The organism is Pseudomonas sp. DCA-1, from assembly GCF_046523955.1.
Lineage (GTDB): Bacteria > Pseudomonadota > Gammaproteobacteria > Pseudomonadales > Pseudomonadaceae > Aquipseudomonas > Aquipseudomonas putida_Y.
Genome location: NZ_CP169881.1, coordinates 1,637,613 through 1,692,616, shown reverse-complemented (window position 1 = coordinate 1,692,616; position 55,004 = coordinate 1,637,613). Strand labels below are relative to the sequence as shown.

Here is a 55,004-nt window from a genome sequence, read left to right as displayed (position 1 = left end):
TGGATGGTCGATTGCCGGCAGTGCGATGATCGCTGCGGTGTAGCCGGCCAGCACGAAAGCATAGGCCCAGGCGCTGCGCAACTGGGTGGACGCGGCGGTACACAGGGCCAGCCACAGCGCCAAGGTAAGCAAAAACAGCCAGGGGGTCTGGGCGAACAGGCCGATGAACAGCACCGACATGACTGTGCCGACCAACGTGCCGGCCAACCGCGCCAAGCCTTTCTGCACCACCATGCCCGATAGCGGCTGGGCGACGATGAAAGCAGTCATCAATGCCCAGGAGGGTTGCTCCAGCCCCCAGCGCATTGCCAGCCACAACGCCAGGCCGCCACCGAGCAGGGTCTTGATGGCAAACTTGAGGGCGAGGCTGCTGGGAGCGAACAGGGCCTGAAAGGTGATGGGCACGAGGCGGACCTTGCGGGGAATGGTCTTACTGAAAAGATAGACAATGGTGGGAAGAATAAAGCGGAAACGATTAATTAGCTAGCTAATCATGTTTATTCGATTGCAGATTCGCCGCCGCTGCAAAAGGGGCCGACTCGGGCAATATAAAAAATGCAGGCAAAAAAATGGGCGACCGAAGTCGCCCTAAATGCCTTGCGTGCTCGTGTACCCGGAAGGTCAGCGCGGCTTGCGCTTGTTCGAGTCCTTCCAGATGAAAATGCCCAGACCGGCAAAGAAGGCAACCATCAACCCGACCGTTACCACACCGGCGATAACCACATTGTCGAAGAACATGCTGGCCTCCCCATTCGTTTGCCGTTGTCCGATGGGTGCAAGTTAACCAATGTGGAGGCGCGAAAAATTGATCAGAGTCAATGGCGCCCGGGGCCGGGCACACGAGGGGGGCGCAGGGTTGACCTGCGTCAAGTTTCAACGCTTCTTCGGCTTGCCCTTGGGCTTCTTTTTCTTGGTGGTACTCAATGGCAGGGCCTGCTCGAAAGCATTGCGCATTTCGTTCAGCCGCTTTTCCTTGAGGTCGTGGACGCGCTTGGCGCGTTCGGCCTCGAAATCGATGAGGTTGTCTTGGCTCATGGGGGGCTCGACGATCAACAGAGAATTGCATGATGAAGCCAGGCGCAGGCGCTGACCAGCCCCCTTATCAGACTTCGATGTCCACCAGCAGCCCTTGGCGTACATGCTCGCCCATCAATGGCGCTACCGGCACCGTGTTGTCGGCATTGACCTCGTCACCCGGGACGGCATCGTAGCGCTCGTGCTCGCCCTTTTGCCGGCGTTGCTGCTGGCGGCGCTGTTCATCGCGCAGCAACAATACCTGCTCTTGCGGGTCGCGCTGGCGCTTGAGGTCAATGGCACTTTCGCCGGATGCAGGCTGCGCCGGCACCACCGGTTTGATGTCAGGGGTTGGTTTGACCGGGTCCTGTTGCGAGGTGACCGGGGCGGCACTGAGCGGAATGATCGGCGGCAGCATGGACGTTCTCCTATGCCCCTGTATCGGCAGGCGCAGCTTTACCTTGATGTCATGGGCAACATTTACTCGGCTTCGTCACCAGGGTCGTCGTCGCCTGGCGGGCTGGCCTCGCTCCAGGGCCGCTTGTACACCTGCTGCCAAACTGCATCCATATGATCGCGCAATACCTGCGGCGCGGCCTTCAGCGAAGCGCTGTCCTCGCGCTCACCACCGACCGGTTCCTCCCCCGCCGGGGTGATCAGCGACTGGCCGGTAATGGTGTAAATGGCCTGCCCTTCACGCATCTCGATGGCGATATCATGCGGGTCGATACCGCCGCCGCAGAACGCATGGCTGGCCACCGTTACCTCGGCCACGCCATTCTTGTTCAGGTCGCTGACATCACTGACGTCATTATAGAAGTCCACGTCCAGGTCCAGCCCCGGGCAGGTGGTTTCCTGCTCGATCTGCCAGCGCGCCTTGAAGGTGTCGTTCTCGGCCGTGCGCCCGTACAAGGTGGCCTTGAGCACCACCCTGTCCACTTCCTGTTCGCTTTCAAGGTCGCTGGCCTGGCCATCGCTGCGGCTCAGAACCAGCAGCCCTTCTCCATCAACGTCACGAAAGTGCACACTCTTTATCGGCGTCTGCACGCCCAGCACCTCAAGCTGCTCCATCGGGATGGGGGGCAATGTCTCAAAGTTTTTCTGCTCACAGGCGCTCAGCAGCACCAGGCTGCCTACGGCTATCGAAGCGCTGATCCAGCGGTGCTTGGCAGACATGTTGATCCGGAGCCCTCGTCGGCGACCCTGTGCAGAGCGATGAAACGACTAGACTGTGCCTTTCGATACCTTTCGGTGCTATCGGCACTTTGGTCTGATCGGCCGATCCGTTAACATAATCGGCTTTTTCACCGCGGGAGTTCAGGCAGTATGGCGCAGCAGTATCAACCGGGGCAACGCTGGATCAGCGACAGCGAAGCAGAGCTCGGCCTGGGTACCATCCTGGCGCAGGATGGCCGCCTGTTGACCGTGCTCTACCCGGCCACTGGCGACACCCGCCAGTATTCCCTGCGCAACGCGCCGCTGACCCGCGTGCGCTTCTCGCCAGGTGACCAGATCACCCACTTCGAGGGCTGGAAGCTGACAGTGCGCGAGGTCGAGGACATCGACGGGCTGATGGTCTACCACGGCCTGGACGGGCAGAACCAGCCCCGCACCTTGCCCGAAACCCAGTTGTCGAATTTCATTCAGTTCCGCTTGGCCAGCGACCGCCTGTTCGCCGGGCAAATAGACCCACTGTCGTGGTTCAGCCTGCGCTACAACACCCTGCAGCACACCAGCAAGCAGATGCAGTCGGCACTGTGGGGTTTGGGCGGCTGCCGCGCACAGCCCATCGCCCACCAACTGCACATCGCCCGCGAAGTCGCCGACCGCAGCGCCCCGCGCGTTCTGCTGGCCGACGAAGTGGGCCTGGGCAAAACCATCGAAGCCGGCCTGGTCATTCACCGCCAGTTGCTGTCGGGTCGCGCCAGCCGCGTACTGATCCTGGTGCCGGAAAACCTCCAGCACCAGTGGCTGGTGGAAATGCGCCGGCGCTTCAATCTGCAAGTGGCGCTGTTCGACGCCGAGCGCTTCATCGAAAGCGACGCCAGCAACCCGTTCGAGGACGCCCAACTGGCGTTGGTTGCTCTGGAGTGGCTGGTCGACGACGAAAAGGCCCAGGACGCGCTGTTTGCCGCTGGCTGGGACCTGCTGGTAGTCGACGAAGCCCACCACCTGGTCTGGCACGAAGACCAGGTCAGCGCCGAATACGGCCTGGTCGAGCAACTGGCCCAAGTGATCCCGGGCGTACTGCTGCTCACCGCCACCCCCGAGCAGCTTGGCCAGGACAGCCACTTCGCCCGCCTGCGCCTGCTCGATCCCAACCGCTTTCACGACCTGGCCGCTTTCCGCGCCGAGAGCGAGCACTACCGCCCGGTAGCCGAGGCGGTGCAGGAACTGCTCGACGAGGGCCGCCTGTCGCCCAAGGCCCACGCCACCATCCAGGGCTTCCTGGGTGCCGAAGGCGAAGCCCTGCTGGCTGCGGTCAGCGACGGCGACACCCAGGCCAGCGCGCGGTTGATTCGCGAGTTGCTGGATCGCCACGGCACCGGCCGCGTACTGTTCCGTAACACCCGTGCGGCGATTCAGGGTTTCCCCGAGCGCCAGTTGCACCCCTACCCGCTGGCCACGCCCGAGCAGTACCGCGACCTGCCAGCCGGCGAGCACGCCGAGCTGTACCCGGAAGTCGCCTTCCAGGCCCAGGGTGAAGTAGCGGATGACGAGCGCTGGTGGCGTTTCGACCCGCGTGTCGACTGGTTGATCGACACCCTGAAGATGCTCAAACGCACCAAAGTGTTGGTGATCTGCGCCCACGCCGAAACCGCCATGGACCTGGAGGATGCCCTGCGCGTGCGCTCCGGCATCCCGGCCTCGGTGTTCCATGAAGGCATGAGCATCCTTGAGCGCGACCGCGCCGCTGCCTACTTTGCCGATGAAGAGTTCGGCGCCCAGGTACTGATCTGCTCGGAAATCGGCAGCGAAGGCCGCAACTTCCAGTTCGCCCATCACTTGGTGATGTTCGACCTGCCAGCGCACCCCGATCTGCTCGAGCAGCGCATCGGCCGCCTTGACCGGATCGGCCAAAAGCACACTATCCAGTTGCACATCCCGTACCTGCAGGACAGCCCGCAAGAGCGCCTGTTCCAGTGGTACCACGAAGGCCTCAACGCCTTCCTCAATACCTGCCCCACCGGCAATGCCCTGCAGCACCAGTTTGGCCCACGCCTGCTGCCGCTGCTCGAAGGCGGCGATCACAAGGCCTGGGATACCCTGGTGGCCGACGCCCGCGGCGAGCGCGAGCGACTGGAAGCCGAACTGCACACTGGCCGTGACCGTCTGCTGGAGCTCAACTCCGGCGGTGCCGGCGAAGGTCAGGCGCTGGTCGAGGCCATTCTCGAACAGGACGACCAGTTTGCCCTGCCGATCTACATGGAAACCCTGTTCGACGCCTTCGGCATCGACAGCGAAGACCATTCGGAGAACGCACTGATCCTCAAGCCGAGCGAGAAGATGCTGGATGCCAGCTTCCCGCTGGGCGACGAGGAAGGTGTGACCATCACCTACGACCGTGGCCAGGCGCTGTCGCGCGAGGACATGCAGTTCCTTACCTGGGAGCACCCGATGGTGCAGGGCGGCATGGATCTGGTGCTGTCAGGCTCGATGGGCAACACCGCCGTGGCGTTGATCAAGAACAAAGCGCTCAAACCAGGCACTGTACTGCTCGAACTGCTGTTCGTCAGCGAGGTGGTGGCACCCCGCAGCCTGCAACTGGGCCGCTACCTGCCGCCGGCGGCACTGCGCTGCCTGCTCGATGCCAACGGCAACGACCTGGCGTCACGCGTGGCCTTCGAAACCCTGAACGACCAGCTCGAGAGCGTACCGCGCGCCAGCGCCAACAAGTTCGTCCAGGCCCAGCGCGATGTGCTGGCCAAGCGTATCAGTGGCGGCGAAGAGAAGATTCTGCCAACCCACATTGAGCGCGTGGCCGAAGCCCAGCGCCGCCTGGCAGCCGAGGCTGACGAGGAGTTGGCGCGCCTGGTAGCGTTGCAAGCGGTCAACCCGAGCGTACGTGACAGCGAAATCGACGCCCTGCGCAAGCAACGCGAAGATGGCCTGGCGATGCTGGATAAAGCCGCCCTGCGCCTGGAAGCCATTCGCGTGCTGGTGGCTGGCTAACGCAGGCCCCTTGTGGGAGCGGGCACGCCCGCGAACACCGGCGAAGCCGGTGGCATCCATCGCAGTGGATGCTTCGCGGGCTCGCCCGCTCCCACAGGAAGGCATCAAGGCCCCAAATTTATTCCTCACTGCGATTGAAGTTATAACCAAATCGTAGAAATCATTGTGCCATTAGTCAGGAAGGCTTAAATAGTCCTTCCTATACTGCCTCTGGGCAGTCTGCACGGGTTGTAGCGCAGACGAGTGAAGACTCGACCAAGAGGCATTCCATGGAATGGCTGGGGCTACAACTGTTCGCCGATCTTCCCGCAACCGGGCGTATCGTCATAGACTGCCGTCATGAACCGCTCCTGGTTCTGCTCGCCTATTTCGTTGCTTGCGCGGCCTGTTTCGCCACCCTCGGCATGGCCGAACGCCAGTCCCACAGCGACGACCCCACCGCCCACCGGCAATGGAACATGCTTGGAGCCTGCTGCCTGGCAGGCGGCATATGGGCCATGCACTTCATCAGCATGCTGGCCTTTCGGGCTCCGGTAGAAGTGCACTACGACCCATCCCTGACCATTCTTTCGCTACTCATCGCACTGGGCGTGGCCTGGCTGGCCATGCACAGCCTGGAACGAAGCAAGATGCGTGCGCCCCACTTTGTGCCAAGCGCAGCGCTGATCGGGCTGGGCATCATCCTCATGCATTTTGTCGGCATGGCTGCGATGGAAACGGGGGCCCGCCAGTACTACCAGACCGGCTTGCTACTTGCCTCTGCCGCCATTGCCCTGCTTACCGCCCTGACCGCGCTGTACCTGGCCAGCTACTTGCGCAATGGCAGCGGCACCCTTTACCAGACCATGAAATACGGCGCCAGCCTGGTGATGGCCGGCGGCATCGTCGCCACTCATTTCACCGCGATGTCGGCCATGACCCTGGTTATCCCTGCCGATACCGCACTGCGCCTGCCGTCTGGCGACAACAGCCTGCAGCTGGGACTGGGCATTGGCTTCATCACCCTGCTGATCAGTGGCGCCAGCATCAGCGCCGCACTGGCCGACAAAAAGTTGCAAAGCAAGGAGCACGACCTGCGCCGGGTCAGCGTACTGCTCAGCCAACTGGACCAGGCCCGCGCTTCGCTGCAGCAGGCGGCGAACTACGATGCCCTGACCAACCTGCTCAACCGCCGTGGGTTCAACCAGGTATTCGCCGATTGCCTGGTCGAACATCAGGCCAGCGCAAACCGCCTGGCCGTGATGTTCCTCGATATCGACCATTTCAAGCGCATCAACGACAGCCTCGGCCACGACGCCGGTGACGAACTGCTCAAGGTGATCGCCAACCACATCAAGGCTGCTACCCGCAGCCACGACCTGGTTGCACGCTTTGGTGGCGACGAGTTCTGTGTGGTCACCAGCCTGAACAGCCGCGACGAAGCCCGACACCTGGCCCAGCGCATCATGCAACGGATGAAAGAACCCATCGACCTTGGCGGGCGGCACATGGTCATGACCACCAGCATTGGTATAAGCATCTTCCCGGACGATGGCGGCACAGCCGAAGAGCTGCTCAAGCATGCCGACCTGGCCCTCTACCAATCCAAGGACAACGGCCGCAACAGCCTGAATTTCTTCAATGACAGCCTGAAGGCCCGCGCGTCGATCGCCTTGCAACTGGAAGAAGAGCTGCGCCTGGCCCTGCTCGAAGAACGCGGGCTGTGTGTGCACTACCAGCCGATCTTCGACCTGCGTAGTGGGCAAGTGGCCAAACTGGAAGCGCTGGTACGCTGGCAGCATCCTCAACACGGCCTGCTAGGGCCCGACCGCTTTGTCGGCATTGCCGAAGCCAACGGCCTGATCATCGACCTGGACCTGTGGGTGCTGCGCCACGCCTGTGTCGACCTGGCACTCTTGCAGCGCCACGGCCATGGCAAGGTCAAGGTCACGGTCAATTGCTCGGCAGTCACCCTCAGCCACGATGAACTGCCCAACGAAGTTGAAAAGGCGCTGTTCCACGCCGGCCTTGCGCCGCACCACTTGGAGCTGGAAGTGACCGAGAACGCCCTGGTGGGCGATATCCAGCGCACGGTCAGCCTGCTCAAACGCGTCCGGGCCTTGGGGGTGGCACTTTCGATCGACGATTTTGGTACCGGCTACTCGTCACTGGCCTACCTCAAGCGCCTGCCGCTGGATGTGCTGAAGATCGACCGCACCTTCCTGCAGGATGTACCGGGCAGCCAGAAAGACCGCGAAATTGTCCAGGCAATCATCGCCATGGCGCATACCCTGCACCTGCAGGTAGTCAGCGAGGGCGTGGAAACCGCCGAACAGCAGGCTTTCCTGGAAAGCCATGGCTGCGACTACCTGCAGGGCTACCTGTTGGGGCGCCCCGTTCCGCTGACCGAGTTGCGGCCACTGCTAGAGCGGTTGCAGCACCAGAGCGGCCGGATTACACCTTGTTGCGATACAGCTCTACCAGGGTCGCCGGATCTTTTTGCAGGTAACCCTGGCTACCGTGCAGCCGCATCAGTTGCGCGGCAAGGCCACTGAGTGGCGTTGCCGAGCCTTGCTCGCGGGAAAACTTGACTGCGCCATCAAGGTCCTTGAGCAGCGTGCGTACGTGCCACTTGATTGGCTCGAAGCGGCTCTCTGCCATTTGCGGCGCAAGAATCTGCAATGGCTTGGAATCGGCAAAACCACCGGCCAGCGCTTCAGCGATCAGCGTCGCGTCCACGCCCGACTGTTCGGCCAGTGCCACCACTTCTGCAATTACCAGGGCATTGCACGCTACGATCATCTGGTTGCAAGCCTTGGTCACCTGGCCAGCGCCTACTGCCCCCATATGTGTCACGCGCTGACCAAGCACCTGCAGTACCGGGCGTGCACGCTGCAAGTCGGCCGCTTCACCGCCAACCATGATCGCCAGCGTGCCCGCCTCGGCACCGGGGGTACCGCCAGATACCGGTGCATCCAGCCAGGCCATGCCGCACAGTGCTGCCAGTTCGGCAGCCATTTCACGGGTGGCGGTGGGTTCCAGGCTGGAGAAATCGATCAGCAACTGGCCACTGCGCCCGCCTTGGGCAATGCCTTGCTCGCCGAACACCACTTCACGCACCACCGCCGTGTCGGCCAGGCAGAGTAGAACCATGTCGCTGTCACGGCACAATTCGGCCGGGCTGCCGGCCAGGCGCGCGCCAGCAGCGACCAGGGCGGCGCACTTGTCCGGGCTGCGGTTCCAAACCGTGAGCGGATAACCCGCTGCCAGCAGGCGGCGGCACATGGGCAGGCCCATCAGGCCGATGCCGGCGAATCCAAGCGAAGGTAGTGCAGTGCTCATTGATAAACTCCTGACTGATTCGAACATTTCCCAGGCTGGCTAGGATCCCGTTGGCGCCTGACAGAACGGCGGCCACATTACGCATCCCGTAAACTGTTACCGCCACGCCGAATTGTTACTTCCCTCTACCCGCCTTGATTACTTTCAAGCACCAAAACGGAGCTGATGCGTACTTTTGCGCACCAAAAAAGATCACGCCTCTTCCTGGCACTTCACCTGAATCACGATGAACGGTGAAACCACCACCGCCCAGATCTCTGGGTCGCGGCTTTGCAGGTCCAATGCCTGCTCGGCCGACACCGGCCCAACAGTGCCATCACTACGCCACTTGGCGAAGATCTCGCTGCGATTCTCGGCCATCGCCTCGGCAACGGCGATCAGGTCAAGGCTGGGGTCGACCCAAATCAGGTCACCCTTGGCCCAAAAACGCTCCAACGCTTTCCACTCGATGATTGCCGTCTCGCCAAGCAATTTGGCATAGAGGGTGCTTGTTTGATCAGTCATGGGTGGTATCCGCAAAAAATCGGTCAATAAAAAGGCCGGCATTTTTGCAGAAAAACCCGGTTTCAAATATGTAATTTGGTCGATTGGCCCCGAAGTTGTGGGACGGGGCCGCAGATGCAGGCAGTTTGATGGCGCCTTTCTGTATCTTTCTGTCGATCAAGCGACAACGCAGGAAAGACGCACTTTTCGACCGCTTTTCAAGCGCTCGAACAGCGCTCTACACTGTACCGGTACAGTTCCGGGACATGTTCCGGGGGAAGGTGGGCTAGCGCGTTGGCATGGCCACGCCGCAAATCCCGCCCGGTCTGTAGCCCTGGCCGCCAGGACTATAAGAATTACAACAGAATGAGTGGAGCACTATGATCAAGATTTCCAAGCTGTTCGCCGCAATGGTTCTGGCCGGGGTAGCCAGCCATTCGTTTGCCGCCGATACCATCAAGATCGGGATTGCAGGTCCCAAGACCGGCCCTGTCACCCAGTATGGCGACATGCAGTTCATCGGCGCCAAGCAAGCCATCAAGGATATCAACGCCGCGGGCGGCGTAGATGGCAAGATGCTCGAAGCCAAGGAATACGACGACGCCTGCGACCCTAAACAGGCCGTGGCAGTCGCCAACAAAGTGGTCAACGACGGCGTCAAGTTCGTGGTCGGCCACCTGTGCTCCAGCTCCACCCAGCCAGCGTCCGACATCTACGAGGACGAAGGCGTGATCATGATCACCCCCGCCGCCACCAGCCCGGAAATCACCGCCCGTGGCTACCAGCTGATCTTCCGCACTATCGGTCTGGATAGCGCCCAGGGCCCGGCTGCCGGCAACTACATCGCCGACCACGTCAAACCGAAGGTCGTTGCCGTTCTGCACGACAAGCAGCAGTACGGTGAAGGCATCGCCACCGCAGTCAAGCAAACCCTTGAGAAGAAAGGCACCAAAGTGGCCGTCTTCGAAGGCCTGAATGCCGGTGACAAGGACTTCTCCTCGATCATCCAGAAGCTCAAGCAGAACAATGTCGACTTCGTCTACTACGGCGGCTACCACCCAGAGCTGGGTCTGATCCTGCGCCAGGCTCAAGAGAAAGGCCTGAAAGCCAAGTTCATGGGTCCGGAAGGTGTGGGTAACGACTCCATTTCGCAGATCGCCCAGGGCGCTTCCGAAGGCCTGCTGGTCACCCTGCCGAAGTCGTTCGACGCTGACCCGGAGAACAAGAAGATCGTCGACGCCATCAAGGCTGACGGCAAGGACCCGAGTGGCCCGTTCGTATTCCCTGCCTACTCGGCTGTCGAGCTGATCGCTCAAGGCATCAAGAAAGCCGGTTCCGAAGATACCGACAAGGTGGCCAAAGCCATCCACGAAGGCACCTTCAAGACCCCGACCGGTGACCTGTCGTTCGACGATAAAGGCGACCTGAAAGACTTCAAGTTCGTGGTCTACGAATGGCACTTCGGCAAGCCGAAGACCGAAGTCTCCCCTCAGTAACTGCGTGACTAATAGCTGACCTACGAGCCCACTGTGCGAGCAGTGGGCTTCGTTTTATGAGGTTCATGGGCCCCTCCCCGCGATCCGGGGGCGGGCTCACCTGAAAATCTTAAAACCGTCATCCGCGGTTTCCTGGCCGTACCCCTGCCAGTGAAATGCAAATCAGGTTTTTAGGAGCGCTGTAATGCCTGAGATCTACCATTTCTTCCAACAACTGGTTAATGGATTGACCATCGGCAGCACCTATGCCTTGATCGCCATCGGCTACACGATGGTGTACGGCATCATTGGCATGATCAACTTCGCCCACGGCGAGGTGTACATGATCGGTTCCTACGTGGCCTTCATCGCCCTGGCGGGCCTGGCCATGATGGGTATCCATTCGCTGCCGATCCTGATGACCGTCGCCTTCGTCGCGACGATCTTCGTCACCAGTGCCTATGGCTACAGCATCGAACGGGTTGCCTACCGCCCCCTGCGCAACAGCAACCGTCTGATCCCGCTGATTTCCGCCATCGGCATGTCGATTTTCCTGCAGAACACGGTCTTGCTTTCGCAGGACTCCAAGGACAAGTCCATCCCCAACCTGATCCCCGGGAGTTTCTCCTTCGGACCAGGCGGTGCTGAAGAAGTACTGATCAGCTACATGCAGATCCTGGTGTTCGTCGTCACCCTGGTGGCCATGACACTGCTCACCCTGTTCATCTCTCGTTCCCGCCTGGGCCGCGCCTGCCGTGCCTGTGCAGAGGACATCAAGATGGCCAACCTGCTGGGCATCAACACCAACAACATCATCGCCCTCACCTTCGTCATCGGGGCCGCCCTGGCTGCCGTGGCGGCCGTGCTGCTGAGCATGCAGTACGGGGTGATCAACCCCAACGCCGGTTTCCTGGTGGGCCTGAAAGCCTTCACCGCAGCAGTGCTGGGGGGCATCGGCAGTATTCCGGGCGCCATGCTCGGTGGGCTGGTGCTGGGTGTAGCCGAAGCGTTTGGCGCCGACATCTTCGGCGACCAGTACAAGGACGTAGTGGCATTCGGCTTGTTGGTTCTTGTCCTGCTATTCCGGCCGACCGGCATCCTGGGCCGCCCGGAGGTTGAAAAAGTATGAACAGAAATCTCAAACAGGCGTTCTTCAGCGCCTTGCTGGTCTGGGCCGTGGCCTTCCCGGTGCTGGGCCTGAAACTGAGCATCGACGGCATCAGCCTGGTCGTACACAGCCAGGGCTCGTTCACCATCAGCATCATCGCCGTGTGTTCGGTGCTGATGTTCCTGCGCGTGTTGTTCGACAAGCAGTGGAGTTCGGTGATGGGCCGCCGTTCGGATCGCAAGCTGATCCCCCCGGCAGTCAGTAACTACCTCACCCTGCCCAAAACCCAGCGCTATGTCATCATCGGGTTGATCGTGGTGGCACTGGTATGGCCGTTCTTCGGCTCTCGTGGTGCGGTCGACATTGCCACGCTGATCCTGATCTACGTGTTGCTGGGCCTGGGCCTGAACATCGTGGTCGGTCTGGCGGGCCTGCTCGACCTCGGCTACGTGGGCTTCTATGCCGTCGGGGCCTACAGCTACGCGATGCTCTCGCATTATCTGGGCTGGAGCTTCTGGGTGTGCCTGCCGATTGCCGGCCTGATGGCTGCCACATTCGGCTTCCTGCTCGGCTTCCCGGTGCTGCGCCTGCGCGGTGACTACCTGGCGATCGTGACACTCGGCTTCGGCGAGATCATCCGCCTGTTCCTGCGTAACCTCACCGACTGGACCGGCGGCCCCAACGGCATCAGCAACATCCCCAAACCGGAACTCTTCGGCCTGACCTTCGAACGCCGTGCAGCCGAGGGCATGCAGACTTTCCACGAGTACTTCGGGCTGCCATACAACTCGATCAACAAGGTCATCTTCCTGTACCTGGTGGCTCTGCTGCTGGCCCTGCTGGCGTTGTTCGTGATCAACCGCCTGCTGCGCATGCCGATCGGTCGTGCCTGGGAAGCACTGCGTGAAGATGAGATCGCCTGCCGTGCACTGGGCCTGAACCCGACCGTGATCAAGCTCTCAGCATTCACCTTGGGCGCCTGCTTCGCCGGTTTCGCCGGCAGCTTCTTCGCCGCGCGCCAAGGCCTGGTGACGCCGGAGTCGTTCACCTTCATCGAGTCGGCGATCATCCTCGCCATCGTCGTGCTTGGCGGCATGGGCTCACAACTGGGCGTGATTCTCGCGGCCATCGTGATGATCCTGCTGCCAGAGCTGATGCGTGAGTTCAGCGAATACCGGATGCTGATGTTCGGTGCGTTGATGGTGTTGATGATGATCTGGCGTCCGCAAGGCCTGCTGCCTATGCAACGTCCACAGATGGAGCTGCCCCGATGAGCCGCGAAATTCTGCAAGTCAGCGGCCTGAGCATGCGCTTTGGCGGCTTGTTGGCGGTCAACGGCGTGGGCCTGACCGTCAAGGAGAAACAGGTAGTGGCGCTGATCGGCCCGAACGGCGCCGGCAAGACCACCGTGTTCAACTGCCTGACCGGCTTTTACAAGCCCAGCGGCGGCACCATCCTGCTCGATGGCCAGCCGATCCAGGGCCTGGCCGGCCACCAGATTGCCCGCAAGGGCGTGGTGCGAACCTTCCAGAACGTGCGCCTGTTCAAGGAAATGACCGCGCTGGAAAACCTGCTTATCGCCCAGCACCGCCACCTCAACACCAACTTCTTCGCCGGCCTGTTCAAAACCCCGGGTTTCCGCCGCAGCGAGAAGGAAGCCCTGGAGCGTGCGCAGTACTGGCTGGAGAAGGTCAACCTCACCGAGTTCGCCAACCGCACCGCCGGCACCCTTGCCTACGGCCAGCAGCGTCGCCTGGAAATTGCCCGCTGCATGATGACCCAACCACGCATCATCATGCTGGACGAACCTGCCGCAGGCCTTAACCCGAAAGAAACCGAAGACCTCAAGGCCCTGATCGCCTACCTGCGTGAGTCGCACAGCGTTACCGTGCTGCTGATCGAGCACGACATGAAGCTGGTGATGAGCATCTCTGACCATATCGTGGTCATCAACCAGGGCACCCCCCTGGCCCACGGCACGCCGGAAGAGATCCGCGATAACCCTGATGTGATCAAAGCCTACCTGGGGGAAGCGTAAATGCTGAAGTTTGAAAACGTTTCCACCTTCTATGGCAAGATCCAGGCGCTGCACAGCGTCAACGTGGAGATCAACCAGGGCGAAATCGTCACCCTGATCGGCGCCAACGGTGCCGGCAAGTCGACCTTGCTCATGACCCTGTGCGGCTCGCCGCAGGCGCACAGTGGCAGCATCAAGTACCTGGGTGAAGAACTGGTCGGCCAGCCGTCCTCGCACATCATGCGCAAAAGCATCGCCGTTGTGCCGGAAGGCCGCCGCGTGTTTGCCCGCCTGACCGTCGAGGAAAACCTGGCAATGGGTGGTTTCTTCACCGACAAGGGCGACTACCAGGAGCAACTGGACAAGGTGTTGCAACTGTTCCCGCGCCTGAAGGAGCGCTACATGCAGCGTGGCGGCACCATGTCCGGCGGCGAGCAGCAAATGCTCGCCATCGGCCGGGCGCTGATGAGCAAGCCCAAGCTGCTGCTGCTCGACGAGCCTTCGCTGGGCCTGGCGCCGATCATCATCCAGCAGATCTTCGACATCATCGAACAGCTGCGCCGCGATGGCGTGACGGTGTTCCTGGTGGAGCAGAACGCCAACCAGGCGCTGAAGATCGCTGACCGGGCTTATGTGCTGGAGAATGGTCGGGTGGTGATGCAGGGTACGGGGGAAGCACTGTTGACCGACCCGAAAGTACGCGACGCGTACCTGGGGGGTTGAATGAAAAAGGGCCTTCGGGCCCTTTTTTCTGCCTGCAGGACGTGTATCGTGGCCAGCTCTTTGGCAAAGATTCCCGGAGCCCGCCCCATGCGCCTCACCCCTACCCTGCTGCTCAGTGCCCTGCTGCCCCTGTTCGCTGGCTGCCAGTTACTGGCCGAGCAGCCCCGTGACCCGAACATCGGCACCACGCGCATGCAGGGCGAACTGAGCGCCAATGGCGGCCGCCTGTTGTTCAAGCCCTGCAGCGAAGCACGCCGCTTCGTGATCAATGACGTCGCCGGCACCGGCATCCTGCCGGAGGCCGCCAACCTGGCCAAGGACGCCAACGCCAAGTTGTTCGCCGACGTGCGCGGTCGCCTCACTGGCGCCAAGCAGGCCGACAACGACGGCCAGCTGGAGGTCAGCCGCCTGTACCGCCTGGAACCCTCCACCCGCGCTTGCGACGACCCCAACTTCAAGCAGCTGACCCTGCGCGCCAACGGTCATGAACCGGACTGGGACATCAAAGCCAGCGGCAAGGGCATGGTCATCGAGCGAATCGGCCAGCCCCCCCTGCCCTTGCCGTTCCTGGAAGAAGAAGTACCCGGTGGTGGCTTGACCCTGACCAGCGAAGCCAACGGCCAGCACGTGGAACTGTGGGTCGCTCCGCAGCGCTGTGCAGATATCGCCACTGGCGCCATCCACCACCTGCGCGCCGAACTGCGCATCGACGGCAAGACCTTGCAGGGCTGTGCTTACTACGGCGGCGCACGCGACAACTGATCACCGGGCGTTTTTATCCTGCCAGTAGGGGCAGCGAACAGCTTATACTTGGCGGTTTGTGTAAAGCCGCCGGCCGCCCATGGCCGGGATACTGGACCCTGCCATGCTACGAATCACCGAACTGAAGCTGCCCCTGGACCATCCTGACGAAGCGTTGCGCGAAGCCATCGTCCAGCGCCTGGGCATCCGCGACGAGCAACTGCTCAGCTTCAACCTGTTCAAGCGCAGCTACGATGCGCGCAAGAAGAACAGCGAACTGCTGTTCATCTACACCATCGACCTGGAAGCCAGCAACGAGGCCGAGCTGCTCAGCAAGTTCGCTGATGATCGCAACATCGGCCCTGCGCCAGATGTCACCTACAAGTTCGTCGGCCAGGCCCCGGCAGGCCTGCAGGAGCGCCCGATCGTGGTCGGTTTCGGCCCGTGCGGCATCTTTGCCGGCCTGTTGCTGGCACAGATGGGCTTCAAGCCGATCATCCTCGAACGCGGCAAGGAGGTTCGCCAGCGCACCAAGGACACCTGGGGTCTGTGGCGTAAAAGCGTACTCAACCCTGAGTCCAACGTGCAGTTCGGTGAAGGCGGCGCCGGCACCTTCTCCGACGGCAAGCTCTACAGCCAGATCAAGGACCCGCAACACCACGGCCGTAAAGTGCTGGAAGAATTCGTCAAGGCCGGTGCGCCGGACGAAATCCTGTACATCAACAAGCCGCACATCGGCACCTTCCGCCTCACCGGCATGGTCGAACAGATGCGCCAGGACATGATCGCCCTGGGAGCCGAAGTGCGCTTCCAGGAAAAGGTCACCGACCTGTTGATCGAAGATGGCCAACTGACCGGTGTCGTGCTTGAGAGCGGCGAACAGCTGCACTCTCGCCATGTGGTATTGGCCCTGGGCCACAGCGCCCGCGACACCTTCCGCATGTTGCATGCCAAAGGTGTCTACATGGAAGCCAAGCCGTTCTCGGTGGGCTTCCGTATCGAGCACCCACAAACGCTGATCGACAAGGCACGCCTGGGCAAGTACGCCGGCCACCCGAAACTGGGTGCTGCCGATTACAAGCTGGTGTATCACGCCAAAAATGGCCGCTCGGTGTACAGCTTCTGCATGTGTCCGGGTGGCACCGTGGTCGCGGCCACCAGCGAGCCAGGCCGAGTCGTCACCAACGGCATGAGCCAGTATTCGCGTAACGAGCGCAATGCCAACTCCGGCATCGTCGTCGGCATCGACCCCGAGCGCGACTACCCGGGTGGCCCGTTGGCCGGTATCGAACTGCAGGAGCGCCTGGAAGCGCACGCCTATGTAATGGGCGGCAGCAACTACCAGGCACCGGCGCAACTGGTGGGTGACTTTGTCGCCGGCCGGCCCTCCACCGCACTGGGCAGTGTCGAGCCGTCCTACAAGCCAGGTGTGACCTTGGGAGACCTGGCACCGAGCCTGCCGGACTTCGCCATCGAGGCGATCCGTGAGGCACTGCCGGCGTTCGACCGGCAGATCAAGGGCTATAACCTGCATGATGCGGTGTTGACCGGAATCGAGACGCGTACCTCGTCGCCACTGCGGATTACCCGGGGTGAGGATTACCAGAGCCTGAACCTCAAGGGGCTGTTCCCGGCGGGTGAAGGGGCTGGGTATGCGGGCGGGATCCTGTCAGCCGGTGTGGATGGTATTCGTATCGCCGAGGCGGTGGCGCGGGATATGCTCGGCCTCTGACTCTTTATCGACTGACAGGGCCTCTTCGCGGGTAAACCCGCTCCTACACGGAACAATGGTCCCCTGTAGGAGCGGGTTTACCCGCGAAAGGGCCCGGTCCGGCATCAGTCTATTCCAGCACCTACTCCAGACTTCCCCTCCCCCACCCTTCCCCAAATCCATCTAGGCTTGCCCTAGGCCTGCCAGCAACAACATATAACAAAAACGAATATGTTTTTTGTTTTAAGGAACATCATCACAGACTAGGGTGTACGCCCGTACCCTTCGTAAACTGCTCATGGAGAGCCTACAGCCCGTGCGTAGCCTGTTTACCCGTTTCTTCCAGCTCGAAGCTGCCAGCGGCCTGCTGCTGATCGCTGCCGCCGTTCTGGCCCTGATCATCAACAACTCGCCGCTGTCCTACCTGTACAACGGCTTGCTCGACGTACCCGTCGCCGTTCAGGTCGGCGCGCTTAACATCGCCAAGCCATTGCTGCTGTGGATCAACGACGGCCTGATGGCCCTGTTCTTCCTGCTCATCGGCCTGGAGGTCAAACGCGAGGTGGTCGACGGACACCTGTCCAAGCCCTCACAAGTAATCCTGCCTGCCACCGCTGCCGTGGGCGGCATGGTGGTGCCAGCGCTGATCTACTGGTTCATCAACCGTGACAACCCTGCAGCCGTGGCCGGCTGGGCAATCCCTACCGCCACCGACATCGCCTTCGCCCTCGGTGTCCTGGCCCTGCTCGGCAAACGCATCCCCGTGTCACTGAAGTTGTTCCTGATGACCCTGGCGATCATCGACGACCTGGGTGCGATCATTGTCATCGCCCTGTTCTACTCCGGCACCCTGTCGAGTGTGTCGCTGCTGCTGGCTGCAGCCTGCCTGGTGGTGCTGGTGGCGATGAACCGGCTTGGCGTGGTCAAGCTCGGCCCCTACATGATCGTTGGTCTGATCCTGTGGGTATGCGTGCTCAAGAGTGGCGTGCATGCCACCTTGGCCGGTGTCGCACTGGCCTTGTGCATTCCGCTGCGTACACGCAATGCTGAATCGTCGCCTCTGCTGGCGCTGGAACACGCCCTGCACCCTTGGGTGGCCTATGCCATCCTGCCACTTTTCGCCTTCGCCAATGCCGGCGTTTCTCTGACAGGCATGACCTTAGACAGCTTCACCCACCCGGTGCCGATGGGCATCACGGTCGGCCTGTTGCTAGGCAAGACCGTAGGGGTTTTCGGCCTGACCTGGGTGGCGGTCAAGCTACGCCTGGCCGCACTGCCGGCAGGTGCTGGTTGGGGGCAAATATTGGGGGTAGCGATACTCTGCGGCATTGGCTTCACCATGAGCCTGTTCGTTGGCTCGCTCGCTTTCGCCCCGGGTAGCAGCGAGTACGCCGGCATGGACCGCATGGGCATTCTTACTGGTTCGTTCTTTGCCGCAGTGATCGGCTACGCCGTCACCGCAATGGCCAGCCGCAAAACCAGCGTTGCCTGACTTGGCTGAAGCATGAAAAAACCCCGACTGGCAGCAGCCATGTCGGGGTTTTGTTTTACTGCGCTACGGTCAGTGCGAAACGCGGCTGGTACCGTCCACAGTCATGATGCGCACGCGGTCGCCAACACGGAAGATTTCGTTCTCCTGCACGGCCTGCACATAGGCGCGCATGCTGCCATCATCTTCACGAACGGTAATTTCGACGCCTTGGGTACGGGTCAGGCCTTCTTCTGCTGCGGAACCCGCCAAGCCACCGGCTACGGCACCGATCACGGCGGCCACGATGCTGCCACGACCACCACCCACAGCGCTGCCGGCTACGCCACCCACGATGGCACCAGCACCGCCGCCAATCGGGGTCTTGGTGCCCTCGATCTTGACCGGACGCAGGGATTCGATGGTGCCCATACGCACGGTTTGCACGCGGCGGGCTTCGTCACGGGAGTAGCTGTCACCGGTCAAGCTCGAGGCACAGCCCCCCAGCAGCAGCGACATGGTGGTAAAGGTCGCCACCAGCAAAGCGGATTTACGCATGGGTAAAGTCTCCATAAGTCAGGTGCTCATTAGACGCTGCACATTGACGGCTGTCACGGTACAAACGTAATAAAATTGTTTTCATTCAGCCGGGGTACAGCCTGCCGGGCTGTGTCGAAGGCCTTTCAAGTGAGACCAAGAATAGCCATGGATTACTTCATCGTCGTGGTCACCACCGTTACGGGACTGTATTTCCACTGGTGGCTATATGTGCGCATGCGCCGCTGGATGGACCGTGACCTGGCATTGTCGCTGGCAGGGGCTGATCCTGAAAAGCGCGCGTTCATGCTGGAAAGGTTGGCGCAGGCGCGGCAGGAGAAAGTGGGGCGTAAGCAACTGGCGGAGTGGTTGGAGCGCGAGGCGGCGGGATATCCGGGGTAGCTTGATCGATGGCTGGGGCCGCTTGGCGGCCCCAGTTACTCAGGGCGCCAGCCGCTCTCTCAGCCACTGCCCATCCACCAGCCGATAGTTCAACCGGTCATGCAGGCGGCTTGCGCGCCCCTGCCAGAACTCGATGCGCTCGGGCAACAAACGGTATCCCCCCCAATGCTCAGGGCAGTGCGGCTGGGTGTCGGAGAATCGCGCTTCGGTGGCCTTTACCAGGCCCTCCAGCTCCTCACGCCCGGCAATCACGCGGCTCTGTGGCGAGGCCCAGGCCCCCAGGCGGCTGCCCAGCGGGCGTACCTGGTAATAGGCATCCGACTCCTGTGCCGTAACCTTCTGCACACGGCCTTCGATGCGTACCTGCCGCTCCAGCGCTGGCCAGAAGAAGGTCATTGCAGCAAAGGGGTTGGCTTGCAGTTGCTGGCCCTTGGCGCTGTCATAGTTGGTGAAGAAGGTGAACCCCTGCTCGTCGAGCCCCTTCAACAGCAATACACGGCAATGCGGGCGACCTTCGCCGTCCACCGTGGCCAAGGTCATGGCGTTGGCTTCCACCGGTACCTGCTCGGTTTTCACCGCATCGGCGAACCACTGTTGGAACAGGGCGAACGGCTCCCCAGGTGCCTGGGCTTCGGTCAGGCCATCACGGGTGTAGTCGCGGCGCATATCGGCCAGGGATTGGGTCATTACTGCGGTTCCTTGACGATCAGTTGGTCTTCGCAGGGCTGTTGGCAGCTACTTTCTTGTCAATAGTAGCTTTTTTGGCTGCTGACTTGGCCGGTGCAGCTTTCTTCTTGGCTGCAGTCTTCGCAGGTGTCTTGGCCTTGGCTACAGGTTTCTTCGCCGCAGTTTTGGCAGCCGGCTTGCTGCCAGCGGCCTTGGCGGCTGGCGCCTTGGCATCCTGCACTGCCACCATCGAGGCTGGGGCGGGTGCCGAGGTGGCCTGCTGGTATTTGGCCAAGAGTGCGACCATGGTGTTCTGTGGGGTCAGCAACATTTCCACCCGGCGGTTCAGGGCGCGCCCCTCGGCACTGTCGTTGGCAGCGCGCGGCATCACCGAGCCCATGCCCTTGAGGGTCAGGCGGTCACGCTGCAGGCCACTGAGGCGGAAGATGGCCGATACCGACGCGGCGCGCTCCAGGCTGAGCTTCTGGTTGACAACGGCGGCGCCGCTGCTGTCGGCATGGCCCAGTACCAGCACGGCAGTTTTGGGGTCGCCTTCGACAGTCTTGGCGACGCGGGTAATCGGGCCCAGGGACATGGGCAGCAGCATGTTCGGGCGATCAGGATTGTACGAGCTGTCCACCGGCAGGGTTACCGCCAGCACATTGTCGCGACGCTCCAGCTCCAGCTTGCTGTCCTTGATCGCTTCACGCAGCTTGGGCTCGTATTCGTCCAGCCAGGCCTGGGTGGCCTTCTGGTCAATCTTCGGCACCACCGGTCCCTTGGCTTGCTTGTCCTCACCACCAAACGGCCACCACCAGCGGCTGGCGCTTTCGGATTTGGCATCGGCTTTGGCCACCTTTTCAGTGACGGCTGACTTCACTTGCTGCTCGGCAACCTTGTCCGAACCGAAAGGCCACCAGCTGGAACCACCTTCCTTGGAGCCGTCCGGGGAGTGGCTGGCGCAGCCGGTAACGGCGGTCAGGCACAGGGCGAGTGCTAAGGTTTTATGTGAAGACATCAGCGATACACCATGAAATAGAAAGATATTTTGCCTACGAACTTCAGGCGTTGGCATTGAGGATAGTCAAAGGGGTGTGGCAATACCCGCATTACCCGATCAAAGGCAACTGGCAAGAACGCGTACCAGTTTCTGGGCCCGTGGATCCATCAGCACGTAAGGGCCGAGGGTATTGACCACAAAACCGAAGGCCACATCATGCTCCGGGTCGGCAAAACCAACCGAACCACCGGCGCCGGGGTGACCAAAGGCGCGGGCGCCGAGGCCAAATGTGGCATTCGCCACATGGGGCTGGTCGAGCATGCAGCCCAGGCCGAAACGGGTCTGGGTGAGCAAGGTACGGTCCTGGCCGAGGCTATGCTCGCGGGTCAGCTCATCGAGCAGTTCGGATTCAAGCAGGCTGCCGTCCAGCAGCCCGGCATAGAACCCCGCCAGGCTGCGTGCGTTGCCATGGCCATTGGCAGCTGGCTGCTGCATGCGCCGCCATTCCGGTTTGTTGGTGCTGGTCAGTATCGCGGGCGGGTTGGTAAAGGCCCGGGTCGACAGGGCCTCAGGCTCGCGCATGGTCACCTGCAGCAAGCGTTGCGCTGCGGCATCTCCAGCATTGCCTTTGCCACGGGCGATATGCGCGACGCGGTGAAACTCTTCGTCAGCCAGGCCAACATGGAAATCCAGCCCCAACGGACGGGCGGTGCGGGCCACGATCGAGTCGCCAGGGCCACGGCCGTCGGCACGGCGAATCAGTTCGCCGATCAGCCAGCCATAGGTGATGGCGGCATAGCCGTGTTCTGTGCCTGGCGTCCACCACGGTGCCTCGGCAGCCAGGGCATCGACCATGACCTGCCAGTCATACAAGGCTTCGGCCGGCAGCAGCTCACGAATGGCCGGCAAGCCGGCACGGTGGCTGAGCAGCTGGCGCAAGGTTATCGACTGCTTACCCGCCTGGGCAAACTCGGGCCAGTAGTTGGCCACCGGGGCATCGAGGGCCAGCTTGCCCTCGCCGACTAGCTGCAGGGCGGTAACGGCCGCGAAGGTCTTGGTGCAGGAGAACAGGTTGGCGATGGTATCGCTGTGCCAGGCCTGCTGGCCGTCCTTGTCGGCACTGCCGGCCCACAGGTCAACGACGGTTTCGCCACCCACCTGGATGCACAGCGCGGCGCCACGCTCCTGGGGATCATCGAACAGCGCGGCAAAGGCTTCGCGCACTGCTTCGAACTTCAGCTCATAGTGACCCTGGATCTGCACCCGCTGCTCTCCGTACGACCATATCCAAAAAGGTGTGCATTGTTTCAGTAGTTGGGTGTTTTGCAAACTGGCTAGGGCCAAGTGGTCGTGACACAAGGCCCTTCTTACCTAAGTTGACTGCATCAACCTGATCTCAGGGGGCCGGCTTTTCCAGCTCGGCACGCAGCTGGTTCATGGTGTGCTGATTGCTTTTGCGCACGGCATCGACAAACCCTGGATATGGCATATCGGTAATCGCCACCAGCCCGAGGTGACCGTTCTCACCATCAAGCAGGCGACCGCTGGCCGGTTGGTCGAGGTACTGGAACCAGTGCGCGCCAACGATCATCGGCTGCGCCATGGCCGCCTTGAGGAAGTTTGTGTAGGCCGGGCCGCGATCCTCTTCCCGCGCCAGCTCCAATGGCCCCGGCCAGAACGGCCCGCGATCACGCGAGCCGAACTGGAACTCGGACACCAGCACCGGCTTGTCCAGTTCCGCCAGGCGGGCAAAGTCGTAGCCGTCCTGTGGCTTGAGAGTATAGAAGTTGAAGCTCAGCACATCGCAGAACTCGGCGCAGGCCTCGACCGCCTCCGGTGTGCTGACCGCATAACGGCCACCCAGGAGCATGTGATTGGGCGCATGCCACTTCAACGAATCGGAAATGGTCTTGAAGTAGGTCTCGGCAAATACCCGCTGGAAGTGCTGATAGTCACGCTCGATTTCCGGGTGCTCCGGGTTAGGCAACGGCGCCTCGAAGCCAGGATCTTCCATGAGTTCCCAGGCGGTCAGTTCGATGCCCCAGGCCTTGGACAGCCCCTCCTGGTTGCGATACTTGTCGCGCAACTGCTTGAGGAACGCGCGCTTGGCTGGCACGTCGGTGGTCAGGCGCAAGGTACCGTAAGCCAGGCCATAGCGGGCCTTGGGGTCGCTTCCGGGGGCAGCCCAGGCCAGCTCGTTGTCCGCAAAGTAGCCGATCAACCAAGGGTCATCACGGTGATCGCGAGCGGCAATGGCCACGGCACGCTCGGTGGCCATGGCAAACCGCGGGTCGAACGGGTCGGGCATGCGCCCCCACCAGTCCATGCCAGTGCTGATGCTGGCGTAGTCGCCCTCGATCGACAGCGGCAAGGTATACGGCATGCGTCTGGCTTGGCCAAGAGCCGGCTCACTCCAGTTGCCAACGGTGTTGAACCCCCAGGCCTGAAGGCGGTCAAGCGCGTGCGCCTGCCAGCGGTCGGCATCCAGCGCCGGCGGTGCGCAGTCCGCTGGCTGGCCCTCCACCGCAGGCGGGCAGGGTTTGCCGTAGGCACGCTGCAGGTTGGCGGCGTAGAAGTCGAACCAACGCCCCTGCTTGAAATTGCGCCCTTGCGACGAGGCATTGCCATCGTCGTTGTTGCTTTCGCCATAGAACGCGGCCAGTGCATCGCCCTCGGCGGGCAGGGCCTTGAACATGCCTTCGCGCCCGGCGACATACGTACGCCCGCCGTCTGCCGCCACGGCGTTCACCCCCAGCGAATAGAACGGGTGCCCATCCGGCGTTACCAGATACCAGCGGCCATCACGCTTTTCAGTACGAAAGAAGCCCTTGGCTGCAAAGGCCGGCCCACCCACCAGGCCGCCGTAAGCGTCCAACTGCTGCTTGCTGCGCTCCGCCAACCAGCCCTTGAGCTGTTGCTGTTCACGGGTATTGGCCGCCTTGAGCTGCTCGTCACTGGATACCTTCTCGGGCCAGGTCCCGCGAGTCGACTGGCCATAGGCATCAATCAGCTCGTGATAGGCCGCCCTGTACGCCTGGTCGTCATCCTGAATACCGACACGCTCGATCAACAGGCTCTGCGCAACCTTGGGGCTGGGGATGCTCAGGCTGACCGAGGTCACCTGCTTGAGGTCGACTGCACCGGCACTGCTGGTCAACAGAACGCGCTGACCACCATGGTTCCAGGGCATCGGCGGGCCGGCGCGCATGCCCTGGCTCAGAGGTGAGCGGGCCGTCAACGGCACCATCACGGTTTGCGCGGGGCCAGCGGGCAGGTCGATACGGCTGGTCAAGGTGCGCCCATCGCTGCCTTGCACCGTAACATCCACGGTCAATGCCCAATCCATGGCACTTTGCAAGCGCAAGGTCAGGAACTGCCCCGCAGACCAGTCCCACACCCCGCCCTGCGGGCTCAGGCGAAGGGTCGGCTGCTGCGCCGGGTTGAACACCACACGCCGCAACACCTCGCCCTCGGCCGTTTGTTCCGCGTTGTACTGCGGCATGCCGGCATCCACGGTCGCCACATTGACCACCGAGGCCGGGCGCACAAAGCTGAACAGCGTTTGCTGCTCGGCCAGCAAGGGCGAACTGCACAACAAGGCGAAAACAGCGGGCAGGGTGCGGCGGATCATAAGGCGGGGGCTCTCCTTCAAGACCCTGACGGGCCCAAGACGAGTAATGGACAATGCGCCGGAGCAAGTGCTCCGGCGATCAGGAAATTTCCCGCCGGAACGGCGGTAGCGCATTGAGAATAGCCTTGCCGTAACGCTGCGTGACCAAGCGCCGGTCAAGCAAGGTGATAACGCCGCGATCCTGCTCGGTACGCAGAAGGCGACCGCAAGCCTGGATCAGCTTCAACGAGGCGTCGGGCACGGCAATTTCCATGAACGGGTTACCGCCACGTGCCTCGATCCACTCGGCCAGCGCAGCTTCGACCGGGTCGTCGGGCACAGCAAAGGGAATCTTGGCGATGACGACGTGCTCGCAATACGCACCCGGCAGGTCGACACCTTCGGCAAAGCTGGCCAGGCCAAACAGCACGCTGTGCTGGCCATCGTCGACCCTCGCCTTGTGCTTGTTCAGGGTTTCCTGCTTTGAAAGGTTGCCCTGGATGAGCACTAGCTTGCGCCAGTCACGGTCCAGACCATCAAACACATCCTGCATCTGTTTGCGTGACGAGAACAACACCAGCGCGCCACGGGCATCTTCGACGATGTTCGGCAGCTCGCGGATGATCGCTGCAGTGTGCGCGGTAGCATCGCGGGGGTCGGCCTTCAGGTCGGGGACCCGCAAAAGACCGGCATCGCCATGCACAAACGGGCTGGGCACCACACAAGTGACGGCATCGCGCGGCAACCCCGAACGCATGCGGAAACGGTCGAACTTGCCCAGCGCTGTCAATGTCGCCGAAGTCACAAGCGCACCGTGCGCCACGCTCCACAGGCTGCGCCGCAGCATTTCTGCGGCGAGGATGGGGCTGGCGTTGACTTCGATGTCGAACAGCGCGCCACTCTCGGCCAAGGTCAGCCAGCGCGCCATGGGCGGGCTGTCTTCCGGGTCTTCGGCAGTGAAGGCCGTCCACAGCTCCCAGTTGCCCTGGGCACGGGTGACCAGGCTGCCGAACAGCGGATACCACTCTTCGGCCTGATGGCTGGCGATGCCGATGTTGACCTCACCGTCCATGCCTTCCTTGAGCAGGTCAGCCAGGCGGGTGAACAGATCGTTGAGGCGGGCAAAGCCCTTTTTCAGTTCGATGCCCACTTCGCGAATCTGTTCCGGCACCACCCCACCCTCGAAACGGTAACGCGGGCGTTCACGGCCTTCGGTGTCCTCGCTGGGACGGAAGTCGGCCACCTGTTCACAAAGGGTGAACATGAACTGCTGCTGGGTGCGTACTTCTCGCGCCAGCTCCGGCACCTGCTCGATGTACTTGCCCAGGTCGCCGGGCAGCGGATGCTGGGCCAGCAATTTGGTCAGGTTCTTGGCGGTCTGTTCCAGCCAGTCGGAGGTGGAACGCAGCCGCGAATAATGGGCGAAATGGCCGATGGCCTTGTCTGGCAGATGATGGCCTTCGTCGAACACGTACATGGTATCGCGCGGGTCGGGTAACACCGCACCGCCACCCAGGGCCAGGTCGGCCAGGACCATGTCGTGGTTGGTGACGATCACATCGACCTTGCCCATGCCTTCGCGGGCCTTGTAGAACACGCACTGCTGGAAGTTGGGGCAGTGGCGGCCGGTGCACTGGCTGTGGTCGGTGGTCAGCCGTGCCCAGTCCTGGTCTTCCAGGGCCTCTGGCCAGCTGTCACGGTCACCGTCCCAGCGGTTGCCGGCAAGCTTCTCGATCATGCTGTTGAACAGCTTCTGGCTGCGCTCGTCGACTTCGATACGGAAGCCTTCTTCCTCGAACAACTGAGCCGTGGCTGACTGGGCGTGGCCTTCCTGCAACAGGATGTCGAGCTTGGACAGGCACAGATAGCGGCCACGGCCCTTGGCCAGGGCGAAGCTGAAGTTGAGGCCACTGCTGCGCATCAGGTCGGGCAGGTCCTTGAAGACGATCTGCTCTTGCAGGGCCACGGTAGCCGTGGCGATCACAAGGCGTTTGCCGGCGGCCTTGGCCGCCGGGATGGCAGCCAGGCTGTAGGCTACCGTCTTGCCGGTACCGGTGCCCGCTTCCACGGCCACCACGGCAGGCTCGCCAGCGCGGCGGCCTTCATCGTCGCAAGCAATGTCGCCAAGCACTTTGGCCACTTCGGCGATCATCAGGCGTTGGCCATAGCGCGGCTTGAGGCTCTTGGCTTCGAGAAAACGCGAATAGGCGCCCTGGATAGTGGCTTTGAGTTCGTTGCTGATCATGGTCTGCAGGCGCCCGGAGGGCTGGATATATTTTCAGTGTTTCGCATGGGGCGGCTATCATACCCCGCTATTGCCCTTTCTGCCGCATGGAGATCCGAATGCTCGCCTTTGCCCTGCCCTACACACTGCATGTTCTGGCCGCCCTGGTATGGGTCGGCGGCATGTTCTTCGCCTGGCTGGTGCTGCGCCCGGCAACGGTTGCAGCCCTGGAAGGGCCTGCCCGCCTGCGCTTGTGGGTGGAAGTTTTCCGACGCTTCTTCGGCTGGGTCTGGCTGGCGGTGGCGATTTTGGCGATAAGTGGTATCGGCATGTTGCACATGCGCTTCAGCGGTTTCGAAACGGCGCCCCGTTACGTGCACGTAATGATAGGTGGCGGGATCGCCATGCTTGCCTTGTTCATGCGCATTCAGGCGTTGCTGCTGCCGGAATTGAAGGCAGCAGTACAGGCCGAGGACTGGCCGACGGGGGCGGCGGTACTGGGGCGCATTCGGCGGATGGTGGGTATCAATCTGTTGCTGGGGCTGGCCGTGGTTGCGGTGGCCAGTTCGCGGCTGGTGATCTGACAGGTTCTGCGCGCAACCTGTAGCGAAGCCGGCGCCACGGTGAATGTCACCGGCGTTGCCGGTGTTCGCGGGCAAGCCCCCTCCAGCAAGGGGCCGCAGTGAGAATCAGAGCCGCTGCAAGATCAGTTCACCCGCGGCGCCTTCCGCGCACGGGGAATGGACATCACATGGAAGATACCCGTCAACAGTATTTGCAAACGGTCAAACCAGCGGTGACTGCGTCCGCGCAGGCTGCGATTGAAGAACAGCACTTCAAGCAGGTGCAGGCCCAACAAGACGATGCCGGCAGCATTGATCAGCAGATTGAAGGGCAAGGGTTGTGGCATCAACTGATTGAACAACACCACCCCCCAGAAAGCGACCGTCAGGACCTTGCCCAGGCCCAGGATGAACTTCATACCCCGCCCCTATCGATTGTTCTCATGTCGAGGCAGCCTGATCGAGCAAACCATGCGAACAGCATTCACGGTAATGCCAAGGCAGGCGCCAACACCACTCAGTTGAGGTGCAGTTCCACCCGTCGGTTGCGCGCGCGGCCCTCGTCGGTTTCGTTGTCGGTAACCGGCTCGCTTTCCCCGCGGCCCTGGCTGGTGACCTTGCCCATCTCCAGGCCCTGCCCAATCAAGTACTCGGCCACGCTGCTGGCGCGGCGTTCGGAAAGTGCCTGGTTGTAGCTGTCGGAGCCCACACTGTCGGTGTGCCCGATCACACGGACCTTGGCCACCGTCGGTAAATTGAGTTTCGCCACCAGGCCTTGCAGGCGTTGCTGGGCCGCCGGCGTCAGTTCGGCGGAGTCGAAGGCGAACATCACCGCGCCGTTGTCATCGAGGGTGATCACCTCTGGCGAGGGTTCGGGAGCACTGGCAGGTGGCGCGACCGGGTACTGTTTCAGTGGGCAACCCATGTGGTCGACCGCCGTGTTGGCAGGGGTCTCGGGGCAGTGATCACGTCGGTCGAAAATGCCGTCACCATCTTCGTCACCGTCCTGGGCGTAACAAATCAGCCCCCCGGCGATGGCGCCCAAGGCACCACCACCGGCAGCCCAGGAAGAACTCTCGATGGCGCCAAGGCCACCACCGACCAAGCCGCCCAGCAGGCTGCAGATGGGCCAGGTCCTTTGGTTGAGGGGCGCGCTGCCATCACTGTGCGTGGCACAGCCCGCGAGCAGGCTGGCAGCCACCAACAGCGGCAATGCCGCCTTCGACGTCACACTCATGCTGAATGCTCCTGTGTCATTGGCCACAAACGGCTGGCCGGCATGAAGACGCGCCCGTGCCACTGCTCAAGGCACGGGCGCATGCCGCCTTACCGCTGGATCTTGATCTCGGTACGACGGTTCATGGCACGCCCTTCGGCCGTGGCGTTGTCTGCCACCGGCTGGGTTTCACCCGCGCCGACTACCGAAACGAAGCTGCTGCGCGGTACACCGCTTTCGACCAGATAATCGGTCACCGAATGGGCGCGTCGCTCGGACAGTTTCTGGTTGTAACTGTCGGAACCGACGCTGTCGGTATGGCCGCTGACGCTAAGGCGGGCAGATGGCGCTTCCTGCTTCAGGCGCGTGGCAATGGTATTGAGGCGCTCTTTGTCACTGGCAGTCAGGCGCGCAGAATCGAACTCGAAGTGCACATCACGGATGACAATGACTTCTTCCTTCTGCACCACCACTTCTTCGACCACCGCGACCGGCTCAGGCGGGCATCCGTTGGCATCGACCTGCACACCACGCGGGGTGCCAGGGCATTTGTCACGGCTGTCGGGCACGCCGTCGCCATCCTCGTCGCCATCGCCGTGGGCCCAGCAATAGCCCGCCGCCAGGCCACCGCCCAGCAACGCACCCCAGCCAGCCCAGCTGGAACTTTCGATGGCGCCCAGGGCGGCGCCGCCTACACCCCCGACGGCGGCACATTTCGGCCAGTCGGTTTTTTGCAAACCTGCACAACCAGTCAACACACTGGTGAGCAGTACCAGGGGTATCGCTGTGCGTACTATGCTCATTTCATTGCTTCTCCTAGGGGGAATCGGCATAAGACCGATCTCTGGGAGTAAAGACCGCTCATCCCAACCCTGCCAGCAATAAGCTACGTCACGGCCACATGCCTCTTTGCCCACACGCCGCAGCCCGCTAGTCTTGGACGACTAGAACGAGGAATGGCAATGACCGAAGGTTTTTCCAAACGCACCCCTCAACAGGCCTTGGCGGCCCTGCTCGAGCGCTTCACTCCACAACGGCTGCTGCTGGTAGGTACGCGCTTTCCGGCGCTGGACGCCTTCGCTCAGGCGCACCCCCAGGTGACCATCGACATCGCCGCCCCTGGCCCGCTGCCGGCCGAACTGGCTGCCCAGCGCTTTGACCTGGCGGTATTGGTGGACTGCCTGGAACACTTGCCAAAGCGCACCGGCCTGGAGCTGCTCGGCGGCATTCGCAACCTCAATGCCAGCCGCGTTGCAGTGCTGGCCGACCTGGCCGCCTGCGGCTGGCAGGACACCGACTTTTTCGCCCTGGCCTTGTCGGCCAGCGAGAAATTCTGCCGTGACCAACAGGTTTTGAGTCTGTTCACCTATGATCTACATGACTATAAGCAGGTCCCGGACTGGCTCAACGCCAGGTTCTGGGCCAACCCTGAAAACTTTGGCAAGTACTGGTGGTGATGATGAGTGTCTCGGTCTGCCCTTGTGGCAGTGGCAACCTGCTTGACGCCTGCTGCGGGCATTACCATGCCGGTACCCCGGCACCGGATGCCCAGGCCCTGATGCGCTCACGCTACAGTGCATACGTGCTGGGCCTGGTCGACTACCTGGTAGCCACCACCCTGCCGGTTCAGCAAGCCGACCTGGACCGTGCTGCCATGGCCGACTGGAGTGCACAGAGCACCTGGCTGGGCCTGGAGGTGGAAAGCGCAGAAGTGCTGGGCGGCCAGCCGGAACACGGCTTCGTCACCTTCACCGCGCGCTGGCACGACCAGGACGGCGATCATCAGCACCGTGAACGCTCGGCCTTCGTCCAGCATGCCGGGCGCTGGTACTTCATCGACCCGACGGTCGGGCTGAAGGCCGGGCGCAACGACCCCTGCCCTTGCGCCAGCGGGCACAAATTCAAGAAATGCTGCGCCAGCTACGTAGGGAACTGAACATGATCAAGCGCACCCGTCTGCTACTGCTCGGTGCGCTGCTGACATGGCTGACGGGCTGTGCCAGTTGGGGCGAAGACTGGCGCGAGCCCGAAGTGCACCTGGTCGAGGTCGAAACGGTCAAGGCCAGGTTGCTGGAACAGGAGTTCGTGTTGCACGTGCGGGTCGACAACCCCAATGACAGCCGCCTGTTCATACGCAACGTGTCGTATGCAATACGCCTCAATGACCTACTCCTGGTGCAGGATGAAGCCAGCGTATGGCGCAGCGTGGGCGGGCATGCACGGCGCACTTTCAAGATAACCGCACGCACCAACCTGTGGCAGCACCTGAAACCACTGGCCAAACTGCTGAGAAGCAAGCAGCCGCTGCATTACACACTGCAGGGCGAACTGGCGACCGGGTTGCTCATCCATCGGGACCTGCACATATCACGCAGTGGTGAGATAATCCCCGGCGATCACATACCGGAGTAACCCTGCAATGTCCCAACAACCCCACGTTCATGGCCCTGACTGCAACCATGACCATGATCACCACCACGACCACGGCCATGTACACGGCCCGCACTGCAACCACGGCCACCAGGAGCCGGTACGCAACGCCCTGAAGGACGTTGGCCGTAACGACCCGTGCCCGTGTGGTAGCGAGAAAAAGTACAAGAAGTGCCACGGCGCCTGATCGACTGACTCGATAAAAATCTGAGAGATTGCACGATCACTGTGGGAGCGGGCGCGCCCGCTCCCACGGGTACCGTGCCAGCCTCTGGATCATGAGCCTGACACAGGTGGGTTATGCGGCTTTGCGCCGGTTAGCCCCCAGCAGGTCCTGGTACCAGAGGCCGGCATCATAGGCGATGGTCACCAGGGTGGTCTCGACATACCGCGGGTGCTGGGCCATGCGCTGGGCAACCGCCAGACAGGCAGCGGCTGTATTACCGACGAAAATGCCACTCTGCATGTAGAACCAGCGCTGTGCGGCCAGCATTTCTGCATGGTGCACCTGGGCCCGCTCGTCCACCAGCGACCAGTCCATGAACGGCGGACAAACGCCCACCGCCATGCCTTCAAAACGATGATCGGCGAACACGCCAGCCCTCGAATCACAGCCATTGGGATCGACCAGTACCGTCGACACCTCGAAGCCATGGTCCTTCAGCCCCAGGGTGATACCCGTGAAACTGGCGCCAGTACCCGCACAGCCCACGAACAGGATCTGTCTCCCCGCCCCGGCGTTGGTCAGTTGCATGGCCAGCTCGCTGGCGGTCTGATAACGATGGGCCTCGATGCCTACCGGGTTGTTGAACTGGTCGGTGTAGAAGTATGACTTGCCCAGTGCGGCCTGATTATCCAGGTGATGCATCACCACGTCCTTGGGGGTGGCACCGGCCATCAGCATTTCCTTGCCAATCAGTCGGGCACCGAAACACTCCAGCAGATCCCGCTTGGTCTGGCTGAAACTCAGCCCGACCGCCAGCTCTACGGCGACCTGGTACTTATGGCAAGCCGCCAGCAAGCCAAAGCCGAAACTGCCACCGGTCTTTTCGATGACGGTCGTCACCCCGGGAATGATGTCGCCCCTGCGCACGGCATGTTCGACGATCTGCCGCGCCGCCCGGTATTTGTGGCTACCGCCCGGGTTGTTCATTTCCAGTTTGGTGTAGATGCGATCGCTGACACTGATGAGCTCGCTCATTTGCGGCTACCTTCCATTGAAGTATGCAGGCCGGCCTTGTTCTGCAGCAGCCCGGCAGTGGCAACCAGCAGCCCCATGCAGAGGACCATGCAGATGGCATTGGTACCGTCCCAGCCGACCGAGCTCAGCAACAGCGAAGGGCTGAATGCGCCGATGGTGGCAAAAACGGCAATGGCCAGGTCGTTCTTGCCCTGCATCTGCATCGCAGCCGGGCTGTTCTGCAGTGACTGGGCCAGCAACGCACCTCCGCCTACATAAGTGAGGTTCCAGCCCAGACCGAGGGCAATCAGTGCCAAGGTCATCATGGCGTAGCTGTGCGACCAGATATTCATCGCCGAGCAACCGATCAACAGGGCCAGGCCCGCGCAAATGGTGGTCTTGATACCCAGCCACTGGATGATGGCGCCGGTGAAGAACGACGGGGCAAACATGGCGATCACATGCCACTGGATCGCCAGACGGACGTCAGTGAAGTCTTCGTGCATGTGTTTCATGTGCATCGAGGCCTGGATCATCAGCAGGTTCATGATCCCGTAGCCCAGCGCAGCCACAGCCATTGCCACAACCACGCTCGGGCCTGCCGGCTCGGCACGGGTGCTTGCCGGTTTTGCTGTGCTGTTGACCGCGCTGGCCGTGCCCGCATCATTGGGCAGGCACAGGGCAATCAACAACGACAGCAGCGCCAGGCCGACAAACGCGGCGTAACACAGCGAAAACAGTGGGAAGCCGCCAACATCACGCAGCCACTCGGTAAGCGTCGGCCCGACCACAGCCGCGATGACCCCGCCAGCCACGACCAGCGAAAGCGCCTTGGGCTTCAAGGCCTGGGAAAGATTGTCGGTCGCCGCGAACCGGTTGAAGTTGGCGAACGCGATGTACACACCCAATGCAGAGTGACTGAGGACCAGCGCAGGAAAATGCTCGTGCTCCACCGCCAGAAAGCCGCTGACGCCAGACAGCGCCAAGGGAATCGCGCCCAGCATGAAAGCCTTTTTACGGCCGATGCGGCTCATCAGCCTGGAGACCGGATAGGTTGCCAACATCAGGCACAGAAACTGGAACCCGTACGGCACTGTGGACCATGCGGCGTCAGGCGCCAGCGAGGCCCCGACAATGGCGGCCATCGTCACCGACATCACGGCAGTCGTCAGGTTGATCGACTGTGCGGTGAAATACAGGTACGTGCGCCGCGGTAATGTGCTGTTCATAATGCGTGCTCGTGATAAGTGGACAGGTCGATTTCCGCCTCGGGGAACACGCAGATCAGCCGTTCCTTGCCTTTACCCAGCCGTTTGCGCTTGACGCCAAGGCGCCCAATGCGCCGCGGTGAATCGAGGTGGGTGCCACCGCAGGGGATTTCGATCCCGTTGTAGGTCCACAAACGTGCGTCTTCCAGGCCTTGAACCGCGTAGTGCTCGATGGGCGCATCGCAGCCGATCAGTTCATTCGCCCGCCGTTCTATTTCAAGTACGTCTTCAGCCGTGAACGCGTCCTCGACCAGAAAGTCGAAGCGTGCCGTGTCCTCTTTGATATGGCAGCCGATAGTCCATTGCTTCAGCTCTTCACGCAGCCCGATGGCGGCGGCATACAGGAAGTGGCTGGCACTGTGAGACAACGTCAGCCGTTCGCGCCGTTCAATATCGATAGTGACGCGAGCCGGCATGCCTGCGGTGACTTCATCCAGCAAGTGCAAATCATCAGGGTGCACATTGTGAATAATGATGCCGCCCAGTTTTCCGCCTTTGAAACCCTCCAGGCGAATAGGACTACCGTAGAGTTTTTTAACCCAGACGAATCGCACGGTACCCACCGGTAATTCAATCGTGCCGAAGTCCGCTTCCTGGCCGCCACCTTCCGGGTAGGCCACCGTGCTCAGCAACTCGATACCGTCACTGTGCACCCGCACTACTTGAGTATTCGCGCCCGCCAGGTACTGATCTTTGTAATACAGTTTTTCGGTATTTCTTAAAACTTCATAGTTAAGAGAGTTCATGCTTCCAATACCACCTGCAATGATGTTTTAACCTGTACCCGGGCAGCGGCCGGGACGTCTTTGGTAACAATGCATCCCGGCCCGATAAACGCGCCGTCACCCACATGAATAGCGCCCAGCACACTGGCGAAAGCGCCGATCTGTACCCGGTTACCCAACGTCGGATGCCTGGGGCTCGAGGGGTTGTCACTGATACCGCGGGCGCCCAGGGTTACACCGCCAAGCACGTAGCAATCGTCACCAATGGTCGATGTTTCACCAATGACGGTGCCCATGCCGTGATCGATGATGAAGCGCGCACCGATGCGGCTGCGGAAATGGATCTCCGCCCCCGACAGCATTTTTCCGCGCCGGGAGATCATGGCGGCCAGGCATTGGCCGCCGGCGCCGTAGGTAGCGGCGCTATTGTTGTAGATCCAATGGGCAAGCCGATAATGCAGAACCGCAGAATAAGAAGTGTAGGTTTTTGCAATGAATACCAGGTCGCGGCCGGCAGCCGGATCTTTCATGGCAAATGCCTGCAAATCGGCATGTGCCTGTTCAGTCACACTTTCAATGACCGATGTTTCTTTCAGTGCTTCGAACTCGACGATTGAACAACACTCCAATAACGCCGAGGTCACAAGATTCTTTACAACTTTGAATGACTCCAGTTCGTCAGGGACAGGAAGCCTGGCAATGACGGCTGATTGCATGTCCATAGGGTGCATGGGCTTGATATCCAGTTGTCTGGTCTGCACAGACGCTATAAGTGCCGCCTTTGTTGGCAGCCGAAAGTTTCGACACGGAGATAGTGGCATGTACTGGCCATTTGCAAACGAACAGTCGACAAGCATTTCCGTTAACTGTTAGGCTTTTTTTTCTAACGGTTTCGGACCTGCCATGATCCCCTGCAGCCTTCATCACCTGTTGAAACAACGCCTGGAAGCAGGCGAGTGGTTGCCCGGGCAACGCATGCCCTCCATCCGCAAGCTGACCGCTGCAGTCGACTTCAGCTACCACGACGTCGTGTCGGCCTATGCCCAGTTGGTCAGCGAAGGCGTGTTGACGGCATCACCCGGCCGTGGCTACTTCGTCGCAAACCGGACGCGTCACACCGGCGTGATCCACGAACCCGAATGCATGGCCGGCGATCCGCTGTTCCGGCTGTTGCAGGGCGGCCAGCACTTCACCAAGCTAGGCAGCGGATGGCTGCCCCCGGCGTGGCGCGACACCGAACTGCTGGCCAAGGCAATTCGGCGCACGGCGCGGCTGGAGCAGAGCTCGCTGGCAGAATACGGCGACATCCAGGGCTACCTGCCCATGCGCAAACAGCTTTGCGTGCACATGAAACGGCTGACCCGTGTCGAAGCCCGCCCCAACCAGTTGCTGACCACACTGGGTGCCACTCAAGGCCTGGACCTGGTGGCACGATTGCTGATCAAACCAGGCGACCACGTTTTCGTCGACGAGCCGGGCAACGGCAACCTGATCAAGCTGATCCAGCTGGCGGGCGGGCACGTCGTCGGCATTCGGCGGACTCAGGACGGGCCGGACGTGGAAGAAATGAGAAGCCACCTGGCCAGGCACAAGGTCAAGGCGTTTTTCTGCAACAGCACCTTCCACAACCCGACCGGCAGCAACATCAGCCCGCACAACGCCTTCAGCGTCCTGCGCCTGGCGGTGGAGCACGAGTTCTTCGTGGTCGAGGATGATGTGTATGGGGACTTCAGCCCCGCCGTGCGCCAGACCTTTGCCGAGCTGGACAACCTTGACCGGGTTATCTACATCGGCAGCTTCTCCAAGTGCCTGTCGGCATCGCTGCGCGTGGGGTTCATTGCCTGCTCGCAAGACCTGATCGAGCCGCTCACACGCCTTAAACTGCTGACCTGCGTTGCCGTCCCCGCGTTTTGCGAACGCTTCGTCAACACCATATTGTCAGATGGCACCTATGCCCGGCACATGAAGGACGTGCAGCAGCGTCTGATCCGCCAGCAAGTGCAAACCCAACGCTTGCTACTCGAGCGCGGCTGGCAGTTCGATATTGCACCGCAAGGGGGGATGTTCCTCTGGGTCTATCACCCGGACCTGCCCGACCTGCAACCTTTCATGCGCAAACTGGAGCAGCACAAGATCCTGCTGATGCCCGGCTCTGCATTCGCGGTGAGCCGTGACTACCGACGCTACACGCGCATCAATTGCACGCATTTTTCCGACGCACTGGCTGAGCACTTCGACGTTTGAGGCGCGCAATCAAATAAACCGACCTGGGACCTTGCATGGCGCCTGCGCGCTTACTACCTTAGCGCCTTTCCAAACCAGCCTCGCCTTGCAGGAGCCCTTGTCATGGCCGCCCCCGCCTTTCCTCACTTCCGCCTGCGGTTTGCAACCGCTGCCACCCTGCTCGGCATGCTCGGGCTGGCCGGCTGCCAGACGGGCGGCTACCAGGATAGCGTGCCACCAACCAGCGGCGTGCAGCCGCTCAAGGGCCTGGCGCAGAATGTTTCGGTACGGCGCAATGCCATGGGCGCGCCGCTTATCGAAAGCAGCAGCTTCCATGATGCGCTGTTCAGCCTGGGCTATGTGCACGCTGGCGACCGCATCGAACAGATGGTCGCCATGCGCCTGCTCGCCCAGGGCCGCCTGGCCGAACTGGCCGGCAGCGAGGCGCTGGATATCGACCGCCTCATGCGCGCCGCCAACCTCAAGCAGAGTGCCGCCCAGCAGTACGCCGACGCATCGCCAAGGCTCAAGCGCTTCTTCGAAGTGTATGCGCGCGGGGTCAACGCCTACCTGTTCCGCTACCGCGACAAGCTGCCAGCAGGCCTGGCCAGTAGTGGCTATCGCCCCGAATACTGGAAGCCTGAAGACTCGGCGCTGGTCTTCTGCCTGTACGCGTTCAGCCAGTCGGTTAACCTGCACGAGGAACTCAGCGCCCTGACCCTGGCGCAGAAAGTGGGTAGCGACAAGCTCGCCTGGTTGCTGCCCGGAGCCCCGGACGAGCCGTTGGCCGAAATGGAAGTGGACAAGCTCAAGGGGCTGAACCTTGCCAGCCAGTTGCCGGGGCTGCCGGCCCTGGTGGCTGCCAGCCAGAAGCTCGCCGACCTCGACCTGCTCGGTAGCCCGGGGTCGGCCAACCTGGCCCTGGGCCCGCAGCGCAGCCGCAGCGGCAAAAGCCTGCTGGCCAGCGACAGCCGCGCCGGCTGGGCCTTGAGCCCGGTACAGATCAATACCAGCAAGTACCAGGTTGCCGGCCTGTCCTTGCCCGGCCTGCCGATCGTGCTGGCCGGCTACAATGGCAAGCTGGCCTGGAGCAGCAGCGCGGTGATGGCCGACAATCAGGACGTGTTCCTCGAGCAGTTGCGCCACCAGGGCAATCAGTTGCGCTACCTGGCCGACGGTAAATGGCTGCCGGCCCGTACCCGTAACGAAACCTTCTTTGTCCGTGGCCAGCGCCCCGTGCGCGAAGTGATGTACGACACCCGCCACGGCACCCTGCTGGCCCAGCCAGAAAACGCCAGCCTGGGCCTGGCGCTGAACCTGCCACAGTTCGAAGGTGATCGCAGCCTGGATGCGCTGTTCGACCTGACGCGGGCCAAGAACCTGGAGCGGGCCTTCGACAGCACCCGGGAAGTGACCGCTGCTGCCGTCAACTTCGTTTTCGCCGAGCCTGAGCACATCGGCTGGCAAGTCAGTGGCCGCTACCCCAATCGCCGCGAAGGCCAGGGCTTGCTGCCCTCGCCGGGCTGGGACGGGCGTTACGACTGGGATGGCTATGCCGACCCGATGCTGCACCCATACGACCAGGACCCACCCGCGGGCTGGATCGGCCATGCCAACCAGCGCAGCCTGCCGCGCGGCTATGGCATGCAGCTGTCCAGCACCTGGTACTACCCCGAACGTGCCGAACGCCTGGCACAGCTGGCCGGCAACGGCCGCCACGACAGTCGCAGCCTGATTGCCCTGCAGAATGACCAGGTGACCTTGCTGGCCAACAAGCTCAAGCAGATGTTCGACGCCCCCGGCATGGCCCAGCCTCTGAAGCAGGCGATCGACGCCCTCCCCGCCGGGCAGCGCGACAAGGCCCGCGACACGCTGGCCCGGCTCAAGGCCTTCGATGGCCGCCTGAGCCCGGTGTCGGCCGATGCCGCGCTGTACGAGTTGTTCTTGCAGGAGGTCGCTCGCCAGACCTTCCTCGATGACCTGGGCCCGGAGGCCGGCCCGGCGTGGCAGGCGTTCGTCAGCAATGCACGTTTGTCGTTCTCGGCGCAGGCCGATCACCTGCTGGGCCGCGATGACAGCCCTTTCTGGGATGACCGCACCACGCCGCAAAAAGAAGACAAACCCACCATCCTCGCCCGCAGCCTGGCAGGTGCAATGGAGGCCGGTATCGCGCAACTGGGTGCCGACCGACGCACCTGGCAGTGGGGCAAGCTGCACCAGTACCGCTGGCCGGCACCGGCCTACCATGGCCTGGGCGATGCGATCAGCCGTGCGCCGCTTGCCGCAGGCGGCGACTTCACTACCCTGGCCCTTACACCATTCGCCTGGGGTAGCGACTTCGACACTCGCCTGCCAGCCTCGGCACGGATGATCGTCGACTTCGGCCAGGCCGAGCCCTTGCAGATACTGACCAGCAGCGGCCAGTCCGGCAACCCGGCCAGCGCGCATTACCGCGACGGGCTGGATGCCTGGTTCAAAGGGCGCTTCATGAGCCTGCCACTGCAACAGCAGAACTTCGGCAGGGCGTATGGCAACCAGCGGCTCACATTGGTACCGGGGCGGTAACGGCATTCTTCAGGGGTGCATGAGGGGGCTTGATGAAGTTTTTCAGCAGCTCCCTCCCAAATCCATCCGAACTAACGCCTGGCACCATGCCTCTTAACGGGTAAGCCCAGAACCAGTGCCCGTGCCATGGACCTTGTCATCGCCCGCCCCGAAGGCCTGTACTGCCCGCCCGGAGATTTCTACATCGACCCCTGGCGGCCCGTGGACCGGGCTGTCATTACCCATGGCCACGGCGACCACGCGCGCACCGGCAATGGCCATTACCTGACCGCCAGCCCCGGTGCCGGCATTCTGCGCAGCCGCCTGGGCCAGGACATCAATTTGCAGACCCTGCCCTACGGTGAGCGCCTGCTGCACCACGGTGTGACGTTGAGCCTGCACCCGGCCGGGCATGTGCTGGGTTCGGCGCAGGTGCGCATGGAGTACCAAGGTGAAGTCTGGGTTGCATCCGGTGACTACAAGGTAGAACCCGATGGCACCTGTGCGCCCTTCGAACCAGTGGCGTGCCACACCTTCATCACCGAATCGACCTTCGGCCTGCCGATCTACCGCTGGCCAAGCCAAAGCGAGATCTTCGCCGGCATCAATGCCTGGTGGCGGGCCAACAGTGAACAGGGCAAGGCCAGCGTGCTGTTCTGCTATGCCTTCGGGAAGGCCCAGCGGATTCTGCATGGGCTGGATGCCAGCATTGGCCCGATCCTCGTGCATGGCGCCATGGAGTCGCTCAACCGGGTGTACCGGGATGCCGGCATCCGCCTGCCGGAAACCCGCTACGCAGGCGATATTCCGCGCAACGATCCACTGCTGCGCCAGGCACTGGTCCTGGCGCCCCCATCAGCCAGCGGCAGCAGCTGGATGCGCCGTTTTGGCGATTACAGTGATGCCTTCGCCAGCGGCTGGATGCTGCTACGCGGCGCCCGCCGGCGGCGCGGCGTGGACCGGGGCTTTGTGCTGTCCGACCACGCCGACTGGCCTGGCCTGCTCTGGGCCATTGGCCAGACCGGTGCCCAACGGGTGATGGTCACCCACGGCTCGGTCGAGGTACTGGTGCGCTACCTCACCGAACAAGGCCTGGATGCCCGCGCCTTCGTCACCGAGTATGGCGACGAAGACGATGTGCCCAACACCGCCCCCTCGCCATGAAAGCCTTCGCTACGCTGTTCCTGCGCCTGGACGCGACCACCTCCAGCAATGCCAAGCTCGAGGCACTGCGGGACTATTTCGACATGGCGCCCGCCGACGATGCTGCCTGGGCGGTGTATTTCCTGGCCGGCGGGCGCCCACGCCAGCTGGTGCCCACCCGCCTTCTACGTGAACTGGCAACGACGCTGGCTGGCCTGCCGGACTGGCTTTTCGAAGAAAGCTATCAGGCCGTGGGCGACCTGGCCGAGACCATTTCGCTGCTGCTGCCGCTGCACGCCGATGGCAGCGAGGAAGGCCTGGCCACCTGGGTGGAACAGCACTTGCTGCCCCTGCGCGGTCTGCCGCCTGAGCAAGTCAGGCTGCGCCTGCCACCGCTCTGGGCGCGGTTGGACCGCGCCAGCCTGATGCTGTGCCTGAAGCTGATCACTGGCAGCTTTCGCGTGGGCGTGTCAAAGCTGCTGGTCACTCGCGCCTTGGCGCAACTGGCCGGGCTAGATGCCAAACGCGTGGCCCAGCGCCTGGTCGGCTACACCGATACAGGCCATCGCCCTACTGCAGCCAGCTACCAGAGGCTGATCGCTCCAGAGTCCGCCGATGAACACAGCCAGCGCGGCGGCCAGCCCTACCCATTCTTCCTGGCCCATCCGCTGCAAGCACCCAGCGATCAATTCGATACCCTGCTCGGACCGCCAAGCGATTGGCAAATCGAGTGGAAGTGGGACGGCATTCGGGCGCAGGTGGTGAAGCGCGATGGCCAGCTGTGGGTGTGGTCGCGCGGCGAAGAACTGGTTTCCGAGCGTTTCCCCGAACTGCATGGTCTGGCACAGACGTTGCCCGATGGCGTGGTGCTCGATGGCGAGATTCTGGTCTGGAAACCCGGTGAAACCGAGGCGGAACTGGCCGTGCAGCCTTTCGCCTTGCTGCAACAGCGCATCGGTCGCAAAACGCTGGGCAAAAAGCTGCTGAACGATGCGCCGGTGGTGTTGCAGGCCTACGACCTGTTGGAGTGGCAGGGCGATGACTGGCGCAGCCGCCCGCAGCACGAACGCCGAAGCCAGCTGGAACGCCTGGTGGATGAACACCCACTTGCCCCCGTGCTGTTGTCGCCTTTGCTGCAAGGCCCGGACTGGACCGACCTTGCCCTCCAGCGCGAGCAATCGCGCAGCCTGGGGGTGGAGGGCTTGATGCTGAAGCAGCGCGAGTCCCTTTACGGTGTGGGGCGCACCAAGGACATGGGCATTTGGTGGAAGTGGAAGATCGACCCGTTCAGCGTCGATGCGGTGCTGATTTATGCCCAACGCGGCCACGGCCGCCGGGCCAGCCTGTACAGCGACTACACCTTTGCCGTATGGGATGCACCGGCAGGTACACCTGGTCGTGCGCTGGTGCCCTTTGCCAAGGCCTATTCGGGGCTCAGTGACGAAGAAATGCGCAAGGTCGACGCCATCATCCGCAAGACCACGGTGGAAACGTTCGGCCCGGTACGCAGCGTGACGCCAACGCTGGTGTTCGAGCTGGGTTTCGAAGGCATCGCCCTGTCCCGGCGCCACAAAAGCGGTATCGCCGTGCGCTTTCCGCGCATGCTGCGCTGGCGGCTGGACAAGCCGGTGGAGGAGGCAGATGACCTGGCCACCTTGCAGGCGCTACTGGCCTGAAAAAGTTTGCGATGCCCGACTGCTGCAGGATGAGGCGCATTCGCTGAAACTATGCTTCTATTTTTGAGCCGACCCGTGTCGCAGACCGTTTTCGCCACGCAGCCAGGACCAACATGCACCATTCAACCCATGACCTGCTCTCCCCCGTACCGGGCATCACCCGCCAACTGCACAGTTTCCACTTCGGCCCCCGCAGTGGTGGCAAAGTCTATATACAGGCCTCACTGCACGCCGACGAGCTGCCGGGCATGCTGGTAGCCTGGCACCTCAAGCGCCGTCTGGTCGAGCTGGAACAGCAAGGCCGACTGCAGCGCGAGATCATTCTGGTCCCGGTGGCCAACCCGGTGGGCCTGGAGCAAGTGCTGCTGGACGCACCATTGGGGCGTTTTGAACTGCAAAGCGGCGAGAATTTCAATCGCAACTTCGTCGACCTGTCGGACAGCATCGGCGACGAGATTGAAGAACACCTCACCCAGGACCCACAGCACAACCTTGCACTGATCCGCGAATACCTGCGCCGAGGCCTGGACGCACACCCGGCCCGCACCCCTCTGCAGGCCCAGCGCCTGATACTGCAGCGCCTGGCCTGCGATGCCGATATGGTGCTGGACCTGCACTGCGATTTCGAAGCGGTCGAGCACCTGTACACCACACCCGATGCCTGGCCCCAGATCGAACCCTTGGCCCGTTACCTAGGTGCCCAGGCCAGCCTGCTGGCAACCGACTCGGGCGGGCAGTCGTTCGATGAATGCTTCAGCCTGGTCTGGTGGCAATTGCAGCAGCGTTTCGGCAAACGCTTTCCGATTCCGCTGGGCTGCTGCTCGGTAACCGTCGAGCTGCGTGGTCAGGCGGATGTCAGCCATGACCTTGCCAGCCAGGACTGCCAGGCGATCCTCGACTTCCTGACCCACGCCGGCGTCATCGAAGGCACCAGTGCCGCCCTGCCCGCACTGTTACGCCACGCCACGCCGTTGGCCGCGGTGGAACCCGTGGCAACGCCACTGGGTGGGTTGCTGGTTTATCACGCCAAACCCGGCCAGCACCTGGAGGCCGGCCAATTGATCGCCGAAGTCATCGACCCGCTCAGTGACCGAGTTACCGCCCTGCGCAACAGCCAGCCAGGCCTGCTGTATGCGCGTAGCGTACGGCGCATGGCCACGGCTGGCATGGTCATCGCCCATGTGGCCGGCGAACAGGTATGCCGCAGCGGCTACCTGTTGGCCAATTGATCCGGTAAAACCATTGCAGCCGGCAGGTGGTCTGTAGAAGCACAGCCTTCGGAGGGCCATCTGCCTCATGCCTGCTGCTACCGACCTCGCCAATGCCTGGTTTGCCAAGCGCGGCTGGAAGCCCTTCGCTTTCCAACGGCGCGTATGGGCTGCCGTCGAACGGGGCGAGTCCGGTTTGCTGCATGCCAGTACCGGTGCAGGCAAGACCTACGCGGTATGGCTCGCTGCGCTACGTGCGTTCAAGGCTGGGCCGCAAGGCCGCCAGCCAGCGCCCTTACAGGTGGTGTGGGTGACGCCCATGCGTGCCTTGGCCGCCGACACCGCACGTGCGTTGCAAGCGCCGCTCGATGAGCTCGAGCTGCCGTGGAGCGTGGGGGTGCGCAGCGGCGACACCAACAGTGCCGAACGCGCCCGACAGGCCCGGCGGCTACCCAGTGTGCTGATCACCACCCCCGAAAGCCTGACCCTGCTGCTGACCCGGGCACAGGCACATGAGGATTTCGCCACGCTGCAACTGGTGGTAGTGGACGAATGGCACGAGCTGCTTGGCAACAAGCGCGGGGTACAACTGCAGCTGGCCTTGGCGCGCCTGCGGCATTGGCACCCAGGCCTACCGACCTGGGGCTTGTCGGCAACGCTCGGCAACCTGCAACACGCACTGGATGTCTTGCTACCGCAGGGCGGCCTGCTGGTGCAAGGCCGGCAAGACAAGGCGCTGCAAGTCGACACCCTGCTGCCAGCAGTGATCGAGCGCTTCCCTTGGGCTGGGCACATGGGCCTGAAGATGCTCGACCAGGTCTGTCACGAGATCGACGCCAGTGCCAGTAGCCTGGTGTTCACCAACACCCGTGCCCAGGCCGAAGTCTGGTATCAGGCCCTGCTTGAGGCCCGCCCGGACTGGGCCGGGCTGATCGCCCTGCACCACGCCTCGCTGGCCCGCGATACCCGCGACTGGGTCGAGCGCAGCCTCAAGCAAGGCAGCCTGAAGGCGGTAATCTGCACGTCCAGCCTGGACCTGGGCGTGGACTTTCTGCCAGTGGAACGGGTGCTGCAGATCGGCTCGGCCAAGGGCATCGCCCGCCTGATGCAGCGGGCGGGTCGCTCAGGACACGCGCCTGGGCGGCGCTCCAGGGTCACCCTGGTGCCCACCCATAGCCTGGAACTGGTGGAAGCGGCGGCGGCCCGGCAGGCACTGACAGCCGGCCACATCGAAGCTCGTTTTTCACCGCGCCTGTGCATGGACGTGCTGGTACAGCATCTGGTCAGTATGGCCTTGGGCAGTGGCTTTCGCCCGGAGCAACTGCTCGCCGAAGTGCGCAGCACCTGGGCCTTTCGCGAGTTGCGCGACAACCAATGGCAATGGGCGCTGGATTTCGTCTGCCACGGCGGCAGCTCACTGACCGCCTACCCGGACTACCAGCGCGTCGAGCGTCAGGCCGACGGTGTTTATCGGGTTACCAGCGAACGCTTGGCACGGCGCCACCGTATGGGCATCGGCACCATCGTCAGCGATGCCAACCTGCAATTGAAATACTGGAGCAAGGGCGGCGGGGGGAAAACGCTGGGCAGTGTTGAAGAAGCGTTCATCGCTCGCCTGCGCCCCGGCGATACACTGGTGTTTGCCGGGCGGGTACTGGAGTTGGTGCGGGTGGAAAACATGACCGCCTATGTGCGTCGCAGCACCGCGCGCAAGGCCGCTGTGGCGCGCTGGAACGGCGGGCGCATGCCGCTCTCGAGCGAGCTGGCCGAGGCGCTGGTCGAGCAGCTCGATGCTGCAGCCCATGAACGCTTTGACGGGCCGGAAATGCGCGCAGTACGCCCACTGCTTGGGCTTCAGGCACAGTGGTCAGCCTTGCCCACCACAGGCACACTGCTGGCCGAGACCTTCAAGTCCCGTCAGGGCTGGCATCTGTTCCTGTACCCCTTTGCCGGGCGCATGGCCAACCTGGGCTTGGCCAATCTGATTGCCTGGCGGGTCAGCCGCGCACAACCGCTGTCGGTGTCGATTGCCGTCAATGACTACGGATTCGAACTCCTCAGCCCTGCCAAGGTGGACTGGGCTACGCACTTGCCGCAAGCGCTAGGCACCGGGCATCTGCTGGAAGATGTGCTGGCCAGCCTGAATGCCGGGGAAATGGCACTGCGGCGCTTTCGGGAAATTGCCCAGATTGCCGGCCTGGTGTTTGGCGGCTATCCCGCCGCGCAGAAGAGTACGCGGCAAATCCAGGCCTCCAGCGGCCTGTTCTATGAGGTGTTTCGCAAACACGACGCAGGGAATTTGCTGCTTGGCCAGGCGCGGGATGAGGTATTGAGCGAAGAGCTGGAGATCGAGCGGCTACGTCGGCAATTGCTAAAAATGAGCGCGTTGCAACTGGACCTGCGGGCGTTGAAGCGGCCAGGGCCACTGGCGTTTGCCTTGCTGGTGGAAGGCATGCGCGAGACGTTGAGCACCGAGAAGCTGGCAGACCGGATTGCGCGGATGGTGGCGGACCTGGAGCAAGCGGCGGACGCGGAATGAATTACCAACCCATCGAACACTGTGGTCAGGTGCTCTGGCTGCTCGCCGACAAAGCCGTCTACTGGCCCGCCCGCCGGGCCCTGCTGGTGGCCGACGTGCACATCGGAAAGGCCGCCAGCTACCGTGCCCTGCATCAACCGGTGCCACGCGGAACGACTGAGGCGACACTCGCCCGGCTCGATAGCTTGCTGGCCGCGCATGACTGTGAGCAACTGATCATCCTGGGCGACTTTCTGCATGCCCGCACGGCCCGTGCACCGGCAACGCTGGCCAAAGTGGATGATTGGCGCAAGCGGCACAAAGAACTGAAAATAGTGCTCATACGCGGCAATCATGACCGCAACGCCGGCGATCCACCCGCCTCGCTCGATATTCAGGTCGTGGACGAGCCGTGGGTTCTGGAGCCCTTTGCCCTGCAGCACGAGCCGCAGCTCCACCACACACACCCGGTACTGGCGGGCCACGTACACCCAGTCTTCGTCCTGCGAGGCAAGGCCCGTCAGCGCCTGCGCCTGCCTTGCTTCCTGATCGATGAGCAGGTCAGCCTGCTACCTGCATTCGGTGAGTTCACCGGAGGGTGGGAAATAACGCCCGCCAGCGCCAGCCGCGTGTACCTGGCTGGCGCTGACCGCGTCTGGACGCTGTAGCGACGCTCAGGCAACAGGGGCGGGAGGCGCCTCGTCCGGCAAGGTCGGCTCGCCTGGCTCCATGGGTGGCGTCTCACCGGGCTCCGGCGGTTGTGGAGTATCGGGGTCAGGTTGATGAGGCACGCCCCCCGCCTGCATGGGCAGCGGGTGCGCCAGCAGTGACCAGGGCAACAACCCTACGTGATTGGGCTGCAGGCCTGCCAGCTTGGCACTGATTGCGGGATGGAGTTTCATTGGCTGCTCCTGACGAAAGCCGATGCACATCATGCACACCGGCGTTACTTCGTTGGAGTGCCAAAGGCGCGGGTAATTCCCCGCGCTTGTCGGCTCAGGTACGCGGCAGGGTGACGCCGCGCTGGCCCTGGTATTTGCCGCCACGATCCTTGTACGACACTTCGCACTCTTCGTCGGACTGCAAGAACAGCATCTGCGCCACGCCTTCGTTGGCGTAGATCTTCGCCGGCAGCGTGGTGGTGTTGGAGAACTCCAACGTCACGTGGCCTTCCCACTCGGGCTCGAGCGGCGTGACGTTGACGATGATGCCGCAACGGGCGTAAGTGCTCTTGCCCAGGCAAATGGTCAGCACGTCACGGGGAATACGGAAATATTCGACAGTGCGCGCCAGGGCGAAAGAGTTTGGCGGGATGATGCACACGTCGCTCTTGATATCGACGAAGCTGCCAGCATCGAAATTTTTCGGATCGACGGTAGCCGAGTTGATGTTGGTGAACACCTTGAATTCGTCGGCGCAGCGTACGTCGTAGCCATAGCTGGAGACGCCGAAGGAGATCACGCGGTTGTCCTGCTCGCCGCGCACCTGGCGCTCGACGAAGGGCTCGATCATGCCGTGTTCCTGCGCCATGCGGCGAATCCACTTGTCCGATTTGATGCTCATGGCGGGGTGTCCTGAAGAGTTGCGAGGTGAAAATCGTGACGCGCATATTACCGGTCCCGGCGCCCAGGTTAAAGTTCCATCCCACATCCCGCGCCGGGTGGGGGCTGCAGCCGCCGCCGATCCGAATTTGCCTAAAGCGTCTTCTGACCATTGGCAGGTTGCGGAAAGTGGGGTAAGGTGTTGCCACTGTGCTGCACGTGACACCGAGAATCTCTAGTTTGATGCACGATCCTGATCGGCCCATCGCTGAATTTTCTGCTCTCTTTGCGCTCAGTCCCGGGCAGGGTTTTTCCTGACCGTTATCAAATTGTCCAAGGAGACAGAAAAATGTCCAACCGTCAATCCGGTGTTGTTAAGTGGTTCAACGATGAGAAAGGCTACGGCTTCATCACCCCTCAGTCGGGCGACGACCTGTTCGTGCACTTCAAAGCCATCCAAGCTGACGGCTTCAAAACCCTGAAAGAAGGCCAGGCTGTTACTTTCGTCGCTACCCGCGGCCAGAAAGGCATGCAGGCTGAAGAAGTTCAGATCGCCTAAGTCGATCTAGCTTCCTAGCTTTCAAAAAAACCCGCCTTCTGGCGGGTTTTTTCATGCCTGCTCGAAATAGGCGCTGGCCTCTTCGCAAGCTCACCCGCTCCCCAGGGACTGCACAGATTTCAAGTGCGGCGCAGTCGCTGTGTGCGGGCAAACCCGGTATGACAGGTCAGTCTTCGCTGATGGTAATGCTCGGCATTGCCGGTGCCGCTGCTTCCTGCAGCACGATCCGCGCGCCCACCTGGCGGGCCAGTTCCTGGTAAACCATGGCAATCTGGCTTTCCGGCTCGGCAATCGCAGTCGGCTTGCCGCTGTCGGCCTGCTCACGGATCAGCATCGACAACGGCAGCGACGCCAGCAGGTCGACGCCATACTGGCTGGCCAGCTTCTCGCCGCCACCTTCACCGAACAGGTGTTCGGCATGGCCGCAATTCGAGCAGATATGCACAGCCATGTTCTCGACCACGCCCAGCACCGGAATGTTGACCTTACGGAACATTTCCACGCCCTTCTTGGCATCCAGCAGAGCCAGGTCCTGCGGCGTGGTGACGATCACCGAACCGACCACCGGCACCTTTTGTGCCAGGGTCAGCTGGATGTCACCGGTACCCGGTGGCATATCGATCACCAGGTAATCCAGGTCATCCCAAGCGGTCTGGGTGACCAGTTGCAGCAGCGCGCCCGACACCATCGGACCACGCCATACCATTGGCGTGTTGTCGTCGGTGAGGAAGGCCATCGACATCACTTCCACGCCGTGGGCCTTGATCGGCACGAACCACTTCTGCTCGCGAATCTTTGGACGGGTACCCTCGGCGATACCGAACATCACACCCTGACTGGGGCCGTAGATATCGGCATCGAGGATACCTACCCGGGCACCCTCGCGCGCGAAGGCCAAGGCCAGGTTGGCTGCGGTGGTCGACTTGCCCACACCGCCCTTGCCCGAGGCCACGGCGATGATGTTCTTGACGTTGGCCATGGCTGGCACTTGGGCCTGGGCCTTGTGCGCAGCCACCACGCAGTCGATCGAAACTTGGGCACCAGTGACACCCTCAAGGCCGCCGATGGCGGTCTGCAGCACCTGGGCCCAGCCGTTCTTGAACAGCCCAGCGGCATAACCCAACTGCAACTGCACGCTGACCTGCCCGCCCTGGATGTCGATGGCGCGCACGCAGCCGGCGCTGACCGGGTCCTGGTTCAGGTAGGGGTCGGTGTACTGGCGAAGCACGCCTTCAACGGCGGCACGGGTGACGGCACTCATGGAGACTCCCATTGGCAAACTGAATGTAAAACAGCCGCCTATCCTAACCCGTCAATCGTCAGCAGATACGCTTGCGGGGTGAAATATCTTCGCCAGCCCTTTATAGTGGCCGATCATCCTCATTTTTACCCCGTAGCCAGATAAGTAGCCGAGCCACCATGTCCGAGCCACGCCAGATTCTCGTCACCAGCGCCCTGCCCTATGCCAATGGATCGATCCATCTCGGCCATATGCTGGAGTACATCCAGACGGACATGTGGGTGCGCTTCCAGAAGCTGCGCGGCAACCAGTGCATCTATGTCTGCGCCGATGACGCCCACGGTTCGGCCATCATGCTGCGCGCCGAAAAGGAAGGCATCACCCCGGAACAGCTGATCGCCAACGTCCAGGCCGAGCACAGCAGCGATTTCGCCGACTTCCTGGTGGATTTCGACAACTTCCACTCCACCCACAGTGAAGAGAACCGCGAGCTGTCGAGCCTGATCTACTCGCGCCTGCGTGAAGCCGGGCACATCGCCACCCGTTCGGTGACCCAGTACTTCGACCCGGAAAAAGGCATGTTCCTCGCCGACCGCTTCATCAAGGGCACCTGCCCGAAGTGCGCGGCCGAAGACCAGTACGGCGACAACTGCGAAAAATGCGGCGCCACTTACGCACCTACCGAGCTGAAGAACCCCAAGTCAGCGATCTCCGGTGCCACCCCGGTACTGCGTGATTCCCAGCACTTCTTCTTCAAGCTGCCAGACTTCCAGGCCATGCTGCAGCAATGGACCCGAAGCGGCACCCTGCAGGACGCGGTAGCCAACAAGCTGGCGGAATGGCTGGATTCCGGCCTGCAGGAGTGGGATATCTCCCGCGACGCGCCGTATTTCGGCTTCGAGATACCGGGTGAGCCTGGCAAGTACTTCTACGTATGGCTGGATGCGCCGATCGGCTACATGGCCAGCTTCAAGAACCTCTGCGCACGCCGCCCGGAACTGGACTTCGACGCCTTCTGGAACGAGGGCTCCAAGGCCGAGCTGTACCACTTCATCGGCAAGGATATCGTCAACTTCCACGCCCTGTTCTGGCCAGCCATGCTCGAAGGCGCCGGCTTCCGCAAGCCGACCGCGGTCAACGTGCACGGCTACCTGACGGTCAACGGCGCCAAGATGTCCAAGTCGCGCGGCACCTTCATCAAGGCCCGCACCTATCTGGACCACCTGCAGCCGGAATACCTGCGTTACTACTATGCGGCCAAGCTGGGCCGTGGCGTCGACGACCTGGACCTGAACCTGGAAGACTTCGTGCAGAAGGTCAACTCCGACCTGATCGGCAAGGTCGTCAACATTGCCAGCCGTTGCGCCGGTTTCATCCACAAGGGCAACGAAGGCGTGATGGTAGGCGGTGATGCCGCGCCTGAGCTGACCGAAGCCTTCCTGGCTGCCGCGCCCTCCATCGCCGAAGCCTATGAGGCCCGTGACTTTGGCCGCGCCATGCGCGAAATCATGGCACTGGCCGACCGCGCCAACGCCTGGATCGCCGACAAGGCACCGTGGTCACTGGCCAAGCAGGAAGGCAAGCAGGATGAAGTCCAGGCCATCTGCGCCCAAGGCATCAACCTGTTCCGCCAGCTGGTGATCTTCCTCAAACCGGTACTTCCGGTGCTGGCTGCTGATGCCGAGGCATTCCTCAACGTGGCCCCGCTGACCTGGAACGACCACCTGACACGCCTGGAAAACCACCCGCTTAACCCGTTCAAGGCCCTGATGAGCCGTATCGAGCCGGCCAAGGTCGAAGCCATGATCGCTGCCAGCAAGGAGGACCTGCTGGCTGCCGAAGCCAATGCCCCGGCGGGCAATGGCGAACTGACCAAGGACCCGCTGTCGGCAGAGATCGAGTTCGATACCTTCGCGGCCGTCGACCTGCGTGTGGCGCTGATCGTCAAGGCTGAAGCCGTAGCGGGTGCCGACAAGCTGCTGCAACTGACCCTGGACATTGGTGACGAGCGCCGCAACGTGTTCTCCGGCATCAAGTCGGCCTACCCAGACCCGTCCAAGCTGGAAGGCCGCCTGACCATGATGGTAGCCAACCTCAAACCACGGAAGATGCGCTTTGGCGTGTCCGAGGGCATGGTCATGGCTGCCGGCCCTGGCGGTGAAGAAATCTACCTGCTGAGCCCGGACAGCGGCGCCAAGCCAGGCCAGCGCATCAAGTAACTCCCCTGCGGGCCATTGTGGGAGCGGCCTGCCCGCTCCCACAATACGCAGGCCCCTTCATGTCAAATCCGGACAATCGCCCTGATTCCCGGCTATCGTCATCTCATGAATGACTACATCCTGGTCCTGATCAGCGCCGCACTGATCAATCACCTGTGCCTGCTCAGACAGCCACTCTCCGGGTTGCAACTACAGGTGCACGGCCTGGCATGCGCCCTGTGCATTGCCTTGGGCGTAATCGGCGCGCAACTGCTGGCGTACGCCGTACTTGCCCCGTTGCACATCCACGATCTTGCCCTGTTCCTGCTATTGCCTTGGCTGGCTTTGCTCGCCTGGGGCCTGCCCTGGCTACTGGCCAAGTGGCGCCCAACCTGGCCCGTAGTGGGGTTGCCAGCGCTGCTGTTGAGCAATGCCGCAGCGCTTGGGGTGGCTCTACAACAGGCAAGCGACGACGTCAGCTGGCCAACCGCGCTACTCCAAGGCTTGCTGACGGCTGGCGGCTTCTGGCTGACGCTGATGGTGTTCGCCGACCTGCACCAGCGCAGCGTCCACGCCGATATCCCCGACGCGCTGCGCGGCCTGCCCATCCAATTGATCGGTGCCGGGGTAATGGCCATGGCGTTTTCCGGCTTCAACGGGATGTTTGGCCAATGAGCAGCCCCGATCCGCGCCTGCGCACCAGCATGGGCCTGGTGTTGCTCGCCTGCACGCCTGGACTGCTGGCGCTAATGTGGCTGCATGGCTGGGGCATGGTGCTGAACCTGTTGCTGTGTGCCAGTGCCGCGCTGCTGTGCGAAGCATTGCTGCTGGCACTGCGCAATCAATCACTGAGCCAGGCGCTAAACGACGGCAGCGCACTGGTAACCGCCGTGCTACTGGCGGCCGCCCTGCCCACCCTGGCGCCATGGTGGCTGCCGGTCATCGCGGCATGTGTTGCGATCGGCATCGGCAAGCAGGCCTATGGTGGGGTCGGGCGAAATCTGTTCAATCCGGCCATGGTGGGTTACGCCTTCGTGCTGCTCAGCTTCCCATTGCAGATGAACCATTGGCCGGCACAGGCCCCGGGCCTGCTCGACAGCCTGCAGCAGGTGTTCGCTGGGGGCGATCAGATTGATGCCTGGGCCCGTCCGACATTGCTCGACGGCCTACGCCACAACCGCAGCCTGACCATTGACGAGCTGTTTGCCAGCCATCCGGGCTTTGGCAGCATTGGTGGGGCAGGCAGCGAATGGGTCAACCTGGCATTCCTGCTTGGCGGCCTGTTTTTGTTGCAGCGCAAGGTGATCAGTTGGCATGCACCGGCAGGTTTGCTGGCAGGGCTATTGATATTCAGCCTGTTGGGCTGGAATGGTTCGGGGTCGGACTCCAATGGCTCGCCTTTGCTGCACCTGTTTTCCGGCTCGACCATGCTGGCAGCATTCTTCATTGCGACCGAGCCGGTGTCCGGCCCCAGAAACGACTGGGCCAAGTTGTGCTTCGGCCTGGGAACAGGGCTGCTCATCTACCTGATTCGTACCTGGGGCAGCTACCCGGATGGCACCGCGTTCGCCGTCCTGCTGATGAACCTTTTGGCACCGGCACTCGAGCGCGTGGCTGTGCAACGTCAGCAGGCAGCCCGATGAAGCATGGAGCTCGGGATGTGGGCCTGCTGCTACTGACTGGAGTATTGGCAGTGTCAGTCACCCTGGCCTGGCGGCAGTGGACCAGCCCGGCCATCGCCAGCGCCGAAAAACAAATGCAAAGCCGCCAGCGGCTGGCCGTGCTGCCCGAAGGCAGCTATGACAACCAGCCCCTGGAAAGCCCACTGCCAAGGCCCGCCGCACAGCGGCCCAACAGCCGTATCCTGGCGGCTTACCGTGCCACTATGGCAGGCAAGCCAAGCGCCATAGTTCTGGTCACACAGGCGCAGGGATATGTCGGGCCAATCGTGCTGAGCGTCGCGATCGCCACAGACGGCCGGCTGATCGGCAGCCAGGTCGTCGAACAACAGGAAAGTCCCGGGCTGGGCGCTCACCTGGCTGACCCACAGCTGCAGTGGCTGAAACAGTTCGACAACCGCCATCAGGGCGATCACTGGGCGCTAAAGCGGGACCAGGGTGATTTTGACCAGATGGCCGGCGCAACCGTGACCTCGCGGGCAGTGATCGCCGCGTTGCAGGACGCACTGAATTATTTCGATGAGCAGCGTAGTGTATGGCTGGAGGGCGCCGCGCATGAATAGGTTTTGCCTGCTGGCCATGAGCCTCGCTCCCCTGTTGGGCGCCACCCGAACGCTGGGTGAAGGCGCGGCCATCGGCCTGTGCGCAGTGGTGATGGGATGCCTGCACCAACTGTTGCTGGCCCCCCTGCGTAAACGCGTCGCCAGCTGGGCATATGTACTGGCCAGCCTGCTGCTACTGGCAGCTCTGGCCAGCTGCCTGCAGTTGGCCATGCGGGCCTGGCTGCTACCACTGGCCATTGCACTGGGTCACTATCCCGCATTGTTGTGCCTGCAATGCCTGGCCAGTGACCATCTGCTTCCTGACCAACGCCGCTGGCACGTGCTCGCAAAGCACCTCGGCGCTGTCTTTGCCAGTTGCCTGCTGCTGGGCGCCAGCCGCCAATGGCTGGCTGACCATACCGAGCTGCACCTGGCCAGCCTCGCCCCCGGTGCGCTACTGCTGCTGGGATTGCTGTTGGCCTTGTACAATCGCCTGCGTCCGGGCTCTGCCCATCCACATCGTCAAGGAAAGCCCTGATTTCATGAATGCCGCCAAACGCCTGGAGATTTTTCGCAGGCTGCACGAAGACAACCCCGACCCAAAGACCGAACTGGCCTACACGACCCCGTTTGAACTGCTGGTCGCCGTGACACTGTCCGCGCAATCCACCGACGTCGGCGTCAATAAGGCCACTGCCCGCCTGTTCCCCGTCGCCAACACCCCCGAGGCCATCTATGCCCTGGGCGTTGAAGGCCTTAGCGAATACATCAAGACCATCGGCCTCTACAACAGCAAGGCCAAGAATGTCATAGAAGCGTGCCGGCTGCTGATCGAGCGCCACGACAGCCAGGTACCGCAAACCCGCGAAGCGTTGGAAGCGCTGCCCGGCGTCGGCCGTAAAACCGCCAACGTGGTGCTTAACACCGCGTTTCGCCAACCGGCGATGGCAGTGGACACCCATATCTTCCGGGTGAGTAACCGCACGGGTATCGCGCCAGGTAAAACGGTGCTGGAAGTGGAAAAGAAACTGCTCAAGTTCGTACCAAAGGATTACCTGCTCGATGCCCACCACTGGCTGATCCTGCACGGGCGCTATGTGTGCCAGGCGCGCAAGCCACGGTGCGGCAGCTGCAGGATCGAAGATTTGTGCGAGTACAAGCACAAAACCTCCGACGATTGAGCCGATAGGCAGAAACCAATCACGTCGATTGAAAAAATCTTTTTTACCAGCGTCTGCTTTCTGGTTATAAGGACGGCCAATGGCCCCTTGGCTTGGAGCGACTCATGAGTACCGATAAAGACGACCTGTCGATCGATGATGATTTTGTTGCCGCAGACGATGACGCGGAACCACAGGTTGAAACCGCAAAGACCAACCTGAGCAAACGCCGCACCATCGACAACATGCTAGAAGAACGGCGCCTGCAGAAGCAGCTGGCCGATTTCGATTACGACCTTTAGTTCTGGCCCTTTAGTCATGGATCGTTAGCCTTGGCAAAGCCTCCTGGCTGGAGGCTTCAAGGCCTGGCGGTCAGTTCAAACCTTGCCGTTGCGCCAGCTCGATCAGGTCAACCAGTGACCGTGCATTGAGCTTGAGCAAGAGCCGCGACTTGTAGGTACTGACCGTCTTGTTGCTGAGGTACATGCTGTCGGCAATCTCCTTGTTCGAACGCCCTCGCGCCAGTTGTTGCAGCACGGTCATCTCTCGCGCAGAAAGGCGATTCACCATATCCGTCTCACTGCTCGCGCCCCTGCCACGTGACGCATGCAAGGCCTGGTTGGGGAAGTAGCTGTAACCCGACAACACAGCCTTGATAGCGCTAAGCAGCTCGGTAAGCTCCTGCTGCTTGCACACGTAACCCGCCGCCCCCGCCTGC

At 62.1% G+C, this 55,004-nt stretch carries 55 protein-coding genes (2 of these 55 cut by a window edge); 31 read left to right on the top strand and 24 right to left on the bottom strand.

Translation table 11 applies throughout. The features are described from left to right. From ACE4QZ_RS08110 to ACE4QZ_RS08090, 5 genes are all read right to left on the bottom strand, one after another. On the bottom strand, positions 1–405 hold the beginning of the coding sequence (locus ACE4QZ_RS08110; RefSeq protein ID WP_021785852.1) for an FUSC family protein. The gene continues 1,584 nt to the left of window position 1, outside the view; 405 of the gene's 1,989 nt are visible here — the first part of the coding sequence; its start codon is at positions 403–405; its stop codon lies beyond the left edge, outside the window. A 216-nt stretch (positions 406–621) separates the two neighbouring features. Further along, positions 622–738 (bottom strand): cytochrome c oxidase subunit CcoM, encoded by a 117-nt coding sequence (ccoM, locus tag ACE4QZ_RS08105; RefSeq protein WP_003254862.1) that lies wholly within the window; start codon positions 736–738, stop codon positions 622–624. A gap of 135 nt (positions 739–873) precedes the next feature. Then, on the bottom strand, positions 874–1,035 hold the full coding sequence (locus ACE4QZ_RS08100; RefSeq protein WP_021785851.1) for a hypothetical protein: 162 nt from the start codon (positions 1,033–1,035) through the stop codon (positions 874–876). Between the two features lie 67 nt (positions 1,036–1,102). Then, positions 1,103–1,432, bottom strand: coding sequence for a hypothetical protein (locus tag ACE4QZ_RS08095; RefSeq protein ID WP_021785850.1), 330 nt, complete (start codon positions 1,430–1,432; stop codon positions 1,103–1,105). A 62-nt stretch (positions 1,433–1,494) separates the two neighbouring features. After that, positions 1,495–2,190 (bottom strand): M949_RS01915 family surface polysaccharide biosynthesis protein, encoded by a 696-nt coding sequence (locus ACE4QZ_RS08090; RefSeq protein WP_021785849.1) that lies wholly within the window; start codon positions 2,188–2,190, stop codon positions 1,495–1,497. A gap of 150 nt (positions 2,191–2,340) precedes the next feature. Here ACE4QZ_RS08090 and rapA point away from each other — a divergent pair, with 150 nt between their 5' ends. After that, a complete protein-coding gene (gene rapA, locus ACE4QZ_RS08085; protein ID WP_021785848.1) occupies positions 2,341–5,187 on the top strand; it encodes an RNA polymerase-associated protein RapA in 2,847 nt (948 codons plus the stop codon). Between the two features lie 269 nt (positions 5,188–5,456). Further along, entirely contained in the window at positions 5,457–7,721 is a 2,265-nt protein-coding gene (locus ACE4QZ_RS08080) for a putative bifunctional diguanylate cyclase/phosphodiesterase (RefSeq protein WP_021785847.1), read from the top strand. Here the strand turns inward: ACE4QZ_RS08080 and ACE4QZ_RS08075 are convergent. Next, complete coding sequence (locus ACE4QZ_RS08075; RefSeq protein WP_021785846.1) at positions 7,621–8,508, bottom strand: NAD(P)-dependent oxidoreductase; 888 nt, start codon at positions 8,506–8,508, stop codon at positions 7,621–7,623. The two genes, ACE4QZ_RS08080 and ACE4QZ_RS08075, sit on opposite strands and share 101 nt — an antisense overlap. A gap of 192 nt (positions 8,509–8,700) precedes the next feature. Then, positions 8,701–9,012 (bottom strand): DUF2288 domain-containing protein, encoded by a 312-nt coding sequence (locus ACE4QZ_RS08070; protein WP_021785845.1) that lies wholly within the window; start codon positions 9,010–9,012, stop codon positions 8,701–8,703. A gap of 359 nt (positions 9,013–9,371) precedes the next feature. Between ACE4QZ_RS08070 and ACE4QZ_RS08065 the strand changes: the two genes are divergently transcribed. The 8 genes from ACE4QZ_RS08065 (at position 9,372) to nhaA (ending at position 18,258) form a co-directional block, all read left to right on the top strand. Then, positions 9,372–10,487 carry a branched-chain amino acid ABC transporter substrate-binding protein gene (locus tag ACE4QZ_RS08065; protein WP_021785844.1) on the top strand — a complete coding sequence of 372 codons (1,116 nt, stop codon included), beginning with the start codon at positions 9,372–9,374 and terminating at the stop codon, positions 10,485–10,487. A gap of 184 nt (positions 10,488–10,671) precedes the next feature. Then, entirely contained in the window at positions 10,672–11,595 is a 924-nt protein-coding gene (gene livH / locus ACE4QZ_RS08060; protein WP_008097482.1) for a high-affinity branched-chain amino acid ABC transporter permease LivH, read from the top strand. Continuing rightward, positions 11,592–12,848 (top strand): high-affinity branched-chain amino acid ABC transporter permease LivM, encoded by a 1,257-nt coding sequence (locus ACE4QZ_RS08055; RefSeq protein WP_101196506.1) that lies wholly within the window; start codon positions 11,592–11,594, stop codon positions 12,846–12,848. Before livH ends, ACE4QZ_RS08055 begins: the two co-directional genes overlap by 4 nt. Continuing rightward, a complete protein-coding gene (gene livG / locus ACE4QZ_RS08050) occupies positions 12,845–13,612 on the top strand; it encodes a high-affinity branched-chain amino acid ABC transporter ATP-binding protein LivG (RefSeq protein ID WP_021785842.1) in 768 nt (255 codons plus the stop codon). The genes ACE4QZ_RS08055 and livG overlap by 4 nt, the downstream gene beginning before the upstream one ends. Further along, positions 13,613–14,314, top strand: a complete 702-nt coding sequence (locus tag ACE4QZ_RS08045) for an ABC transporter ATP-binding protein (RefSeq protein WP_021785841.1) — start codon at positions 13,613–13,615, stop codon at positions 14,312–14,314. Positions 14,315–14,401: 87 nt separating this feature from the next. Continuing rightward, the gene (locus tag ACE4QZ_RS08040; RefSeq protein ID WP_084850151.1) at positions 14,402–15,076 is read left to right on the top strand and encodes a COG3650 family protein; all 675 of its coding nucleotides are present in this window, start codon (positions 14,402–14,404) and stop codon (positions 15,074–15,076) included. Positions 15,077–15,179: 103 nt separating this feature from the next. Continuing rightward, entirely contained in the window at positions 15,180–16,787 is a 1,608-nt protein-coding gene (locus ACE4QZ_RS08035) for an NAD(P)/FAD-dependent oxidoreductase (protein ID WP_019750617.1), read from the top strand. 277 nt (positions 16,788–17,064) lie between these two features. Beyond that, positions 17,065–18,258 (top strand): Na+/H+ antiporter NhaA, encoded by a 1,194-nt coding sequence (gene nhaA, locus ACE4QZ_RS08030; protein ID WP_028697988.1) that lies wholly within the window; start codon positions 17,065–17,067, stop codon positions 18,256–18,258. Positions 18,259–18,327: 69 nt separating this feature from the next. On the opposite strand, the gene ACE4QZ_RS08025 is transcribed toward nhaA, so the two are convergent. After that, positions 18,328–18,792 (bottom strand): glycine zipper 2TM domain-containing protein, encoded by a 465-nt coding sequence (locus ACE4QZ_RS08025; protein ID WP_009684613.1) that lies wholly within the window; start codon positions 18,790–18,792, stop codon positions 18,328–18,330. Between the two features lie 147 nt (positions 18,793–18,939). On the opposite strand from ACE4QZ_RS08025, the gene ACE4QZ_RS08020 reads away from it, so the two are divergent. After that, positions 18,940–19,173, top strand: a complete 234-nt coding sequence (locus tag ACE4QZ_RS08020) for a hypothetical protein (RefSeq protein WP_021785838.1) — start codon at positions 18,940–18,942, stop codon at positions 19,171–19,173. A gap of 39 nt (positions 19,174–19,212) precedes the next feature. Here the strand turns inward: ACE4QZ_RS08020 and pdxH are convergent, their stop codons facing one another. The 5 genes from pdxH to dinG form a co-directional block, all read right to left on the bottom strand. Then, complete coding sequence (pdxH, locus tag ACE4QZ_RS08015) at positions 19,213–19,860, bottom strand: pyridoxamine 5'-phosphate oxidase (RefSeq protein WP_021785837.1); 648 nt, start codon at positions 19,858–19,860, stop codon at positions 19,213–19,215. 19 nt (positions 19,861–19,879) lie between these two features. Beyond that, positions 19,880–20,857, bottom strand: a complete 978-nt coding sequence (locus tag ACE4QZ_RS08010) for an OmpA family protein (protein WP_103463178.1) — start codon at positions 20,855–20,857, stop codon at positions 19,880–19,882. A gap of 99 nt (positions 20,858–20,956) precedes the next feature. Next, a complete protein-coding gene (locus ACE4QZ_RS08005; protein WP_103463179.1) occupies positions 20,957–22,102 on the bottom strand; it encodes a serine hydrolase domain-containing protein in 1,146 nt (381 codons plus the stop codon). Between the two features lie 133 nt (positions 22,103–22,235). Then, positions 22,236–24,470 (bottom strand): beta-galactosidase, encoded by a 2,235-nt coding sequence (locus ACE4QZ_RS08000; protein WP_103463180.1) that lies wholly within the window; start codon positions 24,468–24,470, stop codon positions 22,236–22,238. 79 nt (positions 24,471–24,549) lie between these two features. Then, on the bottom strand, positions 24,550–26,694 hold the full coding sequence (dinG, locus tag ACE4QZ_RS07995; RefSeq protein WP_103463181.1) for an ATP-dependent DNA helicase DinG: 2,145 nt from the start codon (positions 26,692–26,694) through the stop codon (positions 24,550–24,552). A gap of 98 nt (positions 26,695–26,792) precedes the next feature. On the opposite strand from dinG, the gene ACE4QZ_RS07990 reads away from it, so the two are divergent. Then, positions 26,793–27,257 (top strand): CopD family protein, encoded by a 465-nt coding sequence (locus ACE4QZ_RS07990; RefSeq protein ID WP_021785832.1) that lies wholly within the window; start codon positions 26,793–26,795, stop codon positions 27,255–27,257. Between the two features lie 122 nt (positions 27,258–27,379). On the opposite strand, the gene ACE4QZ_RS07985 is transcribed toward ACE4QZ_RS07990, so the two are convergent. The 3 genes from ACE4QZ_RS07985 to ACE4QZ_RS07975 form a co-directional block, all read right to left on the bottom strand. Further along, positions 27,380–27,655 carry a DUF1145 domain-containing protein gene (locus ACE4QZ_RS07985; RefSeq protein WP_084850149.1) on the bottom strand — a complete coding sequence of 92 codons (276 nt, stop codon included), beginning with the start codon at positions 27,653–27,655 and terminating at the stop codon, positions 27,380–27,382. A 98-nt stretch (positions 27,656–27,753) separates the two neighbouring features. After that, positions 27,754–28,473, bottom strand: coding sequence for an OmpA family protein (locus tag ACE4QZ_RS07980; RefSeq protein ID WP_103463182.1), 720 nt, complete (start codon positions 28,471–28,473; stop codon positions 27,754–27,756). Between the two features lie 89 nt (positions 28,474–28,562). Further along, positions 28,563–29,255, bottom strand: a complete 693-nt coding sequence (locus ACE4QZ_RS07975; protein ID WP_003254894.1) for an OmpA family protein — start codon at positions 29,253–29,255, stop codon at positions 28,563–28,565. A 159-nt stretch (positions 29,256–29,414) separates the two neighbouring features. Between ACE4QZ_RS07975 and ACE4QZ_RS07970 the strand changes: the two genes are divergently transcribed. From ACE4QZ_RS07970 to ACE4QZ_RS07955, 4 genes are read left to right on the top strand one after another with little or no spacing between them, the layout of a single operon-like run. Next, a complete protein-coding gene (locus tag ACE4QZ_RS07970) occupies positions 29,415–29,909 on the top strand; it encodes a DUF6231 family protein (protein ID WP_021785828.1) in 495 nt (164 codons plus the stop codon). A gap of 2 nt (positions 29,910–29,911) precedes the next feature. Beyond that, entirely contained in the window at positions 29,912–30,388 is a 477-nt protein-coding gene (locus tag ACE4QZ_RS07965) for a YchJ family protein (RefSeq protein WP_021785827.1), read from the top strand. Between the two features lie 2 nt (positions 30,389–30,390). After that, a complete protein-coding gene (locus ACE4QZ_RS07960) occupies positions 30,391–30,864 on the top strand; it encodes an LEA type 2 family protein (RefSeq protein ID WP_021785826.1) in 474 nt (157 codons plus the stop codon). Between the two features lie 7 nt (positions 30,865–30,871). Further along, the gene (locus ACE4QZ_RS07955) at positions 30,872–31,069 is read left to right on the top strand and encodes an SEC-C metal-binding domain-containing protein (protein ID WP_003254900.1); all 198 of its coding nucleotides are present in this window, start codon (positions 30,872–30,874) and stop codon (positions 31,067–31,069) included. 111 nt (positions 31,070–31,180) lie between these two features. Here the strand turns inward: ACE4QZ_RS07955 and ACE4QZ_RS07950 are convergent, their stop codons facing one another. The 4 genes from ACE4QZ_RS07950 to ACE4QZ_RS07935 are packed head-to-tail and all read right to left on the bottom strand — an operon-like array spanning position 31,181 to position 34,786. Then, on the bottom strand, positions 31,181–32,083 hold the full coding sequence (locus ACE4QZ_RS07950; RefSeq protein ID WP_084850147.1) for a pyridoxal-phosphate dependent enzyme: 903 nt from the start codon (positions 32,081–32,083) through the stop codon (positions 31,181–31,183). Continuing rightward, positions 32,080–33,291, bottom strand: coding sequence for an MFS transporter (locus ACE4QZ_RS07945; RefSeq protein ID WP_103463183.1), 1,212 nt, complete (start codon positions 33,289–33,291; stop codon positions 32,080–32,082). Before ACE4QZ_RS07945 ends, ACE4QZ_RS07950 begins: the two co-directional genes overlap by 4 nt. After that, positions 33,288–34,076 (bottom strand): alanyl-tRNA editing protein, encoded by a 789-nt coding sequence (locus ACE4QZ_RS07940; RefSeq protein WP_031322958.1) that lies wholly within the window; start codon positions 34,074–34,076, stop codon positions 33,288–33,290. Before ACE4QZ_RS07940 ends, ACE4QZ_RS07945 begins: the two co-directional genes overlap by 4 nt. Continuing rightward, positions 34,073–34,786 carry a serine O-acetyltransferase gene (locus ACE4QZ_RS07935; RefSeq protein WP_028697985.1) on the bottom strand — a complete coding sequence of 238 codons (714 nt, stop codon included), beginning with the start codon at positions 34,784–34,786 and terminating at the stop codon, positions 34,073–34,075. Before ACE4QZ_RS07935 ends, ACE4QZ_RS07940 begins: the two co-directional genes overlap by 4 nt. A gap of 172 nt (positions 34,787–34,958) precedes the next feature. Here ACE4QZ_RS07935 and ACE4QZ_RS07930 point away from each other — a divergent pair, with 172 nt between their 5' ends. The 7 genes from ACE4QZ_RS07930 to pdeM all read left to right on the top strand — a co-directional run bounded on the left by ACE4QZ_RS07930 (position 34,959) and on the right by pdeM (position 46,035). Beyond that, positions 34,959–36,299, top strand: coding sequence for a PLP-dependent aminotransferase family protein (locus ACE4QZ_RS07930; protein ID WP_103463184.1), 1,341 nt, complete (start codon positions 34,959–34,961; stop codon positions 36,297–36,299). Between the two features lie 102 nt (positions 36,300–36,401). After that, positions 36,402–38,843 carry a penicillin acylase family protein gene (locus ACE4QZ_RS07925; RefSeq protein WP_103463185.1) on the top strand — a complete coding sequence of 814 codons (2,442 nt, stop codon included), beginning with the start codon at positions 36,402–36,404 and terminating at the stop codon, positions 38,841–38,843. Between the two features lie 126 nt (positions 38,844–38,969). Next, positions 38,970–39,986 carry a ligase-associated DNA damage response exonuclease gene (locus ACE4QZ_RS07920; protein ID WP_103443573.1) on the top strand — a complete coding sequence of 339 codons (1,017 nt, stop codon included), beginning with the start codon at positions 38,970–38,972 and terminating at the stop codon, positions 39,984–39,986. Beyond that, on the top strand, positions 39,983–41,641 hold the full coding sequence (locus ACE4QZ_RS07915) for an ATP-dependent DNA ligase (RefSeq protein WP_103443572.1): 1,659 nt from the start codon (positions 39,983–39,985) through the stop codon (positions 41,639–41,641). Before ACE4QZ_RS07920 ends, ACE4QZ_RS07915 begins: the two co-directional genes overlap by 4 nt. 113 nt (positions 41,642–41,754) lie before the next feature. Beyond that, on the top strand, positions 41,755–42,870 hold the full coding sequence (locus tag ACE4QZ_RS07910) for a succinylglutamate desuccinylase/aspartoacylase family protein (protein WP_021781986.1): 1,116 nt from the start codon (positions 41,755–41,757) through the stop codon (positions 42,868–42,870). Between the two features lie 67 nt (positions 42,871–42,937). Next, on the top strand, positions 42,938–45,388 hold the full coding sequence (locus ACE4QZ_RS07905; protein WP_103443571.1) for a ligase-associated DNA damage response DEXH box helicase: 2,451 nt from the start codon (positions 42,938–42,940) through the stop codon (positions 45,386–45,388). After that, positions 45,385–46,035, top strand: a complete 651-nt coding sequence (pdeM, locus tag ACE4QZ_RS07900) for a ligase-associated DNA damage response endonuclease PdeM (RefSeq protein ID WP_084850139.1) — start codon at positions 45,385–45,387, stop codon at positions 46,033–46,035. Before ACE4QZ_RS07905 ends, pdeM begins: the two co-directional genes overlap by 4 nt. 6 nt (positions 46,036–46,041) lie before the next feature. On the opposite strand, the gene ACE4QZ_RS07895 is transcribed toward pdeM, so the two are convergent. Both ACE4QZ_RS07895 and dcd read right to left on the bottom strand, forming a co-directional pair. Continuing rightward, entirely contained in the window at positions 46,042–46,269 is a 228-nt protein-coding gene (locus ACE4QZ_RS07895; RefSeq protein ID WP_021781983.1) for a hypothetical protein, read from the bottom strand. A 94-nt stretch (positions 46,270–46,363) separates the two neighbouring features. Beyond that, positions 46,364–46,930, bottom strand: a complete 567-nt coding sequence (gene dcd, locus ACE4QZ_RS07890) for a dCTP deaminase (RefSeq protein ID WP_003254920.1) — start codon at positions 46,928–46,930, stop codon at positions 46,364–46,366. 327 nt (positions 46,931–47,257) lie between these two features. Here dcd and ACE4QZ_RS07885 point away from each other — a divergent pair, with 327 nt between their 5' ends. Then, positions 47,258–47,467, top strand: coding sequence for a cold-shock protein (locus tag ACE4QZ_RS07885; RefSeq protein WP_003254922.1), 210 nt, complete (start codon positions 47,258–47,260; stop codon positions 47,465–47,467). A gap of 166 nt (positions 47,468–47,633) precedes the next feature. Here the strand turns inward: ACE4QZ_RS07885 and apbC are convergent, their stop codons facing one another. After that, the gene (gene apbC / locus ACE4QZ_RS07880) at positions 47,634–48,728 is read right to left on the bottom strand and encodes an iron-sulfur cluster carrier protein ApbC (protein WP_021781982.1); all 1,095 of its coding nucleotides are present in this window, start codon (positions 48,726–48,728) and stop codon (positions 47,634–47,636) included. Between the two features lie 158 nt (positions 48,729–48,886). Here apbC and metG point away from each other — a divergent pair, with 158 nt between their 5' ends. The 7 genes from metG to ACE4QZ_RS07845 all read left to right on the top strand — a co-directional run bounded on the left by metG (position 48,887) and on the right by ACE4QZ_RS07845 (position 54,588). Further along, complete coding sequence (gene metG / locus ACE4QZ_RS07875) at positions 48,887–50,926, top strand: methionine--tRNA ligase (protein ID WP_103463186.1); 2,040 nt, start codon at positions 48,887–48,889, stop codon at positions 50,924–50,926. Between the two features lie 105 nt (positions 50,927–51,031). Next, positions 51,032–51,580, top strand: a complete 549-nt coding sequence (locus ACE4QZ_RS07870; RefSeq protein ID WP_103443569.1) for an Rnf-Nqr domain containing protein — start codon at positions 51,032–51,034, stop codon at positions 51,578–51,580. Beyond that, positions 51,577–52,548 (top strand): RnfABCDGE type electron transport complex subunit D, encoded by a 972-nt coding sequence (locus ACE4QZ_RS07865; RefSeq protein WP_021781979.1) that lies wholly within the window; start codon positions 51,577–51,579, stop codon positions 52,546–52,548. The genes ACE4QZ_RS07870 and ACE4QZ_RS07865 overlap by 4 nt, the downstream gene beginning before the upstream one ends. Beyond that, complete coding sequence (locus ACE4QZ_RS07860) at positions 52,545–53,147, top strand: RnfABCDGE type electron transport complex subunit G (RefSeq protein WP_103443568.1); 603 nt, start codon at positions 52,545–52,547, stop codon at positions 53,145–53,147. Before ACE4QZ_RS07865 ends, ACE4QZ_RS07860 begins: the two co-directional genes overlap by 4 nt. Continuing rightward, the gene (locus tag ACE4QZ_RS07855; protein WP_021781977.1) at positions 53,140–53,664 is read left to right on the top strand and encodes an Rnf-Nqr domain containing protein; all 525 of its coding nucleotides are present in this window, start codon (positions 53,140–53,142) and stop codon (positions 53,662–53,664) included. Before ACE4QZ_RS07860 ends, ACE4QZ_RS07855 begins: the two co-directional genes overlap by 8 nt. Before the next feature lie 4 nt (positions 53,665–53,668). Further along, the gene (nth, locus tag ACE4QZ_RS07850) at positions 53,669–54,307 is read left to right on the top strand and encodes an endonuclease III (RefSeq protein WP_010952257.1); all 639 of its coding nucleotides are present in this window, start codon (positions 53,669–53,671) and stop codon (positions 54,305–54,307) included. A gap of 104 nt (positions 54,308–54,411) precedes the next feature. Further along, positions 54,412–54,588, top strand: a complete 177-nt coding sequence (locus ACE4QZ_RS07845) for a PA3496 family putative envelope integrity protein (RefSeq protein ID WP_003254937.1) — start codon at positions 54,412–54,414, stop codon at positions 54,586–54,588. Positions 54,589–54,658: 70 nt separating this feature from the next. Here the strand turns inward: ACE4QZ_RS07845 and ACE4QZ_RS07840 are convergent, their stop codons facing one another. Further along, positions 54,659–55,004: the 3' portion of a response regulator transcription factor gene (locus ACE4QZ_RS07840; protein WP_021781976.1), read on the bottom strand. Its footprint extends 278 nt past the window's final position; the window shows 346 of its 624 coding nt (coding positions 279–624); the start codon falls outside the window, past its right edge — the gene reads right to left on this strand; its stop codon occupies positions 54,659–54,661.

What these genes read in the sequence shown, in the direction of transcription:
- ccoM (WP_003254862.1), bottom strand. Translation starts at nt 738, where the DNA reads ATGTTCTTCGACAATGTGGTTATCGCCGGTGTGGTAACGGTCGGGTTG.
- ACE4QZ_RS08100 (WP_021785851.1), bottom strand. Translation starts at nt 1,035, where the DNA reads ATGAGCCAAGACAACCTCATCGATTTCGAGGCCGAACGCGCCAAGCGC.
- ACE4QZ_RS08095 (WP_021785850.1), bottom strand. Translation starts at nt 1,432, where the DNA reads ATGCTGCCGCCGATCATTCCGCTCAGTGCCGCCCCGGTCACCTCGCAA.
- ACE4QZ_RS08090 (WP_021785849.1), bottom strand. Translation starts at nt 2,190, where the DNA reads ATGTCTGCCAAGCACCGCTGGATCAGCGCTTCGATAGCCGTAGGCAGC.
- rapA (WP_021785848.1), top strand. Translation starts at nt 2,341, where the DNA reads ATGGCGCAGCAGTATCAACCGGGGCAACGCTGGATCAGCGACAGCGAA.
- ACE4QZ_RS08080 (WP_021785847.1), top strand. Translation starts at nt 5,457, where the DNA reads ATGGAATGGCTGGGGCTACAACTGTTCGCCGATCTTCCCGCAACCGGG.
- ACE4QZ_RS08075 (WP_021785846.1), bottom strand. Translation starts at nt 8,508, where the DNA reads ATGAGCACTGCACTACCTTCGCTTGGATTCGCCGGCATCGGCCTGATG.
- ACE4QZ_RS08070 (WP_021785845.1), bottom strand. Translation starts at nt 9,012, where the DNA reads ATGACTGATCAAACAAGCACCCTCTATGCCAAATTGCTTGGCGAGACG.
- ACE4QZ_RS08065 (WP_021785844.1), top strand. Translation starts at nt 9,372, where the DNA reads ATGATCAAGATTTCCAAGCTGTTCGCCGCAATGGTTCTGGCCGGGGTA.
- livH (WP_008097482.1), top strand. Translation starts at nt 10,672, where the DNA reads ATGCCTGAGATCTACCATTTCTTCCAACAACTGGTTAATGGATTGACC.
- ACE4QZ_RS08055 (WP_101196506.1), top strand. Translation starts at nt 11,592, where the DNA reads ATGAACAGAAATCTCAAACAGGCGTTCTTCAGCGCCTTGCTGGTCTGG.
- livG (WP_021785842.1), top strand. Translation starts at nt 12,845, where the DNA reads ATGAGCCGCGAAATTCTGCAAGTCAGCGGCCTGAGCATGCGCTTTGGC.
- ACE4QZ_RS08045 (WP_021785841.1), top strand. Translation starts at nt 13,613, where the DNA reads ATGCTGAAGTTTGAAAACGTTTCCACCTTCTATGGCAAGATCCAGGCG.
- ACE4QZ_RS08040 (WP_084850151.1), top strand. Translation starts at nt 14,402, where the DNA reads ATGCGCCTCACCCCTACCCTGCTGCTCAGTGCCCTGCTGCCCCTGTTC.
- ACE4QZ_RS08035 (WP_019750617.1), top strand. Translation starts at nt 15,180, where the DNA reads ATGCTACGAATCACCGAACTGAAGCTGCCCCTGGACCATCCTGACGAA.
- nhaA (WP_028697988.1), top strand. Translation starts at nt 17,065, where the DNA reads ATGGAGAGCCTACAGCCCGTGCGTAGCCTGTTTACCCGTTTCTTCCAG.
- ACE4QZ_RS08025 (WP_009684613.1), bottom strand. Translation starts at nt 18,792, where the DNA reads ATGCGTAAATCCGCTTTGCTGGTGGCGACCTTTACCACCATGTCGCTG.
- ACE4QZ_RS08020 (WP_021785838.1), top strand. Translation starts at nt 18,940, where the DNA reads ATGGATTACTTCATCGTCGTGGTCACCACCGTTACGGGACTGTATTTC.
- pdxH (WP_021785837.1), bottom strand. Translation starts at nt 19,860, where the DNA reads ATGACCCAATCCCTGGCCGATATGCGCCGCGACTACACCCGTGATGGC.
- ACE4QZ_RS08010 (WP_103463178.1), bottom strand. Translation starts at nt 20,857, where the DNA reads ATGTCTTCACATAAAACCTTAGCACTCGCCCTGTGCCTGACCGCCGTT.
- ACE4QZ_RS08000 (WP_103463180.1), bottom strand. Translation starts at nt 24,470, where the DNA reads ATGATCCGCCGCACCCTGCCCGCTGTTTTCGCCTTGTTGTGCAGTTCG.
- dinG (WP_103463181.1), bottom strand. Translation starts at nt 26,694, where the DNA reads ATGATCAGCAACGAACTCAAAGCCACTATCCAGGGCGCCTATTCGCGT.
- ACE4QZ_RS07990 (WP_021785832.1), top strand. Translation starts at nt 26,793, where the DNA reads ATGCTCGCCTTTGCCCTGCCCTACACACTGCATGTTCTGGCCGCCCTG.
- ACE4QZ_RS07985 (WP_084850149.1), bottom strand. Translation starts at nt 27,655, where the DNA reads ATGAAGTTCATCCTGGGCCTGGGCAAGGTCCTGACGGTCGCTTTCTGG.
- ACE4QZ_RS07980 (WP_103463182.1), bottom strand. Translation starts at nt 28,473, where the DNA reads ATGAGTGTGACGTCGAAGGCGGCATTGCCGCTGTTGGTGGCTGCCAGC.
- ACE4QZ_RS07975 (WP_003254894.1), bottom strand. Translation starts at nt 29,255, where the DNA reads ATGAGCATAGTACGCACAGCGATACCCCTGGTACTGCTCACCAGTGTG.
- ACE4QZ_RS07970 (WP_021785828.1), top strand. Translation starts at nt 29,415, where the DNA reads ATGACCGAAGGTTTTTCCAAACGCACCCCTCAACAGGCCTTGGCGGCC.
- ACE4QZ_RS07965 (WP_021785827.1), top strand. Translation starts at nt 29,912, where the DNA reads ATGAGTGTCTCGGTCTGCCCTTGTGGCAGTGGCAACCTGCTTGACGCC.
- ACE4QZ_RS07960 (WP_021785826.1), top strand. Translation starts at nt 30,391, where the DNA reads ATGATCAAGCGCACCCGTCTGCTACTGCTCGGTGCGCTGCTGACATGG.
- ACE4QZ_RS07955 (WP_003254900.1), top strand. Translation starts at nt 30,872, where the DNA reads ATGTCCCAACAACCCCACGTTCATGGCCCTGACTGCAACCATGACCAT.
- ACE4QZ_RS07950 (WP_084850147.1), bottom strand. Translation starts at nt 32,083, where the DNA reads ATGAGCGAGCTCATCAGTGTCAGCGATCGCATCTACACCAAACTGGAA.
- ACE4QZ_RS07945 (WP_103463183.1), bottom strand. Translation starts at nt 33,291, where the DNA reads ATGAACAGCACATTACCGCGGCGCACGTACCTGTATTTCACCGCACAG.
- ACE4QZ_RS07940 (WP_031322958.1), bottom strand. Translation starts at nt 34,076, where the DNA reads ATGAACTCTCTTAACTATGAAGTTTTAAGAAATACCGAAAAACTGTAT.
- ACE4QZ_RS07935 (WP_028697985.1), bottom strand. Translation starts at nt 34,786, where the DNA reads ATGCACCCTATGGACATGCAATCAGCCGTCATTGCCAGGCTTCCTGTC.
- ACE4QZ_RS07930 (WP_103463184.1), top strand. Translation starts at nt 34,959, where the DNA reads ATGATCCCCTGCAGCCTTCATCACCTGTTGAAACAACGCCTGGAAGCA.
- ACE4QZ_RS07925 (WP_103463185.1), top strand. Translation starts at nt 36,402, where the DNA reads ATGGCCGCCCCCGCCTTTCCTCACTTCCGCCTGCGGTTTGCAACCGCT.
- ACE4QZ_RS07920 (WP_103443573.1), top strand. Translation starts at nt 38,970, where the DNA reads ATGGACCTTGTCATCGCCCGCCCCGAAGGCCTGTACTGCCCGCCCGGA.
- ACE4QZ_RS07915 (WP_103443572.1), top strand. Translation starts at nt 39,983, where the DNA reads ATGAAAGCCTTCGCTACGCTGTTCCTGCGCCTGGACGCGACCACCTCC.
- ACE4QZ_RS07910 (WP_021781986.1), top strand. Translation starts at nt 41,755, where the DNA reads ATGCACCATTCAACCCATGACCTGCTCTCCCCCGTACCGGGCATCACC.
- ACE4QZ_RS07905 (WP_103443571.1), top strand. Translation starts at nt 42,938, where the DNA reads ATGCCTGCTGCTACCGACCTCGCCAATGCCTGGTTTGCCAAGCGCGGC.
- pdeM (WP_084850139.1), top strand. Translation starts at nt 45,385, where the DNA reads ATGAATTACCAACCCATCGAACACTGTGGTCAGGTGCTCTGGCTGCTC.
- ACE4QZ_RS07895 (WP_021781983.1), bottom strand. Translation starts at nt 46,269, where the DNA reads ATGAAACTCCATCCCGCAATCAGTGCCAAGCTGGCAGGCCTGCAGCCC.
- dcd (WP_003254920.1), bottom strand. Translation starts at nt 46,930, where the DNA reads ATGAGCATCAAATCGGACAAGTGGATTCGCCGCATGGCGCAGGAACAC.
- ACE4QZ_RS07885 (WP_003254922.1), top strand. Translation starts at nt 47,258, where the DNA reads ATGTCCAACCGTCAATCCGGTGTTGTTAAGTGGTTCAACGATGAGAAA.
- apbC (WP_021781982.1), bottom strand. Translation starts at nt 48,728, where the DNA reads ATGAGTGCCGTCACCCGTGCCGCCGTTGAAGGCGTGCTTCGCCAGTAC.
- metG (WP_103463186.1), top strand. Translation starts at nt 48,887, where the DNA reads ATGTCCGAGCCACGCCAGATTCTCGTCACCAGCGCCCTGCCCTATGCC.
- ACE4QZ_RS07870 (WP_103443569.1), top strand. Translation starts at nt 51,032, where the DNA reads ATGAATGACTACATCCTGGTCCTGATCAGCGCCGCACTGATCAATCAC.
- ACE4QZ_RS07865 (WP_021781979.1), top strand. Translation starts at nt 51,577, where the DNA reads ATGAGCAGCCCCGATCCGCGCCTGCGCACCAGCATGGGCCTGGTGTTG.
- ACE4QZ_RS07860 (WP_103443568.1), top strand. Translation starts at nt 52,545, where the DNA reads ATGAAGCATGGAGCTCGGGATGTGGGCCTGCTGCTACTGACTGGAGTA.
- ACE4QZ_RS07855 (WP_021781977.1), top strand. Translation starts at nt 53,140, where the DNA reads ATGAATAGGTTTTGCCTGCTGGCCATGAGCCTCGCTCCCCTGTTGGGC.
- nth (WP_010952257.1), top strand. Translation starts at nt 53,669, where the DNA reads ATGAATGCCGCCAAACGCCTGGAGATTTTTCGCAGGCTGCACGAAGAC.
- ACE4QZ_RS07845 (WP_003254937.1), top strand. Translation starts at nt 54,412, where the DNA reads ATGAGTACCGATAAAGACGACCTGTCGATCGATGATGATTTTGTTGCC.